The organism is Massilia jejuensis (assembly GCF_042656795.1).
GTDB lineage: Bacteria > Pseudomonadota > Gammaproteobacteria > Burkholderiales > Burkholderiaceae_D > Telluria > Telluria jejuensis.
Genome location: NZ_JBHSMS010000078.1, coordinates 1 through 42,953, shown reverse-complemented (window position 1 = coordinate 42,953; position 42,953 = coordinate 1). Strand labels below are relative to the sequence as shown.

The 42,953-nt window shown below is 67.7% G+C and carries 39 protein-coding genes and 1 pseudogene; 16 read left to right on the top strand and 24 right to left on the bottom strand.

Translation table 11 applies throughout. The annotated features are described in order from the left end of the window. Positions 1-194: 194 nt before the first annotated feature. The 3 genes from ACFPOU_RS21695 (at position 195) to ACFPOU_RS21685 (ending at position 3,069) form a co-directional block, all read left to right on the top strand. Positions 195-914 (top strand): DUF2076 domain-containing protein, encoded by a 720-nt coding sequence (locus tag ACFPOU_RS21695; protein ID WP_379726416.1) that lies wholly within the window; start codon positions 195-197, stop codon positions 912-914. Between the two features lie 98 nt (positions 915-1,012). Then, entirely contained in the window at positions 1,013-2,365 is a 1,353-nt protein-coding gene (locus ACFPOU_RS21690; RefSeq protein WP_379726413.1) for an MBL fold metallo-hydrolase, read from the top strand. Further along, complete coding sequence (locus ACFPOU_RS21685; RefSeq protein ID WP_379726410.1) at positions 2,362-3,069, top strand: hypothetical protein; 708 nt, start codon at positions 2,362-2,364, stop codon at positions 3,067-3,069. The genes ACFPOU_RS21690 and ACFPOU_RS21685 overlap by 4 nt, the downstream gene beginning before the upstream one ends. A gap of 76 nt (positions 3,070-3,145) precedes the next feature. Here the strand turns inward: ACFPOU_RS21685 and ACFPOU_RS21680 are convergent, their stop codons facing one another. The 3 genes from ACFPOU_RS21680 to ACFPOU_RS21670 form a co-directional block, all read right to left on the bottom strand. Then, complete coding sequence (locus tag ACFPOU_RS21680) at positions 3,146-3,745, bottom strand: PEP-CTERM sorting domain-containing protein (protein WP_379726407.1); 600 nt, start codon at positions 3,743-3,745, stop codon at positions 3,146-3,148. 133 nt (positions 3,746-3,878) lie between these two features. Beyond that, a complete protein-coding gene (locus ACFPOU_RS21675; protein ID WP_379726404.1) occupies positions 3,879-4,481 on the bottom strand; it encodes a hypothetical protein in 603 nt (200 codons plus the stop codon). Further along, positions 4,481-6,316 (bottom strand): acyl-CoA dehydrogenase, encoded by a 1,836-nt coding sequence (locus ACFPOU_RS21670; protein ID WP_379726401.1) that lies wholly within the window; start codon positions 6,314-6,316, stop codon positions 4,481-4,483. Before ACFPOU_RS21670 ends, ACFPOU_RS21675 begins: the two co-directional genes overlap by 1 nt. A 185-nt stretch (positions 6,317-6,501) precedes the next feature. Between ACFPOU_RS21670 and zwf the strand changes: the two genes are divergently transcribed. Both zwf and ACFPOU_RS21660 read left to right on the top strand, forming a co-directional pair. After that, a complete protein-coding gene (gene zwf, locus ACFPOU_RS21665; RefSeq protein ID WP_379726398.1) occupies positions 6,502-7,968 on the top strand; it encodes a glucose-6-phosphate dehydrogenase in 1,467 nt (488 codons plus the stop codon). A gap of 55 nt (positions 7,969-8,023) precedes the next feature. Then, the gene (locus tag ACFPOU_RS21660) at positions 8,024-8,731 is read left to right on the top strand and encodes a trimeric intracellular cation channel family protein (RefSeq protein WP_379726395.1); all 708 of its coding nucleotides are present in this window, start codon (positions 8,024-8,026) and stop codon (positions 8,729-8,731) included. A 9-nt stretch (positions 8,732-8,740) separates the two neighbouring features. Here ACFPOU_RS21660 and ACFPOU_RS21655 read toward each other — a convergent pair whose 3' ends face one another. The 6 genes and pseudogenes from ACFPOU_RS21655 to ACFPOU_RS21630 all read right to left on the bottom strand — a co-directional run bounded on the left by ACFPOU_RS21655 (position 8,741) and on the right by ACFPOU_RS21630 (position 14,841). Continuing rightward, complete coding sequence (locus ACFPOU_RS21655; protein ID WP_379726392.1) at positions 8,741-9,637, bottom strand: cupin-like domain-containing protein; 897 nt, start codon at positions 9,635-9,637, stop codon at positions 8,741-8,743. 226 nt (positions 9,638-9,863) lie between these two features. Further along, complete coding sequence (locus ACFPOU_RS21650; protein WP_379726389.1) at positions 9,864-11,180, bottom strand: MFS transporter; 1,317 nt, start codon at positions 11,178-11,180, stop codon at positions 9,864-9,866. A gap of 135 nt (positions 11,181-11,315) precedes the next feature. Continuing rightward, positions 11,316-11,652: pseudogene (locus ACFPOU_RS21645) on the bottom strand (beta-barrel domain-containing protein); the annotation flags it as partial. Between the two features lie 535 nt (positions 11,653-12,187). Beyond that, positions 12,188-12,676: a DUF4399 domain-containing protein gene (locus ACFPOU_RS21640; RefSeq protein WP_379726385.1), complete on the bottom strand. Its 489-nt coding sequence runs from the start codon at positions 12,674-12,676 to the stop codon at positions 12,188-12,190. A 64-nt stretch (positions 12,677-12,740) separates the two neighbouring features. After that, positions 12,741-13,100 carry a hypothetical protein gene (locus ACFPOU_RS21635; protein ID WP_379726382.1) on the bottom strand — a complete coding sequence of 120 codons (360 nt, stop codon included), beginning with the start codon at positions 13,098-13,100 and terminating at the stop codon, positions 12,741-12,743. 64 nt (positions 13,101-13,164) lie between these two features. Beyond that, complete coding sequence (locus tag ACFPOU_RS21630; RefSeq protein WP_379726379.1) at positions 13,165-14,841, bottom strand: phytoene desaturase family protein; 1,677 nt, start codon at positions 14,839-14,841, stop codon at positions 13,165-13,167. Between the two features lie 415 nt (positions 14,842-15,256). On the opposite strand from ACFPOU_RS21630, the gene ACFPOU_RS21625 reads away from it, so the two are divergent. Both ACFPOU_RS21625 and eutC read left to right on the top strand, forming a co-directional pair. Further along, positions 15,257-16,648 (top strand): ethanolamine ammonia-lyase subunit EutB, encoded by a 1,392-nt coding sequence (locus tag ACFPOU_RS21625; protein ID WP_379726377.1) that lies wholly within the window; start codon positions 15,257-15,259, stop codon positions 16,646-16,648. Between the two features lie 9 nt (positions 16,649-16,657). Beyond that, positions 16,658-17,455 carry an ethanolamine ammonia-lyase subunit EutC gene (eutC, locus tag ACFPOU_RS21620; RefSeq protein WP_379726374.1) on the top strand — a complete coding sequence of 266 codons (798 nt, stop codon included), beginning with the start codon at positions 16,658-16,660 and terminating at the stop codon, positions 17,453-17,455. A 54-nt stretch (positions 17,456-17,509) separates the two neighbouring features. Here the strand turns inward: eutC and ACFPOU_RS21615 are convergent, their stop codons facing one another. From ACFPOU_RS21615 to ACFPOU_RS21590, 6 genes are all read right to left on the bottom strand, one after another. Then, entirely contained in the window at positions 17,510-18,955 is a 1,446-nt protein-coding gene (locus tag ACFPOU_RS21615; protein WP_379726371.1) for an NAD-dependent succinate-semialdehyde dehydrogenase, read from the bottom strand. A gap of 82 nt (positions 18,956-19,037) precedes the next feature. Beyond that, a complete protein-coding gene (locus ACFPOU_RS21610; protein WP_379726368.1) occupies positions 19,038-20,354 on the bottom strand; it encodes a VWA domain-containing protein in 1,317 nt (438 codons plus the stop codon). Between the two features lie 33 nt (positions 20,355-20,387). Beyond that, complete coding sequence (locus tag ACFPOU_RS21605; protein WP_379726365.1) at positions 20,388-21,071, bottom strand: SOS response-associated peptidase; 684 nt, start codon at positions 21,069-21,071, stop codon at positions 20,388-20,390. Positions 21,072-21,191: 120 nt separating this feature from the next. Further along, positions 21,192-21,731: a hypothetical protein gene (locus ACFPOU_RS21600; RefSeq protein WP_379726362.1), complete on the bottom strand. Its 540-nt coding sequence runs from the start codon at positions 21,729-21,731 to the stop codon at positions 21,192-21,194. 45 nt (positions 21,732-21,776) lie between these two features. Next, positions 21,777-23,972: an OsmC domain/YcaO domain-containing protein gene (locus tag ACFPOU_RS21595; RefSeq protein ID WP_379726358.1), complete on the bottom strand. Its 2,196-nt coding sequence runs from the start codon at positions 23,970-23,972 to the stop codon at positions 21,777-21,779. 99 nt (positions 23,973-24,071) lie between these two features. Next, positions 24,072-26,195, bottom strand: a complete 2,124-nt coding sequence (locus ACFPOU_RS21590) for an FUSC family protein (RefSeq protein WP_379726355.1) — start codon at positions 26,193-26,195, stop codon at positions 24,072-24,074. 219 nt (positions 26,196-26,414) lie between these two features. Between ACFPOU_RS21590 and ACFPOU_RS21585 the strand changes: the two genes are divergently transcribed. Genes ACFPOU_RS21585 through ACFPOU_RS21565 form a run of 5 tightly spaced genes read left to right on the top strand, consistent with a single transcriptional unit; the run spans position 26,415 to position 31,941 of the window. Beyond that, positions 26,415-27,485, top strand: coding sequence for a hypothetical protein (locus ACFPOU_RS21585; protein WP_379726352.1), 1,071 nt, complete (start codon positions 26,415-26,417; stop codon positions 27,483-27,485). Continuing rightward, complete coding sequence (locus ACFPOU_RS21580; RefSeq protein ID WP_379726349.1) at positions 27,478-28,686, top strand: cation:proton antiporter domain-containing protein; 1,209 nt, start codon at positions 27,478-27,480, stop codon at positions 28,684-28,686. Before ACFPOU_RS21585 ends, ACFPOU_RS21580 begins: the two co-directional genes overlap by 8 nt. Beyond that, positions 28,683-29,921 (top strand): YbdK family carboxylate-amine ligase, encoded by a 1,239-nt coding sequence (locus ACFPOU_RS21575; protein WP_379726346.1) that lies wholly within the window; start codon positions 28,683-28,685, stop codon positions 29,919-29,921. The genes ACFPOU_RS21580 and ACFPOU_RS21575 overlap by 4 nt, the downstream gene beginning before the upstream one ends. Next, complete coding sequence (locus ACFPOU_RS21570) at positions 29,918-30,580, top strand: response regulator (RefSeq protein ID WP_379726343.1); 663 nt, start codon at positions 29,918-29,920, stop codon at positions 30,578-30,580. Before ACFPOU_RS21575 ends, ACFPOU_RS21570 begins: the two co-directional genes overlap by 4 nt. Further along, complete coding sequence (locus ACFPOU_RS21565) at positions 30,556-31,941, top strand: ATP-binding protein (protein WP_379726340.1); 1,386 nt, start codon at positions 30,556-30,558, stop codon at positions 31,939-31,941. The genes ACFPOU_RS21570 and ACFPOU_RS21565 overlap by 25 nt, the downstream gene beginning before the upstream one ends. A 66-nt stretch (positions 31,942-32,007) precedes the next feature. Here the strand turns inward: ACFPOU_RS21565 and ACFPOU_RS21560 are convergent, their stop codons facing one another. From ACFPOU_RS21560 to ACFPOU_RS21545, 4 genes are all read right to left on the bottom strand, one after another. Continuing rightward, positions 32,008-32,709 (bottom strand): potassium channel family protein, encoded by a 702-nt coding sequence (locus ACFPOU_RS21560; RefSeq protein ID WP_379726337.1) that lies wholly within the window; start codon positions 32,707-32,709, stop codon positions 32,008-32,010. Beyond that, positions 32,699-34,027, bottom strand: a complete 1,329-nt coding sequence (locus ACFPOU_RS21555; RefSeq protein ID WP_379726334.1) for a TrkH family potassium uptake protein — start codon at positions 34,025-34,027, stop codon at positions 32,699-32,701. The genes ACFPOU_RS21560 and ACFPOU_RS21555 overlap by 11 nt, the downstream gene beginning before the upstream one ends. Beyond that, a complete protein-coding gene (gene nhaA / locus ACFPOU_RS21550; protein ID WP_379726331.1) occupies positions 34,024-35,259 on the bottom strand; it encodes a Na+/H+ antiporter NhaA in 1,236 nt (411 codons plus the stop codon). Before nhaA ends, ACFPOU_RS21555 begins: the two co-directional genes overlap by 4 nt. A gap of 689 nt (positions 35,260-35,948) precedes the next feature. Further along, on the bottom strand, positions 35,949-36,869 hold the full coding sequence (locus tag ACFPOU_RS21545) for a LysR family transcriptional regulator (RefSeq protein ID WP_379726328.1): 921 nt from the start codon (positions 36,867-36,869) through the stop codon (positions 35,949-35,951). Positions 36,870-37,001: 132 nt separating this feature from the next. On the opposite strand from ACFPOU_RS21545, the gene ACFPOU_RS21540 reads away from it, so the two are divergent. The 3 genes from ACFPOU_RS21540 to ACFPOU_RS21530 all read left to right on the top strand — a co-directional run bounded on the left by ACFPOU_RS21540 (position 37,002) and on the right by ACFPOU_RS21530 (position 39,236). Then, a complete protein-coding gene (locus tag ACFPOU_RS21540; protein ID WP_379726325.1) occupies positions 37,002-37,742 on the top strand; it encodes an SDR family oxidoreductase in 741 nt (246 codons plus the stop codon). Positions 37,743-37,867: 125 nt separating this feature from the next. Continuing rightward, positions 37,868-38,878, top strand: a complete 1,011-nt coding sequence (locus ACFPOU_RS21535; RefSeq protein ID WP_379726322.1) for a zinc-binding alcohol dehydrogenase family protein — start codon at positions 37,868-37,870, stop codon at positions 38,876-38,878. A 52-nt stretch (positions 38,879-38,930) separates the two neighbouring features. Next, positions 38,931-39,236 (top strand): putative quinol monooxygenase, encoded by a 306-nt coding sequence (locus ACFPOU_RS21530; RefSeq protein ID WP_379726319.1) that lies wholly within the window; start codon positions 38,931-38,933, stop codon positions 39,234-39,236. A gap of 267 nt (positions 39,237-39,503) precedes the next feature. On the opposite strand, the gene ACFPOU_RS21525 is transcribed toward ACFPOU_RS21530, so the two are convergent. Genes ACFPOU_RS21525 through ACFPOU_RS21515 form a run of 3 tightly spaced genes read right to left on the bottom strand, consistent with a single transcriptional unit; the run spans position 39,504 to position 41,208 of the window. After that, on the bottom strand, positions 39,504-40,310 hold the full coding sequence (locus ACFPOU_RS21525) for an anti-sigma factor family protein (protein WP_379726316.1): 807 nt from the start codon (positions 40,308-40,310) through the stop codon (positions 39,504-39,506). Next, positions 40,307-40,816, bottom strand: coding sequence for an RNA polymerase sigma factor (locus ACFPOU_RS21520; RefSeq protein WP_379726313.1), 510 nt, complete (start codon positions 40,814-40,816; stop codon positions 40,307-40,309). Before ACFPOU_RS21520 ends, ACFPOU_RS21525 begins: the two co-directional genes overlap by 4 nt. Before the next feature lie 23 nt (positions 40,817-40,839). Next, positions 40,840-41,208 carry a COG4315 family predicted lipoprotein gene (locus ACFPOU_RS21515; protein WP_379726419.1) on the bottom strand — a complete coding sequence of 123 codons (369 nt, stop codon included), beginning with the start codon at positions 41,206-41,208 and terminating at the stop codon, positions 40,840-40,842. Between the two features lie 335 nt (positions 41,209-41,543). On the opposite strand from ACFPOU_RS21515, the gene ACFPOU_RS21510 reads away from it, so the two are divergent. Continuing rightward, positions 41,544-41,990, top strand: coding sequence for a hypothetical protein (locus tag ACFPOU_RS21510; protein WP_379726310.1), 447 nt, complete (start codon positions 41,544-41,546; stop codon positions 41,988-41,990). Here ACFPOU_RS21510 and ACFPOU_RS21505 read toward each other — a convergent pair. Both ACFPOU_RS21505 and ACFPOU_RS21500 read right to left on the bottom strand, forming a co-directional pair. Then, a complete protein-coding gene (locus tag ACFPOU_RS21505) occupies positions 41,984-42,328 on the bottom strand; it encodes a hypothetical protein (RefSeq protein ID WP_379726307.1) in 345 nt (114 codons plus the stop codon). The genes ACFPOU_RS21510 and ACFPOU_RS21505 overlap by 7 nt on opposite strands. Then, positions 42,298-42,711, bottom strand: coding sequence for a hypothetical protein (locus tag ACFPOU_RS21500; RefSeq protein WP_379726304.1), 414 nt, complete (start codon positions 42,709-42,711; stop codon positions 42,298-42,300). Before ACFPOU_RS21500 ends, ACFPOU_RS21505 begins: the two co-directional genes overlap by 31 nt. Positions 42,712-42,953: the final 242 nt, after the last annotated feature.

Below are 42,953 nucleotides of genomic sequence, written 5' to 3'. Positions count from 1 at the left end.
AGGCACGCACGATATCCACGCGCTCATCCTGGGCCGGGCGCAGACCGGCATCGCCGCGTTCTGAGGAGGTGGGCACGCCGTGCCCACCCCGGAAAACCATCCGCGCCATGGCGAACCGAGCGCGCGCTTGGGAATCCTGAAACCCTCCACAATGGTGCGACATTGACCATTCAATCAACGTGGAGGGTGCTACCATGAGTCCGCAAGATTCCCAGCTGTTAGAAAATTTCCTGAGCCAGCTCGTCCAGGCGCGCGGCTTGCAGAAGGATCCCGAGGCCGACGCCATGATCCAGCAAGCCGTGGCGCGCCAGCCCGACGCCGCCTATCTGCTCGTGCAGCGCGCCCTGCTGCAGCAGCAAGCGCTCGACAATGCCAAGGCCGAGATCGCGAACCTGCAGCGCCAGCTGCAGGGCGGCGGCTTCCTCGACCCCAATGCCTGGGGCAACTCCGCCGGCCAGCGCCAGCCTACCCAGGCGCACGGCGGCCAGCCGGCTCAGCAGCCTTATCACCAGCCTTACCAGCAGCAGTCTTACCAGCAGCCCTCGATGGCCAGCCGCGCCGGCAACTTCCTGCGCGGCGGAATGGGCGGCGGGATGGGCGCCCTCGGCACGATCGCCTCCACCGCGGCCGGCGTCGCCGCCGGCGCCTTCCTGTTCCAGGGGCTCGGCAACCTGCTGGGCAATGACAACCAGGACGGCAACGGCTTCCTGGGCAGCAACGACGCCTTCTCCTCGCTGACCTCGCCGATCGAGGACTTCAACAACGCCGGCGGCGCGGGCGAACCCTCCAGCAATTTGCTGAGCGACAGCAATACGGACGGCGGCAGCTCGCTGCTCGACGATGCCGGCGCCGGCGGCGACAATATCGCCGGCGATGCCTTCGACGGCGGCGCGGACGACAGCTCGTTCGGCTGACAGGCCGGCGGCCCGTGCCGGCCGCCGTGTTAACATGGCGCGCCGGCCAGCCGGACGACGCGCCATTCCGGCCGTCGCCGCAACCTCATTCCCACTCTATGCCGCTTCACATCTCCCGGATCCTGCATGCCGGCTACGTCTTCGACTGCAAGGGCACGCGCATCGCCTTCGACACGATTTTCGAAAACCCCTTCAGCCGCAACTGCCACGCCTTCCCGCCGGTGCGCTTCGATCACGACAAGATCCGCCTGCTGCGCTTCGACGCCGTCTTCATCTCGCATTTCCACGACGACCACTGCTCGCTCGAGAGCCTGGACCTGCTCGACCGGGCGACCCCGCTCCACATCTACTGCCAGTTCGACGCACTGTTCGCGATGGTGCGTGCGCTCGGTTTCCTGAACGTGTACGCGCTGGCGCTCGACATGCCGGTCGAGGTCGGCCCGTTCGCCGTCACGCCGCGCATCGCGATGGACGCCGATGTCGACGCGCTGTTCCAGATCGACGCGGATGGACTGAAGGTGTTGAACGTGGTCGATTCGTGGATCGATCCCGATACCCTGCCGGCGCTGGCCGCGCACGGCCCCTGGGACATGGTGCTGTGGCCCTTCCAGACGATGCGCGAGCTGGAGGTGCTGTCGCCCTCGCGCGCCGCGCCCGCACCGGCGGCCGTGCCGGCCGAGTGGATTGCCGAGCTGCGCGCCCTGGACCCGCGCTTCGTCGTGCCCGGCTCCTGCCAGTTCCTGCAAGAGCCCTGGTCCTGGTACAACCGCGCCTTCTTCCCGGTCAGCTACCGCCAATTCCAGGCGCAAGTCGAAGCGGCGCTCCCGGATGCGCGCGTGGTGCGCATGGATCCCGCGGCGTCGATGCGGCTCGACCACGCGGGGCTGACGCCCGCCGGGGCGCTCGACTGGGTCGTTCCGGCAGGCGATCGGGATGCCGACTACGATTACGATTACGATCCGCACGCGGCGCCACCGGCGACGGGCGAGATTGCACGCCGCTTTCCGGCCTTGAGCGCCGAACAGGCCGGGTGCGTGGACGCCTATTGCCGCACCGGTCTGCTCGAACGCTACCGTGCCATGGAACTGCCCGAGGACAGCTTCTTCGCGCGGCCGCGAATCTGGCGCCTGTCGGTCTTCGACCACGCCGGTACCGAGACGCGCCATCACTACCGCGTCGAGAAAGACGGCATCGACCCTGTCGCGCCCGACGCCGCGCCGCTCGCCTGGACGACGGAGATCCCGGCCGCCAAGCTGTACGCGGCCCTGGCGAACGGCGAATCGCTCACCTCGATGTACATGCGGATCAACGACATGCGCTTCGACGCGGCCACCGAAACGGACCTGGAAACGGCCGAACTGGTCGACGACCCCTTGATCCGCTGCCTGTTCAACGACGCCTTCGGCGCCTACCAGGCCGCGCAACTGCGCCGGCTGAAGGAAACACCATGACCATCACCATCCTGCCCTACCGGGCCACGCTCGAACAAGCCTGCCACTGGCTCGAGCGGCAGCTCGCGTCGCCATGGACGCTGGCGCGCCTGATCGAGCATGGCGTCACGCCCTATGTCTGGCTCGACTACGACGCGGCCTATCCCGACCTGTTCGGCGAGGCCAATGGCGGCTACGCGGCGCCGATCTTCTTCGAGGGCGACACCGCGCGCCTGGCCGCCGGCAGCGGGGACGTGCTGATCACGATGACCAAGGATGCCTACAAGATCGTGACGACCCTGCCGGCGCCGGGCTTTCGCCGGGAGCTGCACGAGCTGCGCTTCCTGAAGAAGGAACTGGAAAAGCTGGTCAAGACCGAACAGCGCGCTGCGCTGCCGCCGCCACAGCCGAAGGCGGCCGCCGAATCGACGGCGGGGATCTACAAGGAGCAGGTGCTGGCCGCCTTCGGCGCGCTGGTGAAGCTCGACATGGACGCCGCCCTAGGCGAGGCGGGCGGCATCTTTGGCGACGACGGCGCCCGCGTCAAGGCGAGCACGAAAAAGGCGAAGTCGAAGATCGTCTGGAATCCGGTCGTGCTGGCGCTCGGCCTGCACGACGTGCACCGGGTGCCGCTGAAAAGCCTGCGCCGCGCATTCGCCGCGCATGCCTTCCTCGATCCGTGGCACGCCGAATGGGAGCGCAGCCTGGCGCTGCTCGGCCACTGACCCGTGCACAGCGTACCCGAAGCGCAGGGCCCGCCGATCCGGCATGCGCCCGGGGCCGCGGCGCATGGGGTCGACTTTACCGCGCAGCGAGCCTTCTACGGCCGCGCGCCAGGCCGATCGCGCCGACCGCCAGCAAGGCCAGGGTCGTCGGCTCCGGCACTTCGGCAACGTGCACGCGCTCGAAGTAGCCGGTCGCTCCGCTGCACGCAATCTCCGTCACCCAGCCGCATTCCAGCGTGCCGCCTTCGACGTCGGTATCGATGACGGTGAACTGGCGATCGGCTGCCGATCCCAGCACCAGGTGGTGCTCGAAACCGTAGGCGGCGATGTAGCCGGAGGCGATGTCCCCGCCGTCGAACAGCATGGACATGTTCAGGCTCGCATCCTGGAAGTCGAAGCCGCCATGCTTCGCCGAATAAACCATATCGTCGTGAAAACTGCTATCGAAGTTGTACCGCATGCCGAGCAGCCCGCGCCGCGGGGCCTTGCCCTGCGCTTCGCTGAAGGAAAGGTCGAACGCGCCCGTTTTCACCGTGCGCACGTCGAACTCCAATTCCAGCTTGATGTTCAAGGGCGCGCCCGTATTCGTCGCGACCCAGCGATAGACGACGCCGGCGCTACTGGTCAGTGGCAGGACGCAAAGCGCAAGCGCGGCGATGCAAGACTTGATGTTCATGTGATCCCCTTATCTTTTGTAGTTTTAAATAAGCAATTACTGTGCCAAAAGAATAAGTGATTGATTTTCAGAACGAATTAGTGAAGCCTGCACTGTAACCGCCGGTCGCTGTAAGGTTTTCCGACTGCCGGGCTCAGTCCGTGCCCGCGAAGGCCGCCTTCGCATCGAGGAAGCGCCGTAGCGCCGTTTCAGGGTCGAGCCCCGCCATGACGAGGTTGACGAGCTCGCGCTTGTCGGCCGAGGTGATGCTCTTGCAGGCCTCGCGGTGCGCGCTGAAGTAGGCGTACCACGCCACTTCGGCCGGCCGCTCCTTGCGCGGCTTGAGGCGCGCCGGCACGGCCGCGCGTGCGGCGCGCACGTAATCGGGCAGCGTGTGCGCGAGCGGCGACCAGTCGAAGCCCGCCACCGCCTGCCGCTGCGCTTCCCGGCCGGCGGCGGCATCTGCGAGCGCACGCACGGTCGCCGGGTGCTGCGCCAGGCAAGCCAGGTTCGGATAGCCCTGCGCCTTGCAGAAATCGGCTACGAAGCGCAGTTTCGGCCCGATGCCGAGCAGCTCCGCACGGTCCATGGCCGCGTCCTTCGGGTCGAGGAAACGGCCGAGTTCGAGAAGCTGCGCGCAGGCGATCGGAGCGCCGCCGGCCGTGCGCGCATGGTGCGCCAGTGCCGCGGCCAGGCGCGCGCCGACCTCGATGTCGTTCAGCGTGAACTGGACCGTGGAAGCGTCGAGACCCGGCATCAGAACCACGCGTCCCGCATGTCGAGGGTGGTCGTGTCGACCGTGGCGAGCAGGTCGAGCTGCTGCGCCGACTTCGGCAATTCCCAGTGGAAGAAGTAGCGGCAGGCCTGCAGCTTGCCGCGGTAGAAATCGTCGCCGTCCGCGTGGCGCGCCGCCACCAGCGCCTGTTCCAGCCACATCCAGGCGATCACCACATGCCCGACCGCTTCCAGGTACAGGCTGGCGTTGGCCAGGGTCTTGTTCATGTCACCCGCGCCGTACAGCGTCGCGGTCACGTCGCCGATGCGGCGCCAGAGCGTCTCGAGCTGGCCTGCGTAGCCATGCAGGTCGGCCTTGTCGCACGCGCGCGCCAGGGCGAGCGTCGCCGCGACTTCCTCGCCCACCGCCCTGAACAGGGCGCCCTCCTGGATCGACACCTTGCGGCCCAGCAGGTCGAGCCCGTGGATGCCGTGCGTGCCTTCGTGGATCGGGTTCAGGCGGTTGTCGCGGTAGAATTGCTCGACATTGTATTCACGCGTGTAGCCGTAGCCGCCGTGGACCTGGATGGCGAGGCTGTTCGCCTCGGTGCACCATTGCGAGGGCCAGGATTTCGCGATCGGCGTCAGGAAGTCGAGCAGCATGCCGGCGCGCGCTTGCGCATCCGGCGACGCGCCCGTGCGCTGCTCGTCGACCAGGCGCGCGCAGTACATGATCAGCGCCAGCGCGCCCTCGGTGTAGGCCTTCTGCGCCAGCAGCATGCGCCGCACGTCGGTATGCTCGATGATCGCCACCTGCGGTTTCGCAGGATCCTTCTCGGCCGGAGGGCGTCCCTGCGGCCGGTTGCGCGCATAGTCGAGCGCGTGCAGGTAGCCGGTCACGCCCAGCACGGTGGCGCCCAGGCCCACGCCGATGCGCGCCTCGTTCATCATGTGGAACATGTTCGCCAGGCCCTTGTGCGGCTCGCCGACGAGGTAGCCGATCGCGCCCGCCTTCCCGGCGGGCTTGAACTTGCCTTCGCCGAAGTTGAGCAGGCAATTGGTGGTGCCGCGGTTGCCCATCTTGTGGTTCAGGCCCGCCAGCGCGATGTCGTTGCGTTCGCCGGGTACGCCGTCTTCGCCCACCAGGTATTTCGGCACGATGAACAGCGAAATGCCCTTCACGCCCGGGATCAGCTTGCCGTCCGGGCCGGGGATCTTCGCCAGCACCAGGTGCACGATGTTCTCGGCGAGCTCGTGTTCGCCGGCCGAGATCCACATCTTGTTGCCGGTCAGGCGATACTGGCGCTCGCCCTCGATGCCGCCGACCGGATCGGGCTCGGCGCGGGTCGTGATGTCCGACAGGCTGGAGCCGGCCTGCGGTTCGGACAGGCACATGGTGCCGAAGAAGCGGCCCGCGAGCTGGGGCCGCACGAAGCGCTCGACCTGGCGCGGCGTCGCCGTCTTCAGCAGCGTGTTCGCATTGCCCATCGTGAGGAAGGTATAGGCCGACGTGGCCACGTTGGCGGCCGTGAAATACGCGGCGATCGCCTTGTCGACCACGCAGGGCAGCTGCATGCCGTCGTATTCGTAATCCTGGCCGGCGGCCATGAAGCCGGCGGCGCAGAAGGCGTCCAGCGCGGTTTTCACTTCCGGGATGATCGTGACGTGGCCCCCGTCGAAGCGCGGCTCGTTGGCGTCGCTCTTCTTGTTGTGCGTCGCGAACAGGTCGGTGGCGATCTGCTCGGCGGTGTCGAGCGCCGCGTCGAAGGTCTCGCGGCTGTGGTCCTGGTAGCGCGCTCGCGTGTTCAAGGACTCCACGTCCAGCCATTCGTAGAGCAGAAAATCGATGTCGCGGCGTTTCAGGATGGCCGATTCCATGTTGTCCCCTTGTTCTCGTTTTGTCTACCGCAAGGATAACCGATCCGCACCGGCGCGGCGCCGGCGGCGCCCGTTTTGCGGGGCGCGCGACGATCGATCGATGCAATCTAGGCTATAGTATCCGGCACCCGAACAGATCGGCGCGCAAGCCACCGCGCGCCGGCCCCACTTTTTGAGCCGACACCATGATCCAATCGACCGCGCCCGACACCGCTCTACCCCTCGACATGACCATTTTCGGAGGCATGGGCGACCTGGCCATGCGCAAGCTGCTGCCGGCGCTGTACATGGCTTACCTGCACGGCAACCTGCCGCCCTCGACCCGCATCCTCTCCACCGGCCGCCAGGAGCTCGCGCGCGACGCCTACCTGGCCCACGTGGAAGCGCATTCGCGCTCCTTCATCGCGGCGGAAAACTTCAACGACAAGACCTGGGACGGCTTCCTGCACCTGCTCGAATACGTCGTGCTCGACGTCCAGGCCGCTCCCGATTTCGGCAGCCTCGCCGCCGCTTCGCGTCCTGGCGCCGAGCGCGTCTTTTATTTGTCGACCGCGCCCGCGCTGTTCACCACGATCTGCGACAAGCTGGCGGCGTCCGGCCTGGTCGACGCCAACGCGCGCGTGGTGCTGGAAAAACCGCTTGGCACCGACCTCGCGTCCGCAATCGAGATCAACGAAGCCGTCGGCGCGCACTTCGCCGAGTCGCAGATCTACCGGATCGACCATTACCTCGGCAAGGAGACCGTGCAGAACCTGATGGTGCTGCGCTTCGGGAACTCGATCCTGGAGCCGATCTGGCGCGCGCCCAACATCTCGAGCGTGCAGATCACCGTGGCCGAGGAAGTCGGCGTCGGCAGCCGCGCGGGCTTCTACGACAGCACCGGCGCGATGCGCGACATGGTCCAGAACCACCTGCTGCAGCTGCTGTGCATCGTCGCCATGGAGCCGCCGACTTCGCTCTCGCCGGACGCGGTACGCGACGAAAAGCTCAAGGTGCTGCGTTCGCTGCGCCGCCTTGGCCTGGCCGACATCGCGCGCGACACGGTGCGCGGCCAGTACGGCCATGGCGTCTCCGGCAACCAGGAAGTGCCGGGTTACCTCGAAGAGCGCAATGTGCCGCCCGATTCAATGACCGAGACCTTCGTCGCCCTGCGCGCCCATGTCGATACCTGGCGCTGGTCGAAGGTGCCGTTCTACCTGCGCACCGGCAAACGCATGGCGCGCAGATCGTCGAAGATCGTCATCGAATTCGCCAACCCGCCCTTCTCGCTGTTCCCGGGCGCGCCAGGGGGCGTGGCCAACCGGCTCGTCATCGAACTGCAACCGGAAGAAGCGATCAAGCTGCAGATCATGGCCAAGGAACCCGGCAGCGGCATGCACATGCAGCAGGTCGCGCTCAATCTCGACCTGCAATCGGCCTTCCAGCAGCGCCGCGCCGAAGCCTACGAGCGCCTGCTGATCGACGTCGTGCGCGGCCGCCTGACCCACTTCATGCGCCGCGACGAACTGGAGGCGGCATGGTCCTGGGCCGACCCGATCATCGAGGGCTGGGGCACGCTGGGCGAAAAACCGCATGCCTACGCCGCCGGCTCGTGGGGTCCGCCGGAAGCGTTCGCGCTGCTCGCACGCGACGGCTTCAGCTGGGTCGAATAACAGGCGCGGGGTGGTGGCGCCGCCCGGCCGCCATTCCAGTCCAGAGGTAGTCACAGTGTTCGACGTTCTTTCCCTCGACATGGGGGCCGCCATGAAGACCCTCGTGCTCACGCTCGACCTGGTCGGCACCTTCGTCTTCGCGCTCAGCGGCGCCACCGCCGGCGCGCGCCGGCGCCTCGACATCTTCGGGGTGCTGGTGCTGTCGTTCGTCGCCGCCAACTCGGGCGGCATCGTGCGCGACGTCCTGATCGGCGCCGCGCCGCCGGCCGCGATCAGCGACTGGCGCTATCTCGCGGTGTCGCTGCTGGCCGGCGTGGTCATCTTCTTCTGGTATCCGCTCATCAACCGCCTGCGCTCCCCGGTGCTGTTTTTCGATGGTGTCGGCCTGGCGCTGTTTTGCGTGGCGGGCGCGCAAAAGGCGCTGGTCTACGGGCTGGAGCCGGTGATGGCGGCTTTGCTCGGGATGCTCACCGCGATCGGCGGCGGCATCGCGCGCGACATGCTGCTGTCGAACGTGCCGGCCGTGTTCAGGTCGGACATCTACGCGGTCGCGGCGCTGGCCGGCGCCTGCGTCGTGGTGCTGGGCGACGCGCTGCATCTGCCGGCCACCGCCACGGCGGTGGCCGGCGCCGCACTGTGCTTCGGCCTGCGCATGGCGGCGCTCAAATACGACTGGCATCTGCCGCGTGCGCGGGTGCCGGAACAGACCGGCGGCCCTCGCGAGGCGGATGAGTGCGACGATCGGCGCGGCGATCGGCGCTGAAGTCCGGCGCTATGCCAGCGCCAGCGGCAGCGTGCGCGACCAGCGGTTCGAGGACAGCGAGAAGCTCAGCGAGCGCACCTGGTGATACCACCCTGCCGGCACATACAGCATGTCGCCCGGCTCGACGATCAGTTCCAGAAGCGCCGCCTGGCGCGCCAGCGGATAGGCGTCGAAATCCGGCGCTTCCGGATCGAAGGGCGAGCCGTACAGCAGCGCGTTGGCCTCGCGCGGATAGAGGAAGGCGTCGTGGTGCGGCGGCGCCAGCAAGATGCGCTTCCTGCCCCAGATCTGGACGAAGAGGTTGTCGTCGTAGTCGGCGTGCAGGGGCGTCACCGTGCCCGCCGGTCCGAGCCAGAAGCGCGGCGGTCCCGGTTTCGCGAACCACGCCGGCCAGTGGCAGAAGCGGTTCAGTTCACGCAATTCCAGGTTGCCCAGGTAGGGCGGCAAGCCCTCGGCGCCGCCCGCTGCCAGGTCGAGGTATTCGAGCATCGACATGTCCTGCATCGCGCGGTCGGGCGCGAACGCGGTGCCGACGTAGTCGCCGACGCGGGCGCGCACCGGGACGGTGCCGAACCGCTCGCGCAAGGTCTGCGGCGTGAACGTCGCGAGCGGCCAGTGGCTGGCAAGGCCGGGGACCAGGAATGGCAGTCCTTCGGCGGCGCGGCGGCGAAAGCCGGCCGCGTCTAGCTTGGCGGCGCGCGGCACCGCCAGGATGGCCGGCAGCTTGCGGGCGGCATCCCTGATCGCCGCGCGCATCGCATCGATCGAGGCGACGCCGCGCATCGCGGCGTCGCGCCGCTCGCGCTGCGCCTTGCGCGCGAGGGCATCGGCCGGCGTCAGCCGGGGCGGCAGGCGCGGCTGCGGCGCATCCGCCTCCGGGAGCGACGATTCATCCTTCTCTAGCATGACACACCCCACCCGACACTGTCCATCGCACCGCCCCAATTCGACACAGGCGACAGGATAGCGTATCGGGCGGTCTCGATCTACCGGGCCAGCTCGTTCTCCGTCGCACCGCGGGTAGCGGTCGCCGGCTCGGCCCACCGGCCGCCCCGGCGTGGATGTGCGGATCGATGCGCCCCTTTCGCCAGGGCGCTCGACACACTCCCGAGCAAGCGAGCCCGGCGCATTCTCACTCCAGCGCCCGGTTGCGCGACTCCACGTCCACGCTGGCGATCGCGATCGCGGCGACCGCCAGGCAGCCGGCCAGCATCGCCAGCGACAGCGTGAAATGCGCCGCCATCACCGGCGCGATGAGCGTGGGCGCGAACAGGCCGCCGAAGCGTGCGACGGCGCCCGCCATGCCCATGCCGCTGGCGCGCAGATCGGTCGGATACACCTCGGGCGTGAAGGCGTACAGCGCGCCCCAGGTGCCGAGCAGCGCGAAACTCATCAGCAAGGTCGAACCGACGACGATCGCGGTGGCGCTGCCCAAGCTGTAGAACATGCAGCCCACCGCGCTGAGCAGCAGGAAGCCGATCAGGGTGGGTTTGCGCCCCCAGCGCTCGACGCCGTACGCCGACAGCGCGAAGCCTGGCAGCTGGACGACGGCCAGCAGGATCAGGAATTCCTGGCCGCGCATGAAGCCGAAGCCTTCGGCGCTGAGTTTCACCGGCAGGTAGACGAACACGCCGTAATAGGCGATCGAGATCAGCGCCCAGGCCACGCCCAGGGCGATGCTGCGCCGCTGCAGCGTGCCCGAAAACAGGTCGAACAGGGTTTTCTTGACCGGCAGTTCGGGGCGCAGCGGGGGAATCGATGCCTTGCCGCCGTTGGCGTCGGCCACGCGCTGCAGCACCGCCCTGGCCTGCTCCGAACGGCCGCTGCGATTGAGGTACATCGGCGACTCGGGCACGTACAGGCGCAGGACGACGCCGACCAGGGCCGGCAGACCGGTCACGAAGAAGATCACGCGCCAGGCGTCGTTGCCCCAGCCGACGGCCACCAGCGCCAGGATCGCCAGCAGGATGGTGCCGACCGCCCAGAACGATTCGAGCAGCACCAGCCAGCGCCCGCGCCGGTCGCTCGGCAAAAACTCGGCCATCATCGTGTAGTCGACCGGCAGCGTGCCGCCGACCCCGATGCCGGTCAGGAAGCGCAGCGCCAGCAGCCAGGTGAAATCGGGAGCGAAGGCGGACGCCACGCCGAAGCAGGCGTCGATCACCACCGCCGCCATCAGCACAGGACGGCGCCCGATGCGGTCGGCCAGGCGCCCGAAAACGAAGGCGCCGACCAGCATCCCGATGAAGAACAGGGTGCCGGTCTGCAGCGCCTGCGGCACCGGAATGGCGAAGGTTTTCGCGATCGACGGCGCGCTGAAGCCGATCGACAGCACCTGCATCGCATCGGCCATCCAGACCAGGCCGAAAATCAGGAACAGGCGGTACTGGAATTTGCCGACGCCGGCGGTTTGCAGTGCCTGTTCTACGGAGATCGGCGAGGTGGACATGTGGGGCTTCCTTGTGCGTTCGGATGTTCCGATTGTGCACAAAAGCCCGACCGAGAACCGTGTAGTAGCTGACATACGCGCAACAAAAAAGCCCGCGAACGGGCTTTTGGGGCGCGGTTCCCATGCAAGACGCGGTCACCCGCCGATATTCCGGAACGGATCGAGCGCCAGGTCGATCAGGCGCCGCTCGCGCACGACGATCTCCGCCACCGCCGTCATCCCGTAGCGCAGCGGATACCTCGTCTCGCCGACCTGGTACTCGAGCCGGTCGAGCGACACGCGGCCCTCGTAGACCGGCTGCTCGGTCGCCGGCGAGATGAATTGCAGCGTGCCGCCAATGCGTCCGTAGCGCGGATAGGGAAACGCATTGAACTTGGAGCTGCACCGCCAGCCCCTCGCGCAGGAAGCCCCGGTCGTGTTCGGCGATCCCGATCTTCAGGATCGGCCGCGCATTCCTCGGCGCAATGCCGCCCGGGAGGTGCGGCGCGCCGCCTTTCAGGAAGACGCGCGCGCGCCGGCGCGACAGGTAGTTCACCTGGGCCGGTTCGGTCTCCCTGTAGCGGGCGACGGCGTCGTCGGCCCCACTGGCCAGGAAGGGAAAAGCGCTGACGACGATCGGCTGCGGGTCCGCGCCGCCTTCTTGCGGCAGCAGGATGCCCGGCAGCAGACCGGAGGTGAACGATTCAGGGAGCGAGCCCAGTGCGAAGCCCGAGATGCCGCCGCGCCCTGTCAGGCTGATCGAGGGCAGCCGCGCCGGCTTCGCCTGCCGCAGCAGGCCGTGTGCCGCCAGTACCCGGTATTCGGCCGCCACCTGTACGCATGGCGTCTCCCGCGGCAAGCAAAGAAACTTGGAAGGATCCCGGTAGGAAGTGATCCGTTGCCGACGCGCCTGGCAAGCGGGTGCTGCGTCGTTCGCCCTTGCGTGGTGCGCCATGCAGGCTCCGCGCGCCTCGCTCGCGTTTGCCATGCATCGTCATCGACTTCCTCCTTCCTGCCGGGACAGCTCCTTAGCGGACGGTGATCGTGATCTTTGTCGAGACCACGGGCGGCCTGTGCGGTACGTGGTTCGTGTCTCCCAGCAGCAATTGCAGGGTATGGGTGCCGGGCGGCAGTTCGATGCGCGCCTCGGTTTCGCCGGCGCCGAAATGGACGTGGTTGCGGTCGTTCGGGATCGGTTCCGTCAACGGCGGCAAGCCGGTATTGACGAGGATGTGATGGTGGCCGGTGTCGGGCACCGAGGTGCCCTTCGGCGCGACGCCCATGTTGCGCAGCCCCATCCGCACCCAGAACTTGCCGCCGGTGATGACGGTGCCATCGTTGGGCCAGATGAAATAGGGATGGGGAGCTGCGGGATCGGGCGCGGGCGCCTGGTTTGCCGCCTGGGTTGCCGCGTGCGCGGCGGGCTCGGGCGGCAGTCCCGGCGCCAGTCCGGCAACCGTCATGCCGACGAGCAGAACTGCCACCAGCAGTGCGGACAGATAAGCGGTGTGGCGCATGATCGGAAACTCCAGCCGAGGTCGTACTGATGTGCGCATCGAAGCATCTAAATCTGTCACACTCTCACTCGGATCGCAAGTCGAATTCTGTCGAAGGCAGCACAAAAGAGGAGCCGCGCATGTGGCACAAGCTGTTGGTCGCTTGCGTACTGGCAGGGCCTGCTTTCGGGTGTTTCGGCGATGAAGGGGCGCGAGGGCTCCGATGCGACCCGGCCGCCGTTCTCGCGCGCCTCGCCCACCGCATGCTCGCTCCCCGGATCTCCTGCGGCGCCAGGGGCAAGCCCTGCTTCCCGACCGCATGCACGGCCAGCTTCTCGCGCACCGGCTGCTCGACCAGCCCTTCGAACTGCCCAGTGGGCTTTAGTGTTCGGATGAAATAATCGGTGTCGATGATCTCGTCGTCGATCCGCGCGATCCCGGCCATGGTTTCTCCTCGGCGTCGTCTCCCCATGCGTGGGACTTCCACGCGCAGAAAACGTTTCTTGGGTTTATCCGGCCGACGCCGGCAGGCCTTCGTCGATATTGCCCTGCGGTGTCGTGTTTCCCGCCTTCCCGGACGGCCGTGACCGGGACCGGTTCGCAACATCGCGCAATACCTCGCGCGCCGCGTTGTGTCCCGGCGCCCCGGTCACGCCGCCGCCCGGATGGGTTCCCGACCCGCAGGTGTAGAGCCCGGCGACCGGTCCTCGGTAATCGGCATGTCCCAGCATCGGGCGCGCCGCGAACAGCTGGTCCAGCCCCAGCGCGCCGTGGAAGATATCGCCGCCGACGAGCCCGAAGGTACGCTCCAGGTCCAGCGGACTCATGACCTGGCGTCCGAGCACGGAAGCCTTGAACCCCGGCGCATGGCGCTCGACCGTCTCGATCATCAGGTCCGCCACCGCGTCGCGGTGGTTGTCCCAGCTCGACCCGTCGGGCAGCTGGGGCGCGACGTGCTGGCAGAACAGGCTGGCCACGTGCTGGCCGGGCGGGGCGAGCGTGGCGTCGAGCGTCGACGGAATCAGGACCTCGACGATCGGCGCGCGCGACCAGCCGAAGCTGCGGGCGTCGTGGTAGGCGCGCTCCATGTACTGCAGGCCGGGGGCGATGATGATGCCGCTGCCGTGGTGCTCGGCGGCCTGCCTGCCGGGCAGGCAGGTGAAGCTGGGCAGTTCCGAGAGCGCCACGTTCATGCGGAAAGTGCCCGAGCCGCAGCGCCAGGCCCGCATGCGGCGCAGGAAGTCGTCTGGCAAGGCGCCGGGATCGACCAGCCTGGTGTACAGCAGGCGGGGATTCAGGTTCGACACGACCACGCGCGCGTCCAGCCGTTCGCCCTTGGCCGTGACGACGCCGGTGGCGCGGCCCTTTTGCAGCAGCACTTGCTCCACCGCGCAACCCGTGCGGATCTCGACGCCGAGCCTTTGCGCGGCCTTCGCCATCGCCTGCGTGATCGCGCCCATGCCGCCGATCGCGTGGCCCCAGGCGCCCTTCTTGCCGTTGACTTCCCCGAACACGTGATGCAGCAGCACATAGGCCGAGCCGGGCGAATACGGGCTGGCGTAGTTGCCGACCACGCTGTCGAAGCCGTACACGGCCTTGATCGGCGCGCTGTCGAACCAGCCGTCGAGGTAGTCGCCGGCCGACTTGGTGAACAGGTCGAGCAGTTCGCGCTGGGTCGACAGCGACAGCTTGCGCATCCGGTTGCCGAGCTTGCCGGCCTTGATCAGCTCGGGCAGCGCCGCGAGCCAGCCGCCCTGCCCCAGGTTCGGCGGCGTTTGCAGCACCAGCTCGCGCAGCAGGTCCGCCGCCGTGTCCAGGTGGCCGGCATAGGCCGCGAGCCTGGCGGCGTCGCGCTGCGAGAATTTCGCGACCTCGGCGGCGGTGCGGCCGGCGCCGACCTTCAGGTAGCGCCCGTCGTCGGTGGGCAGGAAGTTGGACAAGGGCCGCTCGACCACGCGCAGGCCGTGTGCGCCCAGGTCCATGTCGCGGATGATTTTCGGATTGAGCAGGGAGACGGTGTAGGCGGCGACCGAGTTGCGAAAACCGGGATGGAATTCCTCGGTGACGGCGGCCCCCCCGACGACGCCGCGCGCTTCGAGGACGGTCACCTTCAGGCCGGCGCGGGCCAGGTAAAAGGCGCACACCAGGCCATTGTGGCCGCCACCGACAACGATCGCATCGCGCATCCGCTACCTCCCTGGTCGACAGCTGCATTGTGGGCCATCGCGCGAAAAAACGCACCTGCCGCACCTGCGATAGGCATGCGCTAGCCGCCACCGCTGGCGCGCCCGTCCTTCGGCGCCTGCCGTCTCGCTATTGTGCAACATTATGCCAGCCGCATAGTCGAACCGGATGCCGATGCAACCCCGCCGGCGCGGGCTGTCGCGGCGGCGGGCGGCCGGCGGGCGGCCGGCATGGGGCCGGGGCACCGGTCGTGCCGCCCCCAACGAAGGGCCGCGCCGCGTTGGCCGGCGGCCAGCGGCGCTTCGCATTTCCTGCGCTGCGGACGGGCGCGCCGAAATGTGGCAGGATCGGTATTCATGGCCGAGGCCAGGAAGGATTCCCGATGCAGACCCCGATGCGCAGCCAGAGGAGCGGGCGATGAGCCGGATCAGCCACCGTGTCGGCAGTCGCACCCATGCCTTCGCCGATCTGCGCGAGGTGCTGGCCAAGGCGTCGCCCGCCCGTTCGGGCGACTACCTGGCGGGCGTGGCGGCCGGCAGCGCCGAAGAGCGCGTGGCGGCGCAGATGGCCCTGGCCGAACTGCCCTTGACCACGTTCCTGAACGAACTCGTGGTGCCCTACGAGAGCGACGAAGTCACGCGCCTGATCGTCGACACGCACGACGCGGCGGCATTCGCGCCCATCCGCCACCTGACGGTCGGCGACTTTCGAAACTGGCTGCTGGGCGACGCGGCCGACGAGGCGGCATTGCGCGCGATCGCCCCGGGCGTCACGCCCGAGATGGCGGCGGCCGTCTCGAAAATCATGCGCATCCAGGACCTGGTGCTGGTCGCCCGCAAATGCCGCGTCGTCACGCGCTTTCGCAACACCATCGGCCTGGCCGGTACGCTGTCGACCCGCCTGCAGCCGAACCATCCGCTGGACGACGCATCCGGCATCGCGGCGAGCCTGTTCGACGGCCTGATGTACGGCAGCGGCGACGCCGTCATCGGCATCAACCCGGCCACCGACAACGTGGCGCAGGTGATCGCGCTGGTGACCATGCTCGACGACATTATCAGCCGCCATGCGATTCCGACCCAGTCCTGCGTGCTGACCCATGTGACGAACACGATGGCCGCGATCGCGCGCGGCGCGCCGGTCGACCTGGTGTTCCAGTCGATCGCCGGCACGCAGGCGGCGAACGCCAGCTTCGGCATCGACCTGGCATTGCTGGGCGAAGCGCAGGCGGCCGCCCTCTCGCTCGGGCGCGGCACGCTGGGCCAGAACCTGATGTACTTCGAGACCGGCCAGGGCAGCGCCTTGTCCGCCGGCGCCAACCACGGCCTCGACCAGCAGACCTGCGAGGCGCGCGCCTACGCGGTGGCGCGCGCCTTCGATCCGCTGCTGGTCAATTCGGTGGTCGGCTTCATGGGGCCGGAATACCTGTATGACGGCAAGCAGATCATCCGTGCCGGCATGGAAGACCATTTCTGCGCCAAGCTGCTCGGGCTGCCGATGGGGGTCGACGTCTGCTACACCAACCACGCCGAAGCCGACCAGGACGACATGGACGTGCTCCTGACGCTGCTGGGCGCGGCCGGCTGCAATTTCGTGATGGGCATTCCGGGCGCCGACGACATCATGCTCAACTACCAGACCACTTCCTTCCACGACGCCCTGTATGCGCGCCGCGCGCTCGGCCTGCGGCCGGCGCCGGAATTCCACGCCTGGCTGCGCGAGCTCGGCATTTTCACCGACGACGCACAGGCCACGCTGGGCCGCGCGCTGCCGGCGCCGTTCGCGCGCGCCTTGCTGCAGCTGGGCTGAGGAGCCACGATGACCGACCTGACCCCCGACCCCTGGCACGCCCTGCGCCGCTTCACCGCCGCCCGCATCGCCCTCGGCCGCAGCGGCATCAGCCAGCCCACCGGTGCCCAGCTCGACTTCCAGCTGGCCCATGCCCGTGCGCGCGACGCCGTGCACCAGGCGCTCGACACGGCGGCGCTGGGCCGGGCGCTGGAAGCGGCATGGCCGGAATTGCCCCCGCCCCTGCGCCTGCACAGCGCGGCCGCCAACCGCAACGTCTACCTGCAGCGGCCCGACCTCGGCCGCCGGCTCGACCCGCCCTCGCGCGCGCGGCTGGCGGCCCCGGGCGCCGCCGCGCAGGGCTGCGAGCTCGCCATCGTCGCCGCCGACGGCCTGTCGGCCCTCGCCATCGGCCAGCACGCCGCGCCCTTCCTGCGCGCGCTGCGCGCGCGCCTGGCGTGCGAGCGCTGGACGCTGGCGCCGCTGGCGATCGTCGAGCAGGGGCGCGTGGCGGTGGGCGATGAAGTGGGCGAACTGCTGGCAGCGCGCATGGTGGTGGTGCTGATCGGCGAGCGGCCGGGACTGAGTTCGCCCGACAGCATGGGCCTGTATCTCACCTGGGCGCCGCGCGTGGGCCTGACCGACGAACGCCGCAACTGCATCTCGAACGTTCGTCCGGCCGGCCTGGGCGTCGAGGACGCGGCGGCCAGGCTGCACTACCTGCTGGGCGAAGCGCGCCGGCGCCAGCTGAGCGGGGTCGCGCTGAAGGACGAGACCGACGGCGCGCAGGCCCTGGCCGGAACCGGCGCGCGGCCCTTCCTGCTGTAGCAAGCGGCCGACCCGGCACCGGCAGGGCTGTCCTTGTCCCGGCCGGGCAAGCGCTTACACGCCGACCATCGACACCGCCTTGGTGTTCAGGTAGGCCTCCAGCGCCTCCGGTCCGCCTTCGGAGCCATAGCCCGAATCCTTGATGCCGCCGAAAGGCATCTCCGCGCTCGGCGTGGCGGGCTGGTTGATCCACACCATGCCCACCTCCATGCGGTTCATCAGCAGCTGGGCGTTCTTGATCGAACGCGTAAAGGCGTAGCCGGCCAGGCCGTAAGGCAGGCGGTTGGCTTCCCCGATCGCGTCTTCCAGGCTGTCGAAAGCGCGGATCGCCGCCACCGGGCCGAACGGCTCGTCGTTGAACACGCTCGCCTCCAGCGGCACGTCGGCGAGGATCGTCGGCGCGAAGAAGTTGCCGGTCTCGCCGATACGCTTGCCGCCGGTGGCGATCGTCGCGCCGCGCGCCTGCGCATCCTCGATGACTTTCGCCAGCGCCGTCACGCGGCGGGCATTCGCCAGCGGGCCCAGCGTGGTGCCTTCGGCCAGGCCGTCGCCCAGTTTCAGGCGTTCGGCGTGCTGGACGAAGGCGGCCGTGAATTCGTCCTTGATCGCGTGATGCACCAGGAAGCGGGTCGGCGAAATGCAGACCTGGCCGGCATTGCGGAACTTGGCGCCGCCGGCCGCTTTCACGGCCAGTGCCACGTCCGCGTCCTCGGCGACGATGACCGGCGCATGGCCCCCCAGCTCCATCGTCACGCGCTTCATGTGCGCGCCCGCCAGCGCGGCGAGCTGCTTGCCGACCGGGGTCGAGCCGGTGAACGTCACCTTGCGGATCACCGGATGCGGGATCAGGTAGCCGGAAATCTCGGCCGGGTCGCCGAATACCAGGCCGACGACGCCCGGCGGCAGGCCGGCGTCGACGAAGCATTGCAGCAGCGCCGCCGGCGAAGCCGGGGTTTCTTCCGGCGCCTTGCACAGGAAGGAGCAGCCGGTCGCCAGGGCCGCGCCGAGCTTGCGCACGATCTGGTTGATCGGGAAGTTCCACGGCGTGAAGGCCGCGACCGGGCCGACCGGCTCTTTCAGCACCAGCTGCTGCGCGGCGGGATTGCGCGACGGGACGATGCGGCCATACACGCGCATGCCCTCGAAGGCGAACCAGTCGATGATGTCGGCGCCGGCCAGGATCTCGCCCTTGGCTTCGGCTAGCGGCTTGCCCTGCTCTTGCGTCAGCAGGCGCGCGATCTCGCCGGCGCGTTCGCGCAGCAGCTGCGCGGCGCGGCGCATGCTGTTGGCGCGCTCGGCGGCCGGCACGGCGCGCCAGGCCTCGAAGCCCTTCTGGGCCGCCGCCAGGGCGCGGTCGAGGTCGGCGATGGTGGCATGGGCCACGGTGCCGATCGGCTGGCCGGTGGCCGGGTTCAGGACCGGGATCGTCTTGCCGCCGCTGGCGTCGAGCCATTCGTTGGCGATCAGGAGGCGGGTGTCGGGGTAGCTGGACGTCGTCATGGCGTTAAGGTCCTGTGTCAAGTGAGGTCAGGATGATAACCCGTGCGCGCCTGCCTTGCAGGCGCGCACCGGCAGCGGCGCTTCAGCCCAGCAGCCCGTGTTGCGTCGCCAGCTTCAGCCAGGCCGGGTACTCGGTCATCAGCAAGTCGTACAGCGCGGCGTCGGAATGCTCGTCGGGACTGGCGACCGAGAAGAAGTCGGCGTTGTCGATCAGGCGGCCGTCGAGTTCGTCGAGTTTCTCCAGGAAAGGAAAGTCGGCATCGGCGAAATCGGCCAGGCGTTTGTTCTTCGATTTCTTGCCTTTGCCGATCCCCATGAACTGCCAGAAAATCGGCTCGCGGCTGGCCCAGCGCAGCTGGCGCTCGGTCAGGGGCTGGTCGGAGGTCGTGCCGTCGGTGACGAACATGACATACACCGGCAGCGCCGCCCTGCAGGGCGTGCTGCGTTGCGCGCCGGCGGCGTCGGGAAAATAATGGCGCCGCACCGCTTGCATCGCCGCGCCATAGCGGGTGTCGCCTTCGAGCGGGTGGCGCTCGATCATCCGGCCGACATAGCCCGCGAAGTTGTCCAGTCCCATCGGCTCGTCGCGGTGGACGTCGCGGCCAAACAGGAACACGTCGATCTCGCCGTCGTCGTCGAAGCGGCAGCCGAGCGCCAGGATGCGCTCGGCGAAAGCCTGCACCTGCCCCTTCCTGTAGAGGCCACTCATGGATCCGGAGATGTCGAGCACCAGGCAAACCCTGGCGCGGTGCCCGTCCAGTCCCACCTTCGCCAGGGACACGCCCGCCGACTTGACCAGGCTGACGAGCTGCGGCGCGGCCTGCCCGACGCGCTTTTCCAGGCCGGCCGCGGGCGCGGCCGGCGCGGCAGGCGCGGCGCCGCCCGCGACGTCGGCCCCGAAGTGAGCGACCAGGGCGGCGAGCCCGCCGTTGAAGCCCTGGCCGACGGCCATGAAGCGCCACTGCCCTTCCTTGCGGTACAGCTCCCCCAGCATGACGGCCTGCTCGGCGCCGAAGTCCGGTCCGGCGAACGCGAAGCGGGCAAATTCGGTCTCCCCGCCGAGCAAGCGCAGGTCGCCCGACGCCAGCTGCGACATGCGGCCGCCGCCGTCGATGCTGGCGGTGATCACGACCCGCTGCACGCCGTCCGGCAGGCGCGCGAGGTCGAAGCTGAAGCCATCCTTGTCCGCGCCTGCCTGCGCGGCGCGCACGCCGCCGCAGGGAGTGGCGATCTGGTTGAAGAAGGTCATGTAGCGCTCGTCGAACAGCCTGCCCTGCGCGTCGAGCGCGAAACAGGCGAAGTCGAGCGCCAGCCCGCGTGCGGACAAGCCGGCCTGCAGGACGCCGTCCGGCGCGTGCGCCGCGAGCGGCAGCCGTTCCCCTCTAGACAGTAGCTTCATGCATTCTCCACGTGCTCAAGACAATTCGAACGATCAGAACAGTTCCAGGTTCGGCGAACTTTCCAGGACCTTGCGCGATGCCGCCGGCGCCGGCCAGTCGCGCATCCGCTGCGCCGGAAAATGGCGCAGGAAGCTGCGCGCCATGCCGGTGTCGGTGCAGGCGAGCCAGCCGTCCACCTCGTCGTGCGGCAGGATCACCAGCGAACGTTTTTCGTCGTCCGGCTTGTGCATGCGGCGCATCAGCGGGTGTTCGTCGGCGTTGATGGTGATCTGGGTGAACGAGAACTGGACAGAACCGTCCGCTTCCGGCCAGTCGCGCCAGAGGCCGGCCACGAAGAACAGCGGCTCGTCACGCATGCCGATCGCATGGCGCACGGCGCGCCCGCTCTCGTAGCAGGGTTCGTAGAACCATGCCATCGGCACCGCGCACAGCTGCAGGCGGCGCCAGGCGGGGGCGAAGGAGCGCCGTTCGCCGAGCGACTCGGCGCGGGCGTTCATGGTATCGAACGGCTTGATCCCGGGCGCGATCGCGCGGCGCGGGACCATGCCGTAGCTTGCCAGGCAGGCCCTAGGCCGGCCGTCGCCAGCGGAGCGCAGGATGGGGGCGGCGTAGTCCTTCCAGGTTTCTTCCGGCCAGCGCCAGTCGGCCGGAAGATCGCTGAAGGCGCCGAGGGTGCCGAACTGTTCGGGCGTGGGAGGCCGGTAGTTGACGCACATGGGGCGAGCGAAATCAGAAGCCTGCCGGCAAGGTCTCGACGAGGCCGGCAACGGGCGCCCTGCCGCAGGGGTGGCCGATCATCATCCCCCTTCCTTCCGCTGCGCGCAGGTGCCGCCGCTTCATTCGGCCGCGTCCAGGAAGAAGATCGCATACGCCTTGGCCGCCGTCTCGACGGTCGGCTTTTCCACCTGCAGCTGGGCGCAGTCTTCGGCCACCAGGCTGCGCCAGTTGCGGATGCCGGCGTTGGCGAACAGCGGGTTGGCCTTGGCGTTCAGGCTCATGTCGAGCGCCAGGCGGGCGTTGCGCGGCCCCGCCTTGCCGTAGCTGACGCCGCGCAGCTCGATCCCGTAGGCGGCCAGCCAGGGCTCCCACAGGCCGGAATCGGCGCCTTGGACGATGCGTTCGAACATGGCATCGAGCGAGACACCCTTCTTGACCACGCCGCGCAGCAATTCCAGCGACGGCGCGAAGCGCGCGTCGGTGCCCGCCTTGCCGGCGCCGCGCTCGGCGATCGCCTTCAACTCTTTCGAAAAGGTGGCATCGCGCTCGGTGTAGTCGCGCACGCGGTCGTAGAAACCGCCGTCGATGAAAGGATTGTCGGGCCGGCCCGCGGGCGTGCCGTCAGGTTTGCCCGGTGCAGGCGGTTTCTTTGTGGTCATGGCTGTGGTCACTTCGATGGTGAAGGCGGCAGTTTAGCACCGGGCTCAGGCTGCCGCCCGGGCGCGGGCCGCATGCAGCTTGCGGTAACTGTCGATCAGCCGGTGATGGCGGTCGAGCCCTTCGAGCTGCATGCTGGTCGGCGTCAGCCCATGGAACCGCACGCTGCCATTGACCGAACCGAGCACCGCATCCATCCGCGCGTCGCCATACATGCGGCGGAAGTTGGCAACGTAATCGTCGAGCTCCAGCTCGTCGTCGAGTTCCACTTCCAGCACCACGTTCATGGCCTGGTAGAACAATTTACGCTCGACGGTGTTGTCGTTGTACTGCAGGAAGGCGCCCACCAGCTCATGCGCTTCCTCGAATTCGTTCAAGGCGAGATTGATCAGCAGCCTCAGCTCCAGCACCGTCAGCTGGCCCCATTCCGTGTTCTCGTCGAATTCGACGCCGATCAGGGTGGCGATATCGGAATATTCGTCGAGCTCGTTGTTTTCCAGGCGCTCGAGCAAGCCTTCCAGCTGCTCGTCGTCCAGGCGGTGCAAGTTCAGGATATCTTCCCGGAACAGCAGCGATTTGTTCGTGTTATCCCAAACCAGGTCTTCGACCGGGTAGATTTCCGAATAACCGGGCACCAGGATGCGGCAGGCGACGGCGCCCAGCTGGTCGTACACGGCCGTATACACTTCCTTGCCCATCTCGTCGAGAATGCCGAACAGGGTCGCGGCTTCCTCGGCATTCGAATGTTCGCCCTGGCCGCTGAAATCCCATTCGACGAAATCGACGTCCGCCCTGGCGCTGAAGAAGCGCCAGGACACGACGCCGCTCGAATCGATGAAGTGCTCGACGAAGTTGTACGGCTCCTTGACCGCTTCGCTGGCGAAGGTCGGCTGCGGCAAATCGTTCAAGCCTTCGAAACTGCGCCCCTGCAGCAATTCGGTGAGGCTGCGTTCGAGCGCCACTTCGAAGCTCGGATGCGCGCCGAAGGAGGCGAAGACGCCGCCGGTGCGCGGGTTCATCAGGGTCACGCACATGACCGGATACAGCCCGCCCAGCGACGCATCCTTGACCAGCACCGGGAAGCCCTGCTCCTCGAGCGCGGCGATGCCGGCCAGGATGGCGGGGTATTTCGCCAGCACCGCCGGGGGCACGTCCGGCAAGGCCATTTCGCCTTCCAGGATCTCGCGTTTCACGGCACGCTCGAAAATCTCGGACAGGCATTGCACCTGCGCCTCGGCCAGGGTATTGCCGGCGCTCATGCCATTGCTGGCGTAGAGGTTTTCGATCAGGTTGGACGGGAAATACACCGTTTCCCCATCGGACTGCCGGGTGAACGGCAGCGAAACGATGCCGCGCGCCGCGTTGCCGGAATTGGTGTCGACCAGGTGCGAGCCGCGCAGCTCGCCGTCGGGATCGTAGATGCCGAGGCAGTAGTCGTCGAGAATGTCGCGCGGCAGCGCATCGCGCTTGCCCGGCTTGAACCAGCGCTCGTTCGGATAATGCACGAAGTGGGCGTTGGCGAGGTCCTCGCCCCAGAAGGCGCCGGCGTAGAAGTGATTGTTGTTCAGGCGCTCGATATATTCGCCCAGGGCCGACGCCAGGGCGCTTTCCTTGGATGCGCCCTTGCCGTTCGTGAAACACATCGGCGAATGCGCGTCGCGGATATGCAGCGACCAGACATTGGGCACGATGTTGCGCCAGGAGGCGATCTCGATCTTGATGCCCCAGCTTGCCAGCATGGCCGACATGTTCGCGATGGTCTGCTCCAGCGGCAGGTCCTTGCCGGGGATACAGGTGCGCGCTCCGGCGTCCGGCTGCAGGGTCAGCAGGGCCTGGGCGTCGGCATCCAGGTTCGCCACCTCCTCGATGACGAACTCGGGCCCGGCCTGCACCACTTTCTTCACGGTGCAGCGCTCGATCGAACGCAGGATGCCCTGGCGGTCTTTCTCGGAAATATCCGCCGGCAGCTCGACCTGGATCTTGAAGATCTGCCGGTAGCGGTTTTCGGGGTCGACGATATTATTCTGCGACAGGCGGATATGCTCGGTCGGGATATCGCGGGTGTTGCAATAGAGCTTGACGAAATACGCCGCGCACAAGGCCGACGAGGCCAGGAAGTAATCGAAGGGACCGGGCGCCGAGCCGTCGCCCTTGTAGCGGATGGGCTGGTCGGCGATGACGGTGAAGTCGTCAAACTTGGCTTCGAGGCGCAGTTTGTCGAGGAAGTTGACTTTGATTTCCATGGGAGCGTTCCGAAATGGTGCTGAAAGCGAAGAATCCGCCATTATCCGTCGTTTCCGCCCGCGCTCCTATGCAAAACGCGCAGCCGGTACCACCGTGCCTCATTTCCGGCCGAGGGCGGCCGCGATCGCGGCGGCGCTCTGCGCGACCTGGGCGGCATCGGCCTCCAGCAGCCGCAGGCGCCGTTGCAGCAGCGCCCAGCCGGGCCATTGCGCGATCCAGGTGGTCTCCCCCGGCGCCAGCGCGGGAGCGGCCGCGGGCGCCGCGCCCAGGCCCGATTTGACCTCGGCGAAGCTGCGCTCGAGCGCGGCCCCGACCTCCCTGGACGGCAGGTTGTCGGGGTAACGCTGCAAGAGCAGGCGCAGCGCGGCCACGTGGGCCAGCAGCAGGTAATTCTGCACGGTGAAGCGGTTCAGTTCGGCGGGCGCGCGCTGCTTGGCCGCCGGCTCGTCGAGCATGCGGCCCAGCGCCGCGCCGAGCGTCGCCAGGCTGTCCATGACCCGCTTGCGGCAGATGCGGTACTCGACATCGTCGGCGCCGCGCTCGAGGAGCAGGTCGGCCGCCGCATCGAAGTACTTGCGGTTGGCGTCCAGCACCGCCTCCACCAGGCGCGGCAGGTTCTGGTATTCCCAGTTCGGCAGCACGTAGCTGAAGAAGGTGGCGATCAGCGTGCCCAGCAGCGTGTCGAGCAGGCGTTCGCCGATGCCGCTGCCGCCATGCGGCACCGTCAGGCCGATCAGGAGCAGCGCCTGCACGCTGGCGGCGACTGCCGTGTAGCGGTATTTGATGGACAGGAACGTGGACGCGGCGACAGTCGCCACGAACAGCACGCCGAGCAGCAGGGCCGGCGTATGCACGACGTGCAGGATCGCGGCGGTGAGCATGCAGCCGACCAGGGTGCCGACCAGGCGGTCGGCGCGGCGCTGGCGCGTCAGGCTGAAGCTCGGCTTGAGGATGACGGCAATGGTCAGCGCGGTCCAGTAGCCGTGCGACGTGTAAGGCAGCCAGCGCGAGGACACGAGGCCGACCGAAATAGCCATCGCCACCCGCAGCGCGAAGCGGAAGATCGGCGAACTCCAGCGCAGGTTGGCCAGCAGCAGGCCGATGCTGTAGCGCTGCTGGGTCAGGAAGGGCGTCAGGTCCGCATGGGGCAGCGTCGGCCGCGCGCCATGGGACGCCCGGCTCGCGGCGTGCAGGCGCGCGATCATCGCGATCACCGCGCCGATCTTGCTGGCCGTGGCGCGCAGCGCCGCCTGCGCATCGGCATCCTCCCCATCCCCCGGTGGCAGCTGGCGCAGCACGGCGTCGAGCGCGTCCAAGTGCTCGCGATAATCGACCGTCGAGCGCGACGGCTGGTCGCGCGTCATCGCATACGCCACCGCCTCGATGTCGCGCGCGGCCTTGCCGATCAGGTCGCCCAGCAGCGGCAGGATGGGTCCGCCGGCAAAATGGCGGCGCAGCACGCCATAGTCGGTATCGGTCGCCAGGACCAGTTCGTACAGGTCGAACATGGCGTAGTGCACCTGCACCAGGATCGCCTCCTCGGGTGTCGGCTTGCCGCGCAGGATCAGGTCGCGCGAGGCCTGCTGGCGCTCGGCCAGTACGCTTTGCTCGCGCACCAGCTTTTCCATCTGCCGCGGCAGGCTGGTGGCCATGTCGTAGCAGCCTGCCTTCAGGTTGGTGTAGACCGCCAGTTCATAGAGCGCCTCGGCCAGCACCTGCTGCTTGAGGCGGCGCTGCATGCGCCACACCACGAACATCGCATACGCCATGTAACCCGCGCCGCCGGCAAAAAACAGCGCGCCATGGTGCAGGGCCTGGCCCGGCGTGCTCGGCGCTTCGCTCGAGAGCAGCATCACGAACAGCGCCGCGAACTGCAGCGGCATCGCCTTCCTGCCGTAGACCACCATCATGCTGGACAGGAAAGCGACCAGCACGATCACGGTGTACAGCAGCCACCCGACTTGCGAACTCAGGCTGACCAGCAGCGCCACGGCCGAGCAAAAGAGGACGCCGGCCAGCATTTCGTTGAACTTGTGGCGCAAGGGACTGGGCATGTCCATCAGGCTGGTGCACAGGGCGCCCATGGCGACGGCGACCGCGCTCGGCAGGTCGGCGACCGCGTAGGTGGCCAGTGTGAGGCCGATGATGCCGGTGGCGATGCGCAGGCCGGTGTAGAAGTAGTGGCTGAAGAGGAAGGTACGGGGAGCGAGGGCGTAGTGCATGGGTGGGTCGCTCGCTTTCCGGACGGGGTGGCGCGGCAGGGAATGATGAGCTGATTATAACGCCGCAGCCATGCGCCGCGCCGGGCGTGCCTGCGCCATCGGCCTTCAGGCGCCGCCGGGTGGCGACCGCTAAGTGTTTGCTAAGTGTTCCTGAATAACATCACATTTCCCGTGCTTAACAGTTCTCCGGATGAACTCAACTTCCGGGGGTCCAAATTGATGAACCGATACCTTTATTGGACGCGAGGCCTGGTGCCCGCCGCCCTGCTCTTGTCAACGATCCAGGCGCCGGCTTGCGTGCCGGCGGCGCCGGACTCGCGGCGCGCGCTCCCCCCGGGTCCCGGTGTGCTCGATGATTTCCGTGCACTGGCGCAGCAGAAGCCATGGACCTGCCGGGGCGAGCCTGCCACTACGCAGGTCCGCTCCGCCTGGCCGAACGGCAAGGCCGAGTGTGCCTGGCAAGGCCGCTTGCGCAAACGCAGCTGGAGCTGGAGCGATGGCGCGCCGCCGTCATGCATCAGCAGGCAAGCCCGCTGGTGGAATTGGGCCCAGGCCGGATTGCCGCCGGCCGCGCTGCGCAGCGTCTGGGACAGGCGCTGGAGCAGCCAGGTCCTGCGCTTTGCCGTGGGCGGCGAAGAGCGCCTGATTCTGCTGGCACGCGGCGGCGATGACCAGTGGCATGCCAGCGAGTGGCGCTGGAACCCCAATCCGCGTCCCGCCACCCGGCGCTGGCAGGAACAGCGCTGGAAGGTGCTGGCCGCGTCCGCCGCCCGGCACCAGCCGCCCGCCGACACCGTCCAGGCCGCAACGACTCCGGCGCAGCCGGTGTTTCGCCGCGTGCTCGGCGCACGGCCCGGCGAACTGGGCGCCGAGGGCCTGGCGCTGGAAGCGGCCGGCCTGTGCCTCGCGGTCGGCAATCCGCTGCCGGGCCGGGCCAGGCTGTCGCTGTCCTACAGTCCCAACGACAGCCGGCTCGAACAGCGCGCCGCCATGCACTTGCAGCTGAGCAGGCAGTACCCGGATGCGAAATGGCTCACGCCGTTCAAGATGCTCGACATGCCCGCCAACTTGCCCAGCGGCGCGAAGTTCCTCGCCACCTGGGTCGAGGGCGCGGCGCTGAACAGCCAGCTGTGGATGCCGGCCAAGAACGATGCGGCGACGGTGCGGCTGCGGGCGAGCACCCGGCTGCCGCGCGGGCAGGACAATGCCGCGGTCCTGTGGCAGGCCAGGCAGGCCCTCGAGCGCGAGCTGGCGGCGGTCGCGCTGCAGTGGGCGGCCGCTTATGAGTGATCTGTCCACCCTGCCCCTGTTCCTGTTTTCGCCGCTGGCCATCATCGGCGCCGGCCTGCTGCTGTCGCAGATGTTCGGCGTGCTGCTGCACCGGCGCGGCATGCCGCGCCTGTATGGCGCCGTCGCCGCCGGGCTGATCCTGGGCGTGAGCGGATTCGGCCTGGTCGATACTGCCCTGCTCACCTATTTCCAGGAGTTGCTCAACGCGGCGTCGGCCCTGGTGCTGTTCGAGGCCGGCCGCAAGATGGATCTGGCCTGGCTGTGGCGCAGCCGCGCTCAGGGGCTCGCTCTGGTCCTCGGCTGCGTGCTGCGCGGCGCCTGTACCGTGGCCTTGCTGGTGCCGTTCGGCCTGGCATGGAGCGAGGCGGCCTTCATCGCGTCGATCCTGGTTGCCATCAATCCCGTGGTGTTTACATCGATGGTGTCGGACCACGAGGCCACCGGGGTCGCCACGTATGCCGCCGCGAATGCCGTCGGCCTGAGCCATCTGGTGGCGCTGCTGGCACTGTCGGTCTCGCTGTCCTGGCTGCGCAGCCATGGCGTCACCGACGAGCCGCCCTTCGCCGACCAGCTCGCGCTCCAGGGCGGCAAGCTGCTGCTGGGCGCCGCCATCGCGCTGCTCTGCTACGGCGTCTACAAGCTGGCGTCGGGCGTCTCGCGGGCGCAGGCCAGCGTGCGGCCCGGCATCCTGCTGGCGACGCTGATGCTGGACCTGGGCCTGTGCTCGGTGACGTCGTCGAGCGCCCTGCTATCGCTGCTGCTGATGGGTGTATTGCTGCGCAACGCGGAAAAACGCGAAAACGTGTTCCAGGCGCAGCTCAAGACGATGCAGGACATCGGCTATGCGTTGCTGTTCATGACCGCCGCCGCACTGGTCCAGATGGAACAGGTGCTGCACTGGCCGATACTGCCGATGGCGCTGCTGGTGTTCGGCGCGCGCATCGCGATGACGCGCCTGGCCCTCGTGCCCGGATACGCATGGAGCGCACGCAAGAAACACGCGATCGCACTGTCGGCCTGCTCGCTGGTAAGCTTCAGCACCCTGGTCGTCGACAGCTCGATCTCGAACGGCGCCTACCTGAGCGGCACCGCCACCGGCCTGATGGGCGCGCTGCTGGCCCTCAACGTGCTGGTGGCCCCGGCGATTACCTGGGCCGGCCTGCATTTTGCCGGCGAAACACATAAAGGGAGTGAACGATGACGAATCCGACCACGGACCTCGACGGCGCGGCCGCCCAGGCACGCGCGGTGGCGGGCGCGGGCCCGGCCTTCCTGCCGCCGTTTGCCAGCTCGCCACTGGGCAGCATGGGGATCGAACTGGAGCTGATGGTACTCGACCGTCTCAGCTACGACCTGCTGCCGGCTGCGCCGGACATCCTGCTCCTGCTCGACCGGCAGGAAAAGGCCTGGGTGGCGACACCCGAGATCACCACATCGATGCTCGAAGTCGCGACCTCGGTGCTGGGCAGCTATCGCGAGGCCGCGGCCCAGCTCGAAGAAATCCGCAGCAGCGTGCAGCGCGCCGCCTTCGCGGTGGGGGCGGCCATTTCCGGCGGCGGCGCCCATCCGTTCCAGAAATGGAACGAGCAGCGCATCTATCCGAAGGACCGCTACCGCGCGTCCGCCAAGAAGTACGGCTACCTGGCCAAGCTGTTCACCGTCTTCGGCATGCACGTCCACATCGGCATGGCGAGCGCCGACGAGGCGGTGCGCATCGGCGCCTGGCTGACCCAGCGCGCGCCCCTGTTCATCGCCCTGTCGGCCAACTCGCCCTGCTGGCAGGGCGAGGACTCGGGATTCTGCAGCGCGCGCAGCAACGTGGTCGGGGCCTTTCCGATGAGCGGCATCATGCCTCCCGACCTGCGCAGCTGGCAGGAATTTTCCGGGCACTTCGACCGCCTGGCAGAACACGGCATCGTCAACAGCATCAAGGACTTTTATTGGGACGTTCGTCCCAAGCCGGAGTACGGAACGATCGAACTGCGCGTGCTCGATACCCCCCTGCACCCGGCGTATGCGGCGGCGCTGGCCTGCTACGCGCGCGAGTTGTGCATCGAAATGGCGGACCGGCCCGGCGTCTGGCCAGGCGCAAGCGCGCGTGAGCTGTACAACTGGAACCGGTTCAACGCCGCCAAGGAGGGAGTGCGGGGCAGCTGGATCGACCCATGCACGCGCAAGGAGCACCCGATCGAACGCGTGGTCCGCAGCGACCTGGCGCGCTTGGCGGCATGCTCCGACGATCCCGACTTTCCCGCGGCCTGCCTGTTGATCGAGGAGCTGCTCGCCAATGGCGGGCAGGCCGGCTGGCTGAGCGGCCACATGGCCGCCGGTGCCGGCATGAACGACCTGGCGCGTGCAGCGAGCGAGCTGTTCGAGCGTCCGCTGGCGTCGGGCGGCATGGCGGCGCACACGCCGGTGCAAGGAGACGGACGATGAGAGTGTTGCTGGTGGAAGACGATCCGATGATCGGCAGCGTGGTCCAGCATGCGCTGCGCGACGCCAGCTACGCGGCCGATTGGGTGCGCGACGGCGAGGCCGCGCTCACGGCGCTGCTGGCCCTGGAGTATGAACTGGTCCTGCTCGACCTGAACCTGCCCCACATCGATGGCATGGCGGTGCTGCGCACGATCCGCAAGGCGCGCAACGATGTGCCGGTGCTGGTGCTCACGGCGCGCGAGGCGACCCAGGACCGCGTGGCCGGTCTCGACGGCGGCGCCGACGACTACCTGGTGAAACCGTTCGCGATGACCGAGCTGCTGGCCCGGATGCGCGCGCTCACGCGGCGCAAGGAGGGAACCACCAGCACGGTGCTGGGCAACGGCATCGTCGAACTCGATCCGGCCACCCACGAGGCCCGGGTCGGTGCCTCGACGGTACGCCTGACGGCACGCGAGTTCCCGCTGCTGCAGGCCCTCCTGGTGCGCCCCGGCGCGATCCTGAGCCGTTCCGAGCTCGAACACCGCGTCTACGGCTGGAACGAGGAAGTCGAGAGCAATGCCGTCGAATTCCTGATCCACTCACTGCGCAGGAAACTGGGGAGCGAGATCATCAAGAACGTGCGGGGGGTAGGATGGATGGTCGCGAAGGGCCGGTGACGGCGTCGCTGCGCTTCAGGCTCTCGCTCTGGATTTCCACGGCGATCCTGGCCGGTGCGGCCATTGCCGGCCTGTACTCCTACCGTGCGGCGACCGAAGACGCGCACCGTAGCCAGGACACCCAGCTGCGGCAGGTCGGCTACCTGATCAGCAGGCTCGATGCCGTCCCCAGCTCGCCGATGGCGCGCGAGCGGGTGGGCGACGTGGACTTCGACGCCCGCCTGGTGGTGCGCTTCATCGACGCGCCGGGCGCCGCCCTGCCTTACCCGGAGCGGCCGCCCCGTTTCGCCAATTCCCTGCCCGACGGCCTGCAGACCATTTCCATCGGCCGCGAAACCTGGCGCGTCTTCGTCCGCACCAATGCCAAGGGGGTGCGCGTGGCGGTCGCGCAGCAGACGGCGGTGCGCGACGCCGCGGCACGCGCGAGCGCCTGGCGCACGGTCATGCCGATCCTGTTCCTCGGTCCCGTCCTGGTCCTGATGGTGACGCTGCTGGTGCGCGCCATGTTCCAGCCACTGCAGCGGCTCGCCAGGCAGCTGGGCGCGCGCCGCGAACATGACCTCGGGGAACTCGACCGGGCCGCGCTGCCGTCGGAAGTCTGGCCTTTCGTCGCCGAGATCAACAAGCTGATTGCCCGCACGGTGCGCGCGCTGGCCGGGCAACGGCGCTTCATCGCCGATGCCGCGCACGAGCTGCGCTCGCCCATGACCGCCATGTCGCTGCAGGCGGAAAGGCTGGCGGCGAGCGACATGCCGGGCGAAGCCCGGGAACGCCTGGGGGCGCTGTCGGCCGGCCTGACGCGCACCCGCGTCCTGCTCGACCAGTTGCTGACCCTCGCACGCACGCAAGAGTCCGGCATCGACCAGTCGACGCAGGTACCGCTGAAAAAGGCGATCCAGGAATGCCTCGAGGACCTGGTGCCGCTGGCGGAGGCCAAGGCAATCGACCTGGGCGTGGTGGGCGATGCCGATCCATTGGTCGGCGGGCGACCGGTGGATATCAGGATCCTCGTCAAGAACCTGGTCGACAACGCGATCCGCTACACGCCGCCGGGCGGGCGAGTCGACATCGGCGTCGAGGAAGACCGTGGCCGCGCCGTTCTCAGCATCGACGATACCGGCGCCGGCATCGCGCCGGAAGAGCGCGAGCGCGTGTTCGATCCGTTTTACCGCGTGCTGGGCAATGGCGAAACCGGCTCCGGCCTCGGTCTTGCGATCACGGTATCGATCGCGAACCAGATCGGGGCGGCGATCTCGCTGGCCGGGAAGCCCGACGGCACGCCGGGACTGCGTGCACGCGTCGTATTTCCCGCGCGGCTGGCGCAGCCTCGGCAAGACGACAAGCCGCAGGTTCCAGAATGAACGATCGCGGTCGCGGCGAGCATCCGGCAGCCGAAGGGCCGGGCCGGCCCAGGCTCGCCGCTTCGCTTATCCCGCGACCTTTTCCGTGCCGGCAAATTGCTCGATCAGCTTGGTCGGCCCCGAAACGATCAGCACGTCGGCGGGCAGGATGCGCGTCTCCGGGAGCGCATGCTGGAAGTCTTCGTTCGCACGCTTGACGCCGACGACGGTCACGCCGAAGCGTGAGCGCACATGCGTTTCGGCCAGCGTCTGGTGGTGGGTGTCGGGAGGCGCATTGATCTTCGCGATGGCGAAGCCGTCTTCGAATTCGATGAAATCCATCATGCGCCCGGTGATCAGGTGCGCCACGCGCGCGCCCATGTCGGCTTCCGGATAGACGACATGGTGCGCGCCGATGCGCTGGGCGATCTGGCCGTGTTCCGGGCTCATGGCCTTGATCCAGATGTCCTTGATGCCGAGCTCCGTGAGCACCATGAGCGTCATCAGGCTGCCTGCCAGGTCCGACCCGATCGCGACGATCGCATGCGAGAAGTCGGCCACCCCGAGTTGCAGCATGACGTTCTCGTTGGTCGAATCGGCCTGCACCACGTGGGTCAGGCGTTCGCCCCACAGCTGGACCAGGTCTTCCTTGCGGTCGATCCCCATGACGTCGTGGCCGAGCCGCACCAGCGACTGGGCGACGGCACCGCCGAAGCGGCCCAGGCCGATAACGACGACGCTGTCGCTCGCCGAGAACGCGAACTGCTCTGTAAAAATTCTACCCAACAATTGGATGCTCCTCCGGATAACGGTAAGGCATGCGGCGTGCGCCCAGGATGAGCGAGGTCGCCAGTGTGATCGTCCCTACCCTGCCAAAAAACATCAACAGCGCCAGCACGACCTGGCCCGATGCCGGCAGCTGCGCGGTAATGCCCGTGGACAGGCCAACCGTGCCGAACGCGGAGATCACTTCGAATATGACCTGGTCGGTCGGGAAGTCGGTCAGGCGCAACAGGGCCAGCGTGCCGAGCACCACCACCAGGCTGCCGAGCGCCAGTACCGTGATTGCCTGGCGCTGCGACGCTGCGCCCACCCGGCGCCCGAAGGCCTCGGTATCGCTGTGCCCCTTCGTTTCGGCCAGCACCAGCAGGACCAGGACCGCGACGGTGCCCACCTTGACTCCGCCGGCCGTGCCGCCACTGCCGCCGCCGATAAACATCAGGAAATAATGCAGGGCCCAGCTTTCATGCGACAAGGCGCCGATGTCGATCGCGTTGAAACCCGCAGTGCGTGCCGACACCGAGATGAACATGCCGTTCACGAGTTTATCAGCCATGTCGAAAGGCCCGAGTGTGCGCGGATTGTCCCATTCGAACAGGAGCGCCGCACAGAATCCGCCCAGCAGGAGTACCAGCGTGCCGGTCAGCGTGAGCTTGGTATGCAAGGACCAGCGGCGCGGCTCGCGCAGGCGCTGCCGCATGTCATGCAGCACCGGGAATCCAATGCCCCCCACCACGATGGCCAGCATGATCGGGCTAAGGATCAGCGCGTCGCTGGCGTAACGCACGAGGCCGTCGCCATGGATCGAGAAGCCCGCGTTATTGAAGGCCGAGACGGCATGGAACAACCCGGACCATCCGGCTTCCAGCCAGTCGAGCCTGTAGGCAAAATGCAGCCTCAGCGCCAGTACGGCGGCAATCGCCGCTTGCGACAGGAGCGTCACCACCAGCACGACGCGCGCGATGCTCGCCACGTCGCCCAGGCCGAGCGAATGGGTTTCCGTCTGGGTGATCAGCTTGGCGCGCAGGCGCGGCGAGCGGTTGACCATCAGGCCGAGCAGGGTCGCTGCCGTCATGATGCCGAAGCCGCCTAGCTGGAACAGGAGCATGATCGTCGCCTGGCCGAAGGTCGACCAGTAGGTTCCGGTGTCGACCGTCACCAGGCCGGTCACGCAGACCGCCGACACCGACGTGAAGAAGGCCACCAGCAGGGGCGCAGACGTGCCCGCCGCGCTGGCTGCCGGCAGCATCAGGAGCGCCGTGCCCGCCGCGATGGCGGCCATGAAGGCCAGCGTCACCGCCCTTGCCGGGTGGAGGATGATCTTCATGGGCCGGAGCGCCCGCGGTCCGCCCGCACGGGCGCGGCCTCGAAATCCATGGTCTCGGTGTCCGGGTCGGACGCGAGCGGCGCGCCCATGAACTTCAGCCAGGCGAAGCCCGCCAGTCCGGCGCTCAGGGACGCCATCAGGATCGCCATCTTCGAGGACGTGACGACGTCAGCCTGGCCGGCGAAGGCGAGGTTGGTGATGAAGATGGACATCGTGAAGCCGATGCCGCCGAGCAGGCCGGCGCCCAGTATGTGGCGCCATGCGAGGTCGAGCGGAAGGCGGCAGATGCCGAGCGCAACGGCGGCGTAACTGAACAGCAGGATGCCGGCCGGCTTGCCCACGACCAGGCCGAGCAGGATGCCGAGGCTGTTCGATGCCAGCAATTGCTGGCCCCAACCGGTACCGATCACGATACCGGTGTTGGCCAGGGCGAACACCGGCAGGATGAGGAAGGCAACCGGCGTGTGCAGCGCGTCTTCGAGGCGGTGCGAGGGCGACTCGGCATCGTCCTGCTTGGCGGAGTAAGGAATGGTAAAGGCCAGCAGCACGCCCGCGATCGTCGCATGCACCCCCGACTTGAGCATCAGGAACCACATCAGGGCGCCACCCACCAGGTAAGGCAGCAGCGTCATGATGCGCAGCACGCGGTTCATCAGCAGCAAGGCGCCGAACACGCCGAGCGCGGCGAGCAGGTACAGGAAGGACAGGTCGGCGGTGTAGAAGACGGCAATGACGACGATGGCGCCGAGGTCGTCCATGACCGCGAGCGCGGTCAGGAAGATTTTCAGCGAAGCGGGAACCCGGCTGCCCAGCAGGCTCAGCACCCCAAGGGCGAATGCGATGTCGGTCGCCATCGGGATGCCGATGCCGGCCTGGGTGGCCGTCCCGCCATTGAGCGCGAAATGGATCAGGGCCGGAACCGCGATCCCGCCCACGGCGGCGACGATGGGCAGCATCGCGTTCCTGAGCTCGGACAGTTCGCCGTTATACAGTTCGCGTTCCAGTTCGAGGCCGATGAGCAGGAAGAAAATCGCCATCAGCGCGTCGTTCACCCAGTGCTCGATGCTCAGCCCGGCGACACGATGGTGCCAGAATCCGAGATACCCCTGCCCCCATGCGGAATTGGCGATCGCCAGGGAGGCCAGCGTACACAGGATCAGGAGGACAGCGCCCGCCTTGCGGGAATGGATGAAGCGCCGGAAGGTCGCCGACAGTTGTCTTTCGATGCGCATTGCTTTTTCTCCAGCATCCCCACGCTCTGGGGGTCCGTCGCGAGTTAGGACGTGCGGGCATAGGCTTTCGCCTGCGGATGGTTGCGGATGGTTGCGGATGGTGCGAGAGGCCGATGCCTCGTCCGCCGCTCGATCAGGATGAGTCGGGAATCATCGGGCGTCGGTGCGCGATGGGGCGGACAGGATGCTGCGCGCGGAGGAAGTATTGAAATGGCATGGAGTATGGACGCGGGTTAGCCGCGTGGCGGCCCGACCATCGCGCGTCCTGTCATACCCGAGGAGTATGATCACCCTGGGCCGATTATACGCCAAGACCGTCCGCGTCCCGCGCACGATGACGGCGGCGGGCAGCGTGGATCGGGAATCGCGCAATGCATCCGGCTCGGCCTTTCCTGCCATGACCGACTCTTCCTGTAAGCGTTTACGCCGCAGGTTCGCACCTCGCACCAGCAGAGGGCACTGCTCCGCTCGCCAGCAGCGAGCTGTCGGGATCGAAGATCCCTGCCTGCCTTCCGGCGGAGGTGGTGGTCGGCGCCCCGGCATGCTTGCGGTCGGCTGCACGCCAGCGCGGACCTTGCCTTGCCCGGTGAGCCCTAGCCAGTGACTGGCCCACGCAAGGGCGCCGTGTGTCGTCCGCCGCTGCCTTGTTGCGGACCATGGCGGCACTCCACCGGCCGGATTCTCCCAGGTCAGGCGTTCGCCGGCGCCGGGTCGGACAGGGCCTCGACGATTGCGTCGAACACGCGCCGGATGCGGGGCGCCACCGGGCCGCGTTGCGGGCGATAGACGAACACATCCCACGCGGGGGGGGCGAAGTCGTCGAGTACCGTGACCAGGCGGCCGCTGGCCAGCTCGGCGGCGACCAGGTAGTGCGGCAGCTGGCCGTAGCCGACGCCGGCCAGCATCGCGTCGCGCTCGGCTTCCGGATCGTCGGTCAGGAAGGCCGGCGAGGTCGGGGTGAACTGCTGGCTGCCGCCGAGGCCGTCGGCCAGGTACCACGGCCACACCCTGCCACTGGCGCCGTCGACGTAGCCGGTGGTCGGCAGCGCCCCCAGCGCCGCGGGCGAGGCGGGAACCCCGGTGCGCGCCACCAGCGCCGGCGCGGCGGCAATGACGAACGACATCTTGGCGACGGCGCGCGCGACGAAGCGGTTGTCGCGCATGAAGCCCAGGCGTACCCCGATGTCGATCTGTTCGTCCACCACGTCGGCGATGGCGTCGGCCAGGCGCAGGTCGATGATGATCGCCGGGTGCGCCAGCGCCAGCCTCGCGATCGCCGGCAGCAGGTGCATGCGCGCCAGGCTGCGCGGCGCCGTGATGCGCACCCGGGTCGGCAGGTCCGTTTCGGAGGCGTCGCCGGCGTGCTGGAACAGCGCATCGAGCTGCAGCAGCGAATCGCGGCCGCGCGCCGCCAGCTGCGCGCCGAACGCGGTCACCCGGACCTGGCGCGTGCTGCGGTGGAACAGCACTTCGCCGAAGTGGCGCTCGAGCTGCTGGATCGCGCGCGTCACTCCCTGCGGCGAAATGGCGAGCCGCGCCGCCGCTTCCCGGAAGCTGGGCGACTCCGCCGCCACACAAAAAATTCGTAACAGGTCCGTCTGGTTCAGCACGCGCTCGCTCCTCGATTGGTCCGCAATTATTCCATGAATCCGAATTCTGAAATCGCTTTTGTTCCATATACAACCCAGTAAGCCGCCTGCATACTCCTTTCCTGAATTAACCATCCCTACCGGAGAAGCACGATGAACCAAGAGATCGCAGACAAAGTAGTCCTCATCACCGGCGCCAGCAGCGGCCTCGGCGAAGCCACCGCGCGCCACCTGGCGGCGCAAGGCGCGCACCTGGTGCTGGGCGCGCGCCGCCAGGACCGGCTCGAAGCGCTGGCCGCGGAGATCCGCGCCGCCGGCGGCCAGGCCGCATTCGCCGTCACCGACGTGACGCGCAAGGACGATGTGGCGGCGCTGGTGCAGACCGCGCTGACCCATTTCGGCCGGCTCGATGTGATGATCAATAATGCCGGCCTGATGTCGGTGGCGCCGCTGCGCGAACTGAAGGTGGACGAGTGGGACGCCATGATCGACATCAACGTCAAAGGCGTCCTGTATGGAATCGCCGCCGCGCTGCCGGTGTTCCAGAAGCAGGACAGCGGCCATTTCATCAACATCGCGTCGGTGGCCGGACTGAAGGTTTTCGGCAACGCCGCCGTGTACAGCGCCACCAAGTTTGCCGTGCGCACCATTTCCGAAGGGCTGCGCGCTGAAATCGGCGGCAAGATCCGCAGCACCGTCATTTCGCCGGGCGCGGTGGCGTCGGAACTGAAGCATGGCAGCAGCCACGCCGAGAGCGCCAGCGCCGTGCTCGACTTCTACCAGATGGCGATTCCCGCCGACGCCGTCGCGCGCGCGATTGCCTTCGCCATTACCCAGCCGGCCGACGTCGACATCAACGAAATCGTGCTGCGCCCGACCGTTCAGGAATTCTGAGCCCGGCCGGCTTGCCGTCCACGGCGTCGGCGTCCTCAGGCGGCGCCGCGCCACTTTCCACCCTGTGCCGGCGCTGTCCGCCGTCCGCCCGCCTTCACTGAAATTGTCACCTTGATGGAGTACCTATGAAAGCTGTTGTCTATAGCGAGTCGGTTCCGCTCGATGCGCCCGATGCCTTGACCGATACCACCCTGCCCGAGCCCGCGCCGACCGGGCACGACCTGCTGGTGGAAGTGCATGCGGTCTCGGTGAACCCGGTCGATACCAAGATCCGTGGCGGCGTGCTGCCGCCCCCGGCGGCACCGAAGGTGCTGGGCTGGGATGCGTCCGGCGTGGTGCGCGCCGTTGGCGACAAGGTAAGCCTGTTCAAGCCCGGCGACCGCGTCATGTACGCCGGCTCGCTGTTACGGCCGGGCACCAACAGCGAGCTGCACCTGGTCGACGAGCGCATCGTCGGTCCGATGCCGGAGAGCCTCGGCTTCGAGGAAGCGGCGGCGCTGCCGCTGACCTCGATCACGGCGTGGGAACTGCTGTTCGACCGTCTGCAAGTGCGCGAAGGCAAGGACCCGAGCGGGACCCTTTTGGTCATCGGCGGCGCCGGCGGCGTCGGCTCGATACTGGTGCAGCTGGCGCGCCAGCTGACCGGCCTGACCGTGGTCGCCACCGCGTCGAGGCCGGAAACACAGGCATGGGTGCGCGAGCTCGGTGCGCACCATGTGATCGACCACACGGCGCCGATGCCGCAGCAGTTGCGCGGCCTTGGACTGGACGCGGTCGATTACGTGGCGAGCCTGACCCACACCGACGAGCACCTGGTCGACATCGCCGCGATGCTGGCGCCGCAGGGCAAGCTGGCGCTGATCGATGACCCGGTGTCGCTCGACGTGCCGATCCTCAAGCCCAAGAGCATCTCGCTGCACTGGGAGTTGATGTACACCCGCTCGATGTTCCAGACGCCGGACATGATCGAGCAGCACAATATCCTGGTCCGGGTCGCCGAACTGGTCGACGCCGGCGTGCTGCGCACGACGCTGGCAGACCGTTTCGGCACCATCAACGCGGCCAATCTGCGCCGCGCCCATGCCTTGCTCGAGAGCGGCAAGGCGCGCGGCAAGATCGTGCTGTCCGGCTTTTGAGCCGCCCGCGGGCTGATCCCGCTGTTCATCCGCAAGATAGAAAGGACCCGATATGATCGTGGAAGTCATCGCCACACTGCAGGCCCGCCCCGAACGGGAAACCGACGTCGCGGCAGCGCTGCGCGAGCTGCTCGCGCATACCAGACAGGAACCGGGCAACCGGCGCTACGACCTGTACCGCGACAGCACGCGGCCGGCCACGTTCCACCTGATCGAGGCATACGCGGACGAGGCTGCACTGGAAGCGCATCGTGCGAGCGCCCATTATCTCAAGTACCGGGAACAGGCCGGCGACTGGTTGCTGGCTGCGCCAATGGTTGCCGTCCTCGACCCACTCGCAGTTGCCCGGGACGAGTAAGAACGCCTGACGGAACCCTGAGGGCAAGGCGCGGCGTGGTCGTCCGATAATGCCGGCGATGCCGCGCCGCGAGCGCACCGCGGGCGGCCGGCGAGGCCGGCCCCCTTCCCTGAGTCCCCAGGTTCGCAAGCGCGCAGGGCCGGACGCTAAGCGTCACACCCCCCGGCCACCGCCCGGTATCGCCCTTGCAGTCCGCTTCGCCGGATGAGGATGCCCGGCAAGGCGGACGGCTTCGGTATGGCTGCCAGTCGCCGGGCAACGGCAGCCTTATTTCAGCTGAGCGTAGACGGCTGTCGCAATGGCTGCCAGTTCGCCCCTGCTTGCGCCGGCCGACAAGGCATAGCCGAAGTCGCCATCGATCCAGTAGAAGACGCCGACCTTCCCTTCCTGGGCAAAGCGGAATCCCGTGTCGGCTGCGGCGCCCTGTTCCGTCGACACATACAGGGTCAGGCGCTTGCCCACCGTGTCCTGGTACATGAACTGGGCCACCGGCCCGCTCTGGCCGGGCAGCAGCCGGCCGCCGATCAGGTCGTAGCCGAGCTGGCCCAGGTGTGGTGGGTGCACCGGCTTGCCGAGCCGGTTGGACAGCCAGGCGACGAGGTGGTCTTCCTGTTCCGCGCCCACCTCGACCGGGTGACGCAGCTCCGGACTGTAGACCACGTGCGCAATGGCAGCCCGGCGCGCCAGTCCCGCCGCCGGTCCGGCGGACGGTCCCATGGTTGCGAGCTGGACCTGCTCCGGTCGCGTCGCATCTTCCTGCATCGCGGTGCCGCGTACAGTCCAGCCTGCCACCCCGCCGAGGAAAGCGATCAGCACGCCTGCCGCACAGCGCCCCGCTACACCGCGCCACCAGGCGCGCCGCCCGGGCAAGCCGATGGAACGGGGCACTTCCTCGTCGAGCACGGGATCGAACAACTGGCACAGTGCCAGGTTCTGGCCGCGGTAGGCCGCGATGCGCGCGGCTTCTTCCGGCCTGGCCGCCAGCCAGGCTTCAATCTCGGCCTGGCGCGCCAGCGGCAACAAGCCGTCGACGTAGGCATGCAGGTCGGCCTCGGTGACAGGTAAGCAGTTCATTTGACCACCTGTAGGGGCAGCACGGGCGCTGCCCTTCCCTCCATCAAGCTGCGCAGTTTCTCGCGGCCACGGGACAGCCGCGACATCACCGTTCCCAAGGGCACGCCGAGGGTGGCCGCCACCTGGTCGTAGCTCATTCCCTCCAGGCCGATCAGCAGCAGGATTTCACGCTGCTCGACCGCAAGCAGGTTCAGTGCCGCCTGCATGTCGCGCACCTCGAGCCCGGCGGAGGGATTGGATGCCTGCGCCAGGTCGGGCATGTCGTCGTCCAGCACCGTCGTCTGCAGGCGCCGCGCCCGCAGGTCGTCGACGTGAAGGTTGTGCATGATGCCGAACAGCCAGGCGCGCATTTCCCGGTCGCGGCGCCATTCCGCAATCCGCGACCAGGCCCGCTCCACCGTGTCCTGCACCAGGTCGTCCGCCCCGGCGCGGTTGCCAACCAGCGCCCGCGCGTAGCGGCGCAGGCGTGGAATGCAGGCGATGATCTCGGCTCCGGGGTCAAGCATGGCTCAAGCTGGCGGCAGCGGGTTCAGTCGGTCACGACGTGCCAGACGTCCTTGACCTTGTCGCCCTTGCGCTCGCCCGGCATGGTGTCCTGGGCGAACAGGTAGAGCGGCTTGCCGTTGCGCGCCAGCTGCCTGGTACCGTCGTCGCGGGTGACGACCGAATACGGCGCGGGATACGACGCGCCAGTCGCCGGCACGGCCGGCCACAAGGCGGCGCATGGCCCATTGCACGCGCTCTTGCCGCTGCCCGCCGTATCCTTGTCGAAGGTGTAGAGCGTCATGCCGGCGTCTTTGACCAGCACGCCATTCGCTGTCTTGACCATGGGATTGGACATCGAGGCGCATGCCGAGACCAGAAATACGGCAGCGGCAGCGCTTGCGAGGGAACGGATCGTGACCATGGCAATCTCCTTGTTGTGGTTGGAATACCAGCGTATACGCAAACGGCGGCCGGATTATTCCGGGGATGCCAACAATTTTTCCAGCCCCGACCGGCACTGCCCGGCCGTTTTGAACATGCAGGGCTACGCGACACGCGGGACTTGTCGGCGTAGACCTTGGCCAAGTCAATATGCCTTATGGAAATAACCCACATCACCATAAAAAATTGGCGTTTGATGCTGCACTGCACAATAATGCACCCGTCTCGTCTATTCTCCTCCATCAAAACAGAATCGGCCCGCCCGTTCGCTAACGGGCTTCCCCAGCGCTCGACAAGGCGGGGGAAGTGCAAAACAATGCATTGAAAGCAATAGAAGCAGCCCGAATAGCGGTTGACGGCAACAGTCCTGTCTGGCTGACCAACCCCAGCGCTTCCTGGATACAGCAGCCTGCTAACCACTCCAACATTGAAGGACTCAACATGAAAAAATCGATCGCACTCTTCTGCTTCGCGCTCTGCGCCGGTGCCGGCTCCGCGGCCCAAGCCGCAAACAATGGCGACGCCTCCTGCACGCAACTCTCTTCCGACATCGCTGCCCGCAGCGCCCTCTTCGCAAAAGTCGCCGACGCTGCGCCGGCGCTGGCCGAGATCATGCCGTCGGCCCCTGCAGCAATGCGCCAGCGTGCCCATGAAAAAACCATTGCATTGCATAATATCGCCAATGAAATCTGGTCCTTGCGCACGCGTATGGCCTATCTTGATTGCACCCAGGCTGCGACGTTCGCTTACTGAGTGGTGCGCCTCGCAGGCCGCGTCATCAGGCCGACGGCGTGCTTGCGAAAGAATGCGCGCCCCTTTTCGTTGTAGCCGTTGGCCAGGTAGGACAGCTGGCTCGCCGGATAGACGGCGGGCGGCGCGGCCCGTGCCTTGCGCTCCGGACGCTCCCATGCGGCCAGCCTGGCCGCCTCATGCACCGCCACGGCATTGCGCCGCAGCGCATTGGTGGCGGCGGGCACGAACCACGGCTGCGACAGATTCAGCACGATGCCGTCCTCGTCGCGCAAGCTCAGCGCAAGGCCGTCATCAAGCTCCGCCAGAGTCAGGTGCAGCACCACCGCGCGCTCGGCCATCGTTTGGTGAGCGCCGCTTCCCACTGGCGGTTGCGGTTGCGGTGGACCTGGGTACCCGGGCTTTTAACCAAGGCAAGGTGCTGACCGGCTCGCTCGGGAAGACGCGCCAGCGCCTGCTTGTCTCCGACTGTCACCGCCGCGACGCTGATGCCGCCGCGGGTCGTACCGCCCTGGCTTTCGCTTACCTTGCCCATGCCTGGTGCCATGCCTAGGGAGAACATGTTTCCGCTCTGGTTCCTGCCGACGTTAACGCCCAGGCTGATACCGCTGGCTTTGGAGCTGTCCCGGTTCTGGACGTCGCTGAACGAGAGCGTTTCGCTAGCCATGCTGTTGCCGCCGTCTTCGATCGCCCGCTCGCTGCGACTGATCACCTTCCCCTTCAAGTCCGTATTTTAGAATCGAGGACGAAATGCAACGCCGGCTCAGTCTGGTTCCAGGGCCGTGCATTATGGGAAGAGGAGAAGGAAAGTACATGCGCCAGCCGCGCTCATCCCATGGTGCACAGGCTTCGGACGAGCCGCGTAGGCGCGGCTTGCAGGCACCACTGCCTGAAAAAGAAAGGCGCTGTCACCGTTACGTGTGGACGAGTCCCATTGCCGCTCGCAGGAAGCGCTCCGGTGACGCA

Excerpts from the sequence above, each read along its gene's own strand:
- ACFPOU_RS21695 (WP_379726416.1), top strand. The coding sequence starts at position 195 with ATGAGTCCGCAAGATTCCCAGCTGTTAGAAAATTTCCTGAGCCAGCTC.
- ACFPOU_RS21690 (WP_379726413.1), top strand. The coding sequence starts at position 1,013 with ATGCCGCTTCACATCTCCCGGATCCTGCATGCCGGCTACGTCTTCGAC.
- ACFPOU_RS21685 (WP_379726410.1), top strand. The coding sequence starts at position 2,362 with ATGACCATCACCATCCTGCCCTACCGGGCCACGCTCGAACAAGCCTGC.
- ACFPOU_RS21680 (WP_379726407.1), bottom strand. The coding sequence starts at position 3,745 with ATGAACATCAAGTCTTGCATCGCCGCGCTTGCGCTTTGCGTCCTGCCA.
- ACFPOU_RS21675 (WP_379726404.1), bottom strand. The coding sequence starts at position 4,481 with ATGCCGGGTCTCGACGCTTCCACGGTCCAGTTCACGCTGAACGACATC.
- ACFPOU_RS21670 (WP_379726401.1), bottom strand. The coding sequence starts at position 6,316 with ATGGAATCGGCCATCCTGAAACGCCGCGACATCGATTTTCTGCTCTAC.
- zwf (WP_379726398.1), top strand. The coding sequence starts at position 6,502 with ATGATCCAATCGACCGCGCCCGACACCGCTCTACCCCTCGACATGACC.
- ACFPOU_RS21655 (WP_379726392.1), bottom strand. The coding sequence starts at position 9,637 with ATGCTAGAGAAGGATGAATCGTCGCTCCCGGAGGCGGATGCGCCGCAG.
- ACFPOU_RS21650 (WP_379726389.1), bottom strand. The coding sequence starts at position 11,180 with ATGTCCACCTCGCCGATCTCCGTAGAACAGGCACTGCAAACCGCCGGC.
- ACFPOU_RS21640 (WP_379726385.1), bottom strand. The coding sequence starts at position 12,676 with ATGCGCCACACCGCTTATCTGTCCGCACTGCTGGTGGCAGTTCTGCTC.
- ACFPOU_RS21635 (WP_379726382.1), bottom strand. The coding sequence starts at position 13,100 with ATGGCCGGGATCGCGCGGATCGACGACGAGATCATCGACACCGATTAT.
- ACFPOU_RS21630 (WP_379726379.1), bottom strand. The coding sequence starts at position 14,841 with ATGCGCGATGCGATCGTTGTCGGTGGCGGCCACAATGGCCTGGTGTGC.
- ACFPOU_RS21625 (WP_379726377.1), top strand. The coding sequence starts at position 15,257 with ATGAGCCGGATCAGCCACCGTGTCGGCAGTCGCACCCATGCCTTCGCC.
- eutC (WP_379726374.1), top strand. The coding sequence starts at position 16,658 with ATGACCGACCTGACCCCCGACCCCTGGCACGCCCTGCGCCGCTTCACC.
- ACFPOU_RS21615 (WP_379726371.1), bottom strand. The coding sequence starts at position 18,955 with ATGACGACGTCCAGCTACCCCGACACCCGCCTCCTGATCGCCAACGAA.
- ACFPOU_RS21610 (WP_379726368.1), bottom strand. The coding sequence starts at position 20,354 with ATGAAGCTACTGTCTAGAGGGGAACGGCTGCCGCTCGCGGCGCACGCG.
- ACFPOU_RS21605 (WP_379726365.1), bottom strand. The coding sequence starts at position 21,071 with ATGTGCGTCAACTACCGGCCTCCCACGCCCGAACAGTTCGGCACCCTC.
- ACFPOU_RS21600 (WP_379726362.1), bottom strand. The coding sequence starts at position 21,731 with ATGACCACAAAGAAACCGCCTGCACCGGGCAAACCTGACGGCACGCCC.
- ACFPOU_RS21595 (WP_379726358.1), bottom strand. The coding sequence starts at position 23,972 with ATGGAAATCAAAGTCAACTTCCTCGACAAACTGCGCCTCGAAGCCAAG.
- ACFPOU_RS21590 (WP_379726355.1), bottom strand. The coding sequence starts at position 26,195 with ATGCACTACGCCCTCGCTCCCCGTACCTTCCTCTTCAGCCACTACTTC.
- ACFPOU_RS21585 (WP_379726352.1), top strand. The coding sequence starts at position 26,415 with ATGAACCGATACCTTTATTGGACGCGAGGCCTGGTGCCCGCCGCCCTG.
- ACFPOU_RS21580 (WP_379726349.1), top strand. The coding sequence starts at position 27,478 with ATGAGTGATCTGTCCACCCTGCCCCTGTTCCTGTTTTCGCCGCTGGCC.
- ACFPOU_RS21575 (WP_379726346.1), top strand. The coding sequence starts at position 28,683 with ATGACGAATCCGACCACGGACCTCGACGGCGCGGCCGCCCAGGCACGC.
- ACFPOU_RS21570 (WP_379726343.1), top strand. The coding sequence starts at position 29,918 with ATGAGAGTGTTGCTGGTGGAAGACGATCCGATGATCGGCAGCGTGGTC.
- ACFPOU_RS21565 (WP_379726340.1), top strand. The coding sequence starts at position 30,556 with ATGGATGGTCGCGAAGGGCCGGTGACGGCGTCGCTGCGCTTCAGGCTC.
- ACFPOU_RS21555 (WP_379726334.1), bottom strand. The coding sequence starts at position 34,027 with ATGAAGATCATCCTCCACCCGGCAAGGGCGGTGACGCTGGCCTTCATG.
- nhaA (WP_379726331.1), bottom strand. The coding sequence starts at position 35,259 with ATGCGCATCGAAAGACAACTGTCGGCGACCTTCCGGCGCTTCATCCAT.
- ACFPOU_RS21540 (WP_379726325.1), top strand. The coding sequence starts at position 37,002 with ATGAACCAAGAGATCGCAGACAAAGTAGTCCTCATCACCGGCGCCAGC.
- ACFPOU_RS21535 (WP_379726322.1), top strand. The coding sequence starts at position 37,868 with ATGAAAGCTGTTGTCTATAGCGAGTCGGTTCCGCTCGATGCGCCCGAT.
- ACFPOU_RS21530 (WP_379726319.1), top strand. The coding sequence starts at position 38,931 with ATGATCGTGGAAGTCATCGCCACACTGCAGGCCCGCCCCGAACGGGAA.
- ACFPOU_RS21525 (WP_379726316.1), bottom strand. The coding sequence starts at position 40,310 with ATGAACTGCTTACCTGTCACCGAGGCCGACCTGCATGCCTACGTCGAC.
- ACFPOU_RS21520 (WP_379726313.1), bottom strand. The coding sequence starts at position 40,816 with ATGCTTGACCCCGGAGCCGAGATCATCGCCTGCATTCCACGCCTGCGC.
- ACFPOU_RS21505 (WP_379726307.1), bottom strand. The coding sequence starts at position 42,328 with ATGGCCGAGCGCGCGGTGGTGCTGCACCTGACTCTGGCGGAGCTTGAT.